This is a genomic window from Amycolatopsis sp. NPDC051061, assembly GCF_040682935.1.
Classification (GTDB): domain Bacteria; phylum Actinomycetota; class Actinomycetes; order Mycobacteriales; family Pseudonocardiaceae; genus Amycolatopsis.
Genome location: NZ_JBFBBZ010000049.1, coordinates 1 through 54,875, shown reverse-complemented (window position 1 = coordinate 54,875; position 54,875 = coordinate 1). Strand labels below are relative to the sequence as shown.

The following is a 54,875-nucleotide window of genomic DNA, read 5'->3' as shown; positions in this document are numbered from 1 at the left end:
CTACTTCGCCGGGCTGATCAGCCCCGGGGAACGCCAGGCGATGCTGCGCGAGCGGCACGGACCGGTGTTCCGCGAGATCGTCCGCCGGATGGGCCGCGACGGCCGGCTCGGCGTCGGCTGGCCGGTGGAGTACGGCGGGCAGGGCTTCGGCGGGATCGAGCAGCACCTGTTCGTCGACGAGGCCGCGCGCGCCGACGTCCAGCTGCCCTCGGTGACGCTGCAGACCGTCGGGCCGACCCTGCAGCAGTACGGCACGGACGAGCAGAAGTCCTTCTTCCTCCCCAAGATCCTGGCCGGCGAAATCCACTTCGCGATCGGCTACACCGAGCCGGAGGCGGGCACCGACCTCGCCGCGCTGCGGACGACGGCGGTGCGCGACGGCGACGAGTACGTCGTCAACGGCCAGAAGATCTTCACCACCGGCGGCCACGACGCGGACTACATCTGGCTCGCCGTCCGGACCGCGCCGGACGCGCCGCGGCACAAGGGCATCTCGATCCTCATCATGGACACGAGCGACCCCGGCTACTCCTGGACGCCGATCATCACCTGCGACGGCGCCCACCACGTCAACGCGACGTACTATTCGGACGTTCGGGTTCCGGTGGACCGCCTGGTGGGCAAGGAGAACGAGGGCTGGCGGCTGATCACGACGCAGCTCAACCACGAGCGCGTCATGCTCGGCCCGGCCGGGCGGATCGGCGGGTTGTACGACCGCGTGCGCGCCTGGGCCGCCGCCCACGGCCTGCTGGACCTCGCCGACGTCCGGGCCGTGCTGGCCGAGGCGATGGCGGTGACGCGGGTGAACGAGCTGCTGAACTGGCAGGTCGCGGTGTCCTCGGCGAGCGCGCCGGTGGCCGTCGGCGACGCCTCGGCGACGAAGGTGTTCAGCTCCGAGGTCATCCAGCGCATCGGCCGGAACCTCGAAGAGCTCGTCGGGCGCCACGGCGACCTGGCCGATCCGGACACCGCCGAGCTGGCGGAATGGCTGGACGTCGCCGCGAAGCGCAACATCGTGCTGACGTTCGGCGGCGGGGTCAGCGAAATCCAACGGGAGCTGATCGCCTCGATCGGCCTGGGCCTGCCGAGGGTGCCGCGATGAACGACCAGGACATCATCGAAGCCGCCGAGAAGGTCGCCGCGCGCGGCGAATGCGCGCCGCGCCTGGCGCGGGACCCGGTGAACCAGGCCATGGTGAACAACTGGGTAGAAGCGATCGGGGACACCAACCCGGTCTACACCGACCCGGAGTTCGCCGCGAAGAGTGTCCACAAGGGACTGGTGGCGCCGCCCGCGATGGCGCAGGTGTGGACGATGGGCGGGCTGAACGTCCCGCGCGGCACCGACGACCCGCTCGGCCTGATGATGGAGCTGCTGGACGAGGCCGGGTTCACGTCCGTCGTGGCGACGAACTCGGAGCAGACCTACCACCGCTACCTGCGGCCCGGCGAACAGGTCGAAGTGCGGACGGCGCTGGAAAGCGTGGTCGGCCCCAAAAAGACCGCGCTGGGGGAAGGCTGGTTCGTCACCACGCGCGTGCGGTGGTACGTCGAAGACGAAGCCGTGGCGGAGATGATGTTCCGCGTCCTCAAGTTCCGCCCGCCCGCGCCGAAGCCGCCACCGGCGCCGGTGCTGCGGCCGGTGATCAGCCGCGACACGGAGTTCTTCTGGGACGGTCTTCGCGAAGGCGAGCTGCGGATCCAGCGCTGGGGCGAGACCCTGCGGCACCCACCCGGGCCGATGCCGCCCGACGGCTCGCTGGACGCGAAGCCGGACTACGTGGTCGCGAGCGGCCGCGGAACCGTGTATTCGTACGTCGTGCACCACCACCCGCCGGTGCCGGGCAAGGAAATGCCGTTCGTCGTGGCGCTCGTGGAGCTGGAAGAGGGGGTCCGGGTGCTGGCCGAACTGCTGGATGCCTCAGCCGAGGAAGTCCACATCGGACTTCCGGTGGTGGCGACCTTCGTCCGCGTCGACGACGACCTGACGCTGCCCGCCTGGAAGGTGGCGCGATGACCGTCGCCGAAGGAACCGAGCTGCCGCCGCTGACGATCGAGGCGACGCCGACGTTCGTCATCAGCACCGCACTGGCCACCCGCGACTTCCAGGACGTCCACCACGACCGGGATTCGGCGGCGGCGCGCGGCTCGAAGGACATCTTCCTCAACATCCTCACCGACACCGGCCTGGTGCAGCGGTTCGTGTCGGCGTGGGCCGGGCCGGAGGCGCTGATCCGGTCGGTCAAGATCCGGCTCGGGGTGCCCTGCTACGCCTACGACACGCTGACGTTCACCGGTCGCGTGGTTTCCCGGGAGGGCAACGACGTCGTCGTGGCGGTGTCCGGGGTGGACTCGCTCGGCGAGCACGTCGCCGGGACCGTGGAGGTGACGCTGCCGTGACGCTCTCGGGTCAGGCGGCCATCGCCGGGATCGGCGCGACGGAGTTCTCGAAGGACTCCGGGCGCAGCGAACTGCGGCTGGCCGCCGAATGCATTTCCCACGCCTTGGCCGATGCCGGGCTGGCCGCGTCCGATGTGGACGGACTGGTGTCGTTCACCATGGACGGCAACGCGGAAATCGCGGTGGCGCGGGAGCTGGGAATCCCCGAACTGAAGTTCTTCAGCCGCATCCACTACGGCGGCGGCGCGGCGGCGGCGACCGTGCAGCAGGCCGCGATGGCGGTGGCGACCGGCGTCGCGGACGTCGTCGTCGCGTACCGGGCGTTCAACGAGCGTTCCGGCATGCGGTTCGGCCAGGTGTCCCCGGCCGCGGCCGGACAGGTCAACTCGTCCGGCGTCGACAACGCGTTCCACTACCCGATGGGCATCGCGACGCCGGCCGCGACGGTGGCCATGGTCGCGCAGCGGTACCTCCACGACTACGGCGCGACGAGCGAGGACTTCGGCCGGGTGGCGGTGGTCGACCGCAAGCACGCGGCGACCAACCCGAACGCGTGGTTCCACGAGCGGCCGATCACCCTCGAGGAGCATCAGTCGTCACGCTGGGTGGCCGAGCCGCTGCACCTGCTCGACTGCTGTCAGGAGAGCGACGGCGGGGTGGCCCTGGTCGTGACGAGCGTCGAACGGGCCCGCGATCTGGCGCAGGCGCCGGCGGTGATCGCGGCGGCGGCGCAGGGGAGCGGGCCGGACCAGTACGTGATGACGAGCTACTACCGCGACGACCTGGCCGCGCTGCCCGAGATGGGCGTCGTGGGGCGGCAGCTGTGGGGCCAGTCCGGGCTCGGACCGTCCGATGTGGACGTCGCCGTGCTGTACGACCACTTCACGCCGTACGTGTTGATGCAGCTGGAGGAGCTGGGTTTCTGCGGTCGCGGCGAGGCGAAGGACTTCATCGCCGACGGCGCGCTGGAGCTCGACGGCGCGCTGCCGTTGAACCCGCACGGCGGCCAGCTCGGCGAGGCGTACATCCACGGGATGAACGGCATCGCGGAGGGTGTCCGGCAGCTCCGCGGCACGGCGGTCAACCAGGTCGCCGGCGCGGCCCGGGTGCTGGTCACGGCGGGGACGGGAGTGCCGACGAGCGGCCTCATCCTGACGGGTGACTGAGGCGTCACCTCATTGACGGCTGGTGCCCGGCCGTCGTGGATGTCACGGTGGAGACACCACCCACGACGGAGAGTGAGGCCGACTGGCGATGGTCGTCGACTGGACGCTCACCGCGGTGTTCGCGGCGCTGGCGCTGCCGTGCGTGCTGCGGCTCGTCCGCCTCGACTACGGGCGGCTGGGGTTGTCGGTGCGCCACGGCGACCTGGCGGAGCTGCTGCTGGTGGTCGCGATGGTGGCGATGCTGTCCCCGGTCGGCGGCCCGATCCCGGCGGCGGGCTGGCAGGCGGTGCTGGCGTTGACGGCGGGCTGGTTCGCGGTGGCGTGGTGGCGGGGCCGAGCGGGCTGCGCGCACCACGCGCTCTCGGCGGCGGCGATGCTCTACATGGTGACGGCGATGCCCCACGACGGCATGGCGCACGGGCCGTGGCTGACGATGTCCACGATGGACTCACGACTGGCGTTGCCGCTGGTCGCGGTGGCGGCGGCGGGGTATTTCGTGGCGGACGCGGCGTGGTCGGGGGTGCGCGCGGTCCGCAGGTCGGTGCTGGCGCCGTCCGGATCGGCCGGTTCCGCGGTGGAGGCGGCCGGGGGCGGGGCCGGGCAGGCTTCGCGCGCGGTCTGCCGGGCGGTGATGGGAGCCGGCATGGGCTACATGCTGCTGGCGTCGGCCCTGTGAGGTGAGCCGAGGCGGACTTCTCAGTCCTGGATCCGGCGAACCTCGCCCAAGGGGCTTTCGCCGGCGGCCGGGAGCGAAGCCGCCGGGTGGCTCGCCGTCCACTGGGTCGCCGCCGCGATGTCGTTCTTCAGCGCCGTGATCAGGTCCTCCGCCGAGGCGTACGCCTGCTGCTCCCGCAGGTGGGTCCCCAGCCACACCACCAGCGTCTCGTCGTACAGATCCCCCGTGAAGTCCAGCAGGTGGGCCTCCAGCAGCCGGTACCCGTCCGCTCCGTAGTACGTCGGGCGGCGGCCGACCGAGATGGCCGCCGCGATGTGGGAGCCGTCGAAACGGCGGACCCAGCCCGCCCACACCCCGTCGCCCACGGACCCGGCCTGGTCGCGCAGTGCGATGTTCGCCGTGGGAAAGCCCAGCTCACGGCCTCGTTCGTCGCCGTGCTCGACCGTGCCCCGCACCACGAAGTATTCCGGCATCCGTCCTCCCGAAGTCACCCCTCCACGGTAGCGGTCGAGGGCCGGGACGTTCTCACGAAGTGGACACCAGTACCGTGTCCGCCAGCACCGGCGCGTCGTCGCGCTCCACCGCCGTCGTCGTCACCAAGAGCCGCTCCTCCGAGCGCCACACCCGGATCCGCAGCGTCTCGCCCGGGAACACCACCCCGGCGAACTTCGTCGCGAACGACGCCACCCGCGCCGGATCGCCGTCGAGGAACTCGTTGACCAGCACGCGCGCGACGATCCCGTACGTGCACAGCCCGTGCAGAATCGGCTGGGGGAATCCGGCCGACGCGGCGAACGCCGGGTCCGCGTGCAGCGGGTTCCGGTCCCCGCACAGCCGGTACAGCAGCGCCTGCTGGGGCAACGTCGGCGTCTCGAAGACGAAGTCCGGCGCGCGCGTCGGCCACTCGATCCGGTCGGACGGACCCCGCGAACCCCCGAAACCGCCTTCACCGCGGGCGAAGATGCTCGACCGGGCCGTCCACAGCGGATCGCCGGCCGACGAGGTCACCGCGACCTCCTGGACCACCACCGCGGCCTTGCCCTTGTCGAACACGTCCGCGATCCGCGAGCGAGCCACCGCCTTCCCCGACGGGGGGATCGGCCGGTGCAGGGTGACCTCCTGCTTGCCGTGCAGCACCTTCGCCAGGTCGATCTCCACACCCGGGAACGACACCGCCGGCGGGTCGAACACCCGCAGGTTCGCCGCGACCGTCGCGAACGTCGGCAGCACCACCAGGTCCTGCTCGTAGGTGTAGCGCAGCTCGTCCGGGCCGGCACCCAGGGCCAGGTGGTAGAGCAGCACGTCCGACGACGTCCAGGCGAAGTTCACCTCGCCGATCTCGGCACCGATGGCGACCGCGGGATCGATGGGCACCCGAAACTCCTATTCGTAGCTGACCGAGACGTCGTCGGTGACCGGCAGCGACTGGCAGGCCAGCACGATGCCGTCCGCCATGTCCTCGGCGTCCAGGACCTCGTTGTGCAGCATCTTCACCTCACCCGACACGATCCGGCACGCGCACGCACTGCATTGTCCCTCGCGGCACGAGTACGGCGCGTCCATCCCCGCGTCCAGCAGGTGGTCGAGGAGTTTTCGCTGCCGCGGCCAGGCCATTTCCCGTGTCTCGCCGTCCAGCGTCACCGTCAGCGAAGCGGGCGCTTCGTCCGATTCCGCGACCGGCTCCTCGACCACGGACTCGAACGGGTTCCCCGTCAGCGACGTGAACTTTTCGACGTGCACCCGGTCCCGCGGCACCCCGAGCTGCCCGAGCGCCTCCCGCACGGCGGCCATGAACGGCGCCGGGCCACACAGGAAAGCCTCGTAAGCGGTGTAAACGGAAGCCAGCCCGCGCAGCTGCGAGACGTCCGGGAGGCCCTGCACGCTCTCCAGCCAGTGCACGACGACCAGGCGGTCTCCGTAGCGCTTCGCCAGCGAAGCCAGCTCACCCGCGAAGATCACCGAATTCTCGTCGCGGTTCGCGTAGACCAGCACGACGCGCCCGGAACCCTGCTCCAGCGCCGTCTTGAGGATCGCCATCACCGGCGTGATGCCGCTGCCGCCGGCGAACAGCAGGAAGTCCTCGTCCACCGACGCCGGGCAGAACACCCCGGCCGGCGCCAGGACGTCGACCCGCATCCCCGGCTTCAAGGACGAGCAGACCCAGCTCGACCCATACCCGCCGTCGGTCCGCTTGACCGTCACCTGCACGCGGTTCTCGTGCGGCGCGCTCGACAGCGAGTAGCACCGGGCCACCGAACCGGTCCGTTCGCTGGGGATCCGCAGCGTCAGGAACTGCCCGGCGGAATAGCGGAACGCCGAGGCGTGCTCGGGCGGGATCTCGAACACCACCGACCGCGCGTCCGGCGTCTCGACGACGACGTCGGCGACCGTCAGCGTGTAGACCCGCTCACCCATCGGCCACCGCCAGCTCGCCGTCGCGCACGGCGTCGCCGATGCTGTCCGCCAGCTTCGGGCACGTGTCGAGCAACGCCGAAGGGCCGTCCGCGTCGGCGAACACCGGGCAGCTTTCCGCCGGCGAAGACGTCCACTGGATGCTCGTGTGCTGGATGCTGTTCTTCTTCACCAGCACGCACGTCCCGCAGCTGCGGCACTCGTGCGGCCGCAGCCCGCCGGTCAGGAACTCGACGGTCTCGGCGGTGGTCACACTTCCGCCTCGGTCTTCTGCCGGGCCAGGTTCTCCGCCACCTCGGCCGCCCACGCCTCGTTGGCCTTCGAAGTGTCCACTTCGAACTCGAATCGCCGGGTCATGTCCTCGGTGACGTCGGCGGCGTCGACGTAGAACTGCTGGTACCACCGGCGGAGCTGGTAGACCGGACCGTCCTCTTCGCACAGCAGCGGGTTGTCGATCTGCGTCTTGTGCTTCCAGATCTCGACGTCCTGCAGGAATCCCGCGCCGATGCCCTTGGCGAGCTTCGCCGCGATCTTGTCCGCGTGCTCGTCGGTCAGCCCGTGCTGCTTCTTGACCTTCATGCCGTACTGCAGCACGAACGACGTCGGCGTCACGGGGTAGTGGCAGTTGATCAGCACGCTCTCGATGTCGTAGCCCTGGAACGAGTTCACCAGCTTGTTGATCATGTAGGACGGCCCGAAGTACGACGCCTCCGACCGCAGCAGGTTGTCCTCGCCGCCGTAGTTCGACGCCATGCCCATGTCCGGGCGGCCCTTGGTGTTGAGGTACTGCGTGGCGATGTGGCCCTCGAACACGTTCTTGAAGTACGTCGGGTAGGCGTAGTGGATGTAGAAGAAGTGCGCCATGTCGACGACGTTGTCGATGATCTCGCGGCAGTTGGAGCCGTCGATGAAGATCGAGTCCCACGTCCAGTTGCTCCACTCGGAGCTGTCGGCGGCTTCGATGTGCGGGATGGCCAGCTCGTCCGGCGGCGGGTTGCCCTCCGGGTCGTGCCACACCATGAGCTGCCCGTTCCGCTCCTGCGCCGTCCACGCCCGCGTCCGCGCGCGCAGCGGAACCCGCTTGGCGTAGGGGATCGAGACGCACTTGCCCTTGCCGTTCCAGCGCCAGTCGTGGAACGGGCACGCGACCTCGTCGCCCTTGATCGTGCCCTGGGTGAGGTCGCCGCCCATGTGCCGGCAGTAGCCGTCGAGCACGTTCAGGTCGCCGTTCGAGCCGGCGAACACGACGAGCTTCGTGCCGAACGCCGTGATGGCGTGCGGTTTCCCGTCGCGGAAGTTCTTCGCCAGGCCGAGGCAGTGCCAGCCGCGCGCGAAGCGGGTCGGCGGCTCACCGGCGTAGATGGTGCGTACGGACTCCTGCGTCATCGCTCGCCTCCCGTGGTCCCTTGATCATCGCGGGCCACCCGCGTGGCCGCAAGGTAGCCGAACACCATGGCCGGGCCGATGGTCGCGCCCGGTCCGGCGTAGGTCCGGCCCATCACGGCCGCGCTGACGTTGCCCGCGGCATACAGGCCCGGCACGACCGAGCCGTCCTCACGCAGGACTTGCGCGTGTTCGTCGGTGCGCAGCCCGCCCTTGGTCCCCAGGTCGCCGGGCACGATCTTCACCGCGTAGTACGGCGCTTTGTCCAGGGGGCCGAGGCTGGGGTTGGGCTTGTTGCGCGGATCGCCGTAGTAGTGGTCGTACTTGCTGACCCCGCGCTGGAAGTCCTCGTCGACGCCGTTGCGCGCGAAGCCGTTGAAGCGCTCGACGGTCGCGGAGAGGCCTTCCGGCGGGACGTCCATCTTCGCGGCCAAGCCTTCCAGTGAGCTCGACTTCACCGCGATCCCGGCCTTGAACCAGCGGCCGGGCAGCGGCCGGCGCGGCCCGACGCCGGTGAACATGTACCGGTCCTTGTAGCGCTGGTCGAATACGAGCCAGGTCGGAATGTGCTCACCCGGCCCGTCCCCGGCGCCGTACATCGCGTGGACGGCCTCGACGTAGGGCGCCGACTCGTTGACGAACCGCTCGCCGCGTCCGTCGACCATGATGCAGCGTGGCCGCGAGCGCTCGGCGAGCGCGAACCACGGGCCGCCGGTGAGCGGCAGCGTCGGGCCCCACCAGGCGTCGTCCATCAGGTCGAGCGCGGTGCCGAGCCGGAGGCCGGCGGTGATGCCGTCGCCGGTGTTGGCGGCCGCGCCGACGGTCCACTCGATGCCGATCGGGGCGCGCTGGTACTTCTCGCGCATCTCGAGGTTCTGCTCGAACCCGCCGCTGGCGAGGATCACGCCCCGCCGGGCCTCGACGACTCCGTCCGAGGTGACGACGCCGGTGACGCGGTCGTCCTCGATGTGCAGATCGACGAGCGGGGTGTTCAGCCGGACGTCGACGCCCGCCCTGGTCAGGCCCACCCGCAGGCCGGCCGCAAGCGCTTGCCCCATGCTCAGCAGCCGCTGCCCGCGGACCTTCCCGGCCAGCCACTGGACGCCCAGCGACAGCATCCGGACGACCCCGCGCGGATGCCGCGCGAGGAGGCTCAGCCAGCGGTAGTCGGCCTGGGTGATGGGCACGCCGAGCGGGGGAGCGCTGTACGGCGGTTCGAGGTGGGCCAGGTCGTCGCCGAGCAGCTTGCCGTCGAAGGCCATCGGCTCGACCGAGCGGCCGCCGGGCCGCCCGCCGGGCGCTTCGGGGTGGTAGTCGCTGTAGTCGCGGACCCAGCGGAACCTCAGTGGCGTGTGGTCGCAGACGAACTTCAGCACCTCGGGCCCGTGCGCGAGGAACGTGTCGCGCCGGACGGCCGGGACGACGTCACCGACGATCGAGGCGAGGTATTCGCGGGCCCGCTCGGGCGGTTCGTCGATGCCGGCGGCGCGCAGCGCGTGGTTGCCCGGCAGCCAGACCCCGCCGCCGGAGCGGGCGGTCGAGCCGCCGAAGCAGGCCGCCTTCTCGAGGACGACGACGCTCAGGCCATTGCGGGCCGCGGCCAGCGCGGCGGTCATCCCGGCGGCGCCGCTGCCGACGACGACAACGTCGAACTGCTCCGTCATGCCACCTCACCTGCTGTATCAATGGTTGTCGATCAGACCGGCAGCCACGGCGGAAACCCCTCACCACGAGCGGTCCGCCGCGGCCCGTATCCGCCTGCTTCTGGTCAGATCGATAACGTGTTCCATGAAATGAGTATCCAGTTGGGAGCCGCTTCGGCCACCATAGACGAGAACGTGTTCCAGTTCTAGGGTGGTGGCCATGGACGAACTCGTCGCGGACGTCATCATCGTGGGGTTCGGAGCGGCCGGCGCCTGCGCCGCCCTCGAAGCGGCCGACGCGGGCGCCGACGTCATTCTCGTCGAGCGGTTCGCCGGCGGCGGCGCCAGTGCGGTCAGCGGAGGCGTGGTCTACGCGGGCGGCGGCACCGCCCAGCAACTCGACGCGGGCGTCGACGATTCGGTCGACGCGATGCATGCCTACCTGCGGCTCGAAGCCGGGGACGTCGTCTCCGAGGCGACCTTGCGGCGCTTCTGCGAAGGCAGCCGCGAGATGATCACCTGGCTGGAGGGCAACGGCGTGCCGTTCGAGGGCAGCCTGTGTCCCTACAAGACGTCGTACCCGAGCGACGCCCACTACCTGTACTACTCCGGCAGCGAAGCCGCGGGCGGTTTCCGCGACGCCGCGAAGCCCGCGCCACGCGGTCACCGCGTCAAGGGGCCCGGCACCTCGGGGAAGATGCTGATGACGCGCCTCGAAGAAGCGGTGCGCAAGCGCGAGATCCGGGTGCTGCCCCAGACGAACGCGCGGACGCTGATCCAGGAGGACGGCCGCGTCACCGGGCTCGTCGCGGACACGCTGCGGGACGCGCCCGCGGGGGTGCGCGCCCGGCATCAGCGGCTCTCGCGGTACTCCGCGAAACCCGGCATCTACATGCCTTCGCTGCGCAAGTTGCTGCACCGCCGCGTCGAACGCCTGGAGCGTGCGCACGGCCGTGAGCTGCGGATCACCGCCCGGCGCGGGGTGGTGCTCGCCGCGGGCGGGTTCATCGCCAACCGGGAGATGGTCCGCGCACACGCGCCCGCTTACCGCGGTGGGCTCCCGCTCGGCACGTCCGCCGACGACGGCTCGGGCATCCGGCTCGGCGTCGAGGCCGGGGCGGCCACCGGGGAACTCGGCCGGATCTCGGCGTGGCGGTTCGTCACGCCGCCCAGTGCGTTCCTCGGCGGGATCATCGTCGACGCCGGCGGACGGCGGGTCATCGACGAGGCCCGGTACGGTGCCGCAGTCGGCGAGAAGCTCATCGAGGGCCACGAGGGCAAGGGCTGGCTGCTCGTCGACGCGCCGATCGTGGCGGAGGCGCGGCGGGACACCAAGGCCCAAAGCCAGTGGTTCCAGGGGCTCCAGCTGCGGTACCTCCTCCGGCGTGGCCGCGTCACCGGCGCGACGGTCGAAGAGGTGGCGCGCAAGGCCGGGGTCGATCCCCAGGGCCTGCGCGCGAGCGTCGAGGCCTACCACGGCGCCGAGGACCCGATGGGCAAACCCACCGAATTCGCGCGGCGGCTGGACAACCCGCCGTTCTCCCTCATCGACATCTCGGTGCGGCCCAACCTGGGCTACCCCACGCCGATGCTGACGCTGGGCGGCCTGGTCGTGGACGAGGACACCGGCGCGGTGCGGAGCGCGGCGGGCGAGCCGATCCCCGGCCTGTACGCCGCCGGGCGCACCGCGGTGGGAATCTGTTCCAGGTCCTACGTGAGCGGCTTGTCCCTGGCCGACTGCGTGTTTTCCGGGCGCAGGGCGGGGATCAACAGTGCTCTGGCGCAGGGTGTTCTCGACAAAAACGAGAACGTGTTCTAGTCTTGCGGGAGTGAACGCGAGAGAGGACTGCGCATGAGTGAGCCTGCGAGCGAATCATCGAACACTGCGCGCGCCGCTCAGGCCGGGCCGAGCGTCAGCGAGGGCCGCGCATGAGCGAGCAGGTGATCGCCGGGGTCCGGGACCTCCTGCCGGTCCTGCGGGAACGGGCCCAGGACACCGAGGACGCGCGACGCGTCCCCGAGGAGTCCGTCAAGGCCCTGCAGGAGACCGGGTTCTTCAAGATGCTGCAGCCGAAGTCGCACGGCGGCCTCGAAGCCGATCCGGTGAGCTTCTACACCGCGGTCAAGCTGATCGCGAGCGCGTGCGGGTCCACCGGCTGGGTCGCCTCCATCCTCGGCGTCCACCCGTGGCACGTGGCGCTGTTCGACGCGCAGGCGCAGCAGGAGGTCTGGGGCGAGGACCAGGACGTGCGGATCTCCTCGTCCTACGCCCCGATGGGCAAGGCGGAGGTCGTCGAAGGCGGCTACCGGCTGACCGGCCGGTGGAGCTTCTCCTCCGGCAGCGACCACTGCACGTGGGTGCTGCTCGGCGGGCCGGCGTTCAAGGACGGCAAGCCGGTCGACTTCTGCACCTATCTGCTGCCGATCGCGGACTACTCCATCGTGGACGTCTGGGACACGATCGGCCTGCGCGGCACCGGTTCGAACGACATCGTCGTCGAGGACGTCTTCATCCCGCAGCACCGGGCGCTGAGCTTCATCGCGACGTCGAAGTGCAAGGTGCCGGGCCAGGCCGTCAACCCGGGGCCGCTGTACCGGCTGCCCTACGGTTCGGTGCACCCGAGCACGATCACCGCGCCGATCATCGGGATGGCCCAGGGCGCCTACGACGCGCACGTCGAGCACCAGGGCAAGCGCGTGCGGGCCGCGTACGCCGGCGAACAGTCCAAAGAGGACCCGTTCGCCAAGGTGCGGATCGCCGAGGCGGCCAGCGAGATCGACGCCGCCTGGCTGCAGCTGACCCGCAACATCGACGATCTGTACGAGCTGGCCAAGCGCGAGGAACGGCTGCCCGTGGACCTGCGGCTGCGCGTCCGGCGCGACCAGGTGCGCGGCACCGAACGCGCGATCGCCGCGATCGACCGGCTCTTCGAGAACTCCGGCGGCCGGGCGATCCAGCGCGGCACGCCGATCCAGCGCTTCTGGCGCGACGCGCACGCCGGCCGGGTCCACGCGGCCAACGACGCCGAGCGCGCGTACGTCATGTTCGGTACCGGCGCCTTCGGGCTGCCCGTCGAGAACGCGATGTACTGATGGCCGTTCCCGAAGGAAAGTACGTCCAGGCCGGCGAGCTCAAGCTGCACTACCACGAAGCCGGCGCGGAACACGCCGAGACGGTGATCCTGCTGCACGGCGGCGGGCCCGGCGCGTCGGCGTGGAGCAACTTCGGGCGCAACCTGCCGGAGTTCGCCAAGCACTACCGGACGATCGCCGTCGACCAGCCCGGTTTCGGCCGCTCCGACAAGCCGACCGAGCACCCGCAGTACTTCCGCTACAGCGCGGACGCCGTCGTCGGCCTGATGGACGCCCTGGGGATCGAGCGCGCCCACTTCGTCGGCAACTCGCTCGGCGGCGGCGCGGCGGTCCGGCTGGCACTGAACCACGGCAAGCGCGCGGGCCGGCTCGTGCTGATGGGGCCGGGCGGGCTGAGCGTCAACGTCTTCGCGCCCGACCCGACCGAAGGTGTCAAGAACCTCGGCCGCTTCGCCGCGAAACCGAGCCGGGAACGCATGGAAGCGTTCCTGCGCATCATGGTCCACGACCAGGCGCTGATCACCGACGAGCTGATCGACGACCGGTTCGCCGCGGCGAACACCCCCGAGTCCCTATCCGCCGTGCGGGCGATGGGCAGATCGTTCGCGCAGCCCGACACCTACGAAGAAGGCATGCTCTGGCGCGAGGCTCACCGCCTCCGCCAGCGCGTGCTCCTGATCTGGGGCCGTGAGGACCGCGTCAATCCGTTGGACGGCGCCCTGCTCGCACTGAAAACCATCCCGCGCGCGCAGCTGCACGTGTTCGGCGGCTGCGGGCACTGGGCCCAGCTGGAGAAGTTCGACGAATTCAACCGGCTGGCCCTCGACTTCCTCGGGAGTTCCTGATGGGCATCCGGTCACTGGGCTACCTCCGCGTCGAAGCCACCGACATGGCCGCGTGGCGCGAGTACGGGCTCAAGGTGCTCGGCATGGTCGAGGGCAAGGGGGAAAACCCCGACGCGCTCTACCTGCGCATGGACGACTTCCCGGCCCGGCTGGTGATCTCGCCGGGGCCGGCCGACCGGCTGGCGACCACCGGCTGGGAGGCCGCCAACGCCGGCGAGCTGGCCGAGATCCGGTCGCGGTTGGACAGTGCTTCGGTGCCCTACAAGGAGGGCACGCCCGAGGAGCTGGCCGACCGGCGCGTCGACGAGCTGATCAGCTTCGACGACCCGTCCGGCAACACCCAGGAGGTGTTCCACGGCGTCGCGCTGCAGCACCGCCGCGTCGTCAGCCCGTACGGCCACACGTTCGTCACCGGCGAGCAGGGCCTCGGTCACGTCGTCTTGTCCACAAAGGACGACGAGGCGTCCCTGCGGTTCTATCGCGACGTCCTCGGCTTCCGGCTGCGCGACTCGATGCGCCTGCCGCCGCAGATGCTCGGCCGGCCCGCCGACGGCCCGCCCGCGTGGCTGCGGTTCTTCGGCTGCAACCCGCGCCACCACAGCCTGGCGTTCCTGCCGATGCCGACGCCGAGCGGCATCGTGCACCTCATGGTCGAGGTGGAGAACACCGACGACGTCGGACTGTGCCTCGATCGCGCGATCCGGCGGAAGGTGCCGATGTCGGCCACGCTCGGCCGGCACGTCAACGACCTGATGCTGTCGTTCTACATGAAGACCCCCGGCGGCTTCGACGTCGAGTTCGGCTGCGAGGGCCGGCAGGTCGACGACGAGAACTGGATCGCCCGCGAGAGCACCGCGGTCTCCCTGTGGGGGCACGACTTCTCGGTCGGCGCGCGACCGCCGGGCGCATGACGTCGGTGGCGGTCGACCAGACCGAGTTCCGCAGTGTGCTCGGGCACTTCTGCACGGGCGTCACCGTGGTCACCGGCCGCGATGGCGACACCCTCGCCGGGTTCGCCTGCCAGTCGTTCGCCGCGCTGTCGCTCGACCCGCCGCTGGTGCTGTTCTGCCCGGCTCGCACGTCGCGGACGTGGCCGGTGCTCGCCGCGGCCGGCCGGTTCGCGGTCAACGTACTGGCCGAGCACCAGCAGGAGGTCAGCGCGGTGTTCGGCGCCCGCGGCGAGGACAAGTTCGCCCGCGTCGGCTGGACGCCGTCGCCGTCCGGGGCGCCGCTGCTCGACGGCGCCCTCACCTGGATCGACTGCACGCTGGAGGCGGTGCACGAGGCGGGCGACCACTACGTCGTGATCGGCCGGGTCACCGCGCTGGGCGCGCCGTCGGACGCCCGGCCGCTGCTGTTCCACCGGGGCCGGTACGCGGTCACCGAGCCGGCCCGGGACGCGCTGGCCGCGCTGATGCCGTGGCCGCGTCCGGACGACTGGCTCTGAGTAACGGCCGCCGGGCCGCGGGCGACTCGCGGGCACGGTGGGGGCGCGCGGGCCTGGCTCCGCTGCTCGCCGGGCTCACCCGGCCGGACCTGCGGATCCACCTGGCCGGGCACGGCTTCGGCGGCCGGGTGGTGACGGCGGCGGCGAACGCGCGCGCGGCCGGCTCGCCGGCCACGCTGACCCTGCTGCAGGCGATCGTCCCGCGGTCCTGCTTCTCGGCGGAACCGCCCGGTGAATTCCGCGCCGTCCTTCGTGGCCGGCCGCTCCGACGTCCGCGGACCGGAAATCGCGCACGCGCTGTGGTCGGCGATCGCGGCCAGTTAGCGCGACCGGGTGGTTGTGCACGGGTTCACAGGTGGGCCGCATCCCATTTACGAGAGAAAGTCGAGCCCCTGCGCGCACACTGTTACCGAGATGACGTCTTTCCGGGAGGGAGTGAGTCGCGCATGCGTGGGCCCAGCGGACGGATCGCCCGGTTCCGGCGCCGGTTGCACCCCGGACACAACCCGCTGACCAGGTTCGGCGACCGCGTCGAGGCGGCCCTGCTGGTGCTGGTCTTCGCCGGCGCGCTCCTGGCGCTGCCGTTCGCGGCGGCGTTCGGCTCCGACACGTACGCGTCGCAGACCGCCCGGGCCGAGCAGGAACGCACCACCCGCCACCCGGCGACGGCGGTGTCGCTCGTCGCGGCCCCCAGCCAGACCTACAGCACCGACGGCGCGGGAGCTCCGGCCGACCAGACGACGGTCCAGGCCGCGTGGTTCGACGCGCGCGGCGCCCGCCACACCGGCGACGTCCTCGCCGACGCGGGCAGCCCGGCGGGCACGCGCGTGTCGGTGTGGCTGGACCAGCGCGGCGAGCTGACGAACGAGCCGCTTTCGCCGTCCACCTCGGCCGCCGACGGGGTCTTCGCGGCGATCCTGCTGTGGGTCGCGATCACCGGCGCGCTGGCGGCGGTGTACGGCGCCGGTCGCCTCGCGGTGAGCCGCCTCCACTCGGCGGCGTGGGACCGCGCGTGGGCCGAAGCCCGCCACGACAGCCGGTTCTGAGTCACTTCCAGCGGAAGTGCACGAACACCCGGCCGAAGTTGTCCTTGTCCTTCTCGATCCGGTGGTAGAGCGCCTTGACGTCCTTGCGCTCGAGGAACCGCAGGACGTGCTTCTTCAGCTGACCCGACCCCTTGCCCGGGATGATCTCGACGAGCGGCGCCTTCTTGGCGATGGCCTCGTCGATGATCGCCTTGAGCGCCCGGTCGATCTCGCCACCGCGGTTGTAGATGTCGTGGAGGTCCAGCTTCAGCTTCACAGCGCCTGCCACCAGCCGTCCACCGGCGGGGGCTCGCTCACGTCGACGCGCTCGCCCGGGCGGGGGATCGCCAGGGTCAGGTCCGCCGCCTTCGCCTCGCGCCACACCCGGTCCGCCGGCTCGCCCCACGGGTGCATCGCCAGCTGGAACGTCGCCCAGTGCACCGGGATCAGCAGGTTCGCTCGCACGTCGATCCCCGCCGCGACGCCTTCCTCCGGCGTCATGTGGATGTCGGACCACTGCGCGGCGTACGCGCCGATCTGGATCAGGGCCGCGTCGAACGGGCCGTGCGCCTCGCCGATCGCGGCGAAACCGTCGAAATAGCCCGTGTCACCGCTGTAGAACACCCGGTGCGCGGGACCCAGCAAGGCCCACGACGTCCAGAGCGTGTCGTCGTTCGTGATGCCGCGGCCCGAAAAGTGCTGGGCCGGGGTCGCGACGAAGCGGATGCCCGCCACCGTCGCCTCTTCGTGCCAGTCCAGCTCGATGATCCGCGAAGCCGGGACCCGCCAGCGCTCCAGGTGCGCGCCCACCCCGAGCGGCACGAGGAAGGGCGCGTCGCCGGACGCCACCAGCGAACGGACCGTCGCCAGGTCCAGGTGGTCGTAGTGGTCGTGCGAGATCACCACCGCGTCCACCCGGCCGAGGTCCGACAGCGCCACCGGCGGCTCGTGCAGCCGCCGCGGGCCCGCGAACGCCGCGGGCGACACCCGGTCGCTCCAGACCGGGTCCAGCAGCACGCGGGCGCCGTCCAGCTCGACCAGCGCCGACGCGTGGCCGTACCACGTCACGTGCAGGCCGTCGGCCGAGAGCACCGGGGCCGACGCCACCAGCGGCACCGCCCCGGGAGGCTTGCGCAGCTCGCGGTGCTCGCCGAAGAACATCTCGCGGAAGATGGTCCGCATCGACGACGCGGTCATCGGCAGCCGCGTGGCGGCGTTGCGGAACACCTTGCCGTCGAACTGCGGCGAGGCGCGGACCCGCTTGGCCCGCGCCCCGGTGGCCTTCCCGCCGAACGCCGCCGGCAGGTCCCGCAGCGCCGCGATCGTCTTCCTCATCCCCCGAGTCTACGAACGGTTCCTGAGAGGTGCCCCAGCTTCATGCAGGTGGGTGAGGGCCTGCCGGTAGGACTCGACGAGGCTCGTCTGCAGGTAGGGGATGTCCAGCTCGGCGCAGTAGTCCTGGACGATCGGCTGCGCCAGCCGCAGGTGCCGCGACGGCATGCTGGGGAACAGGTGGTGCTCGATCTGGTAGTTGAGCCCGCCGAGGGCGACGTCGGTCACGAGCCCGCCGCGGACGTTGCGCGAGGTCAGCACCTGCTTGCGGAGGAAGTCGAGCGCGGGCTGCCCGGTCAGCGTCGGCATGCCCTTGTGGTTGGGCGCGAAGATCGATCCCATGTAGACGCCCCACAGTGCCTGGTGGATCACGAAGAACAGCAGCGCCATGCCGGGGGAGAGGACGATGAGCAGCGCGCCGAGGTAGACGACGACGTGCGTGGCGAGCAGTGCGGCTTCCACCCAGCGGCGGCGCAGGCCCGGCTTGCTCACCGCCCGGATCCCCGAAACGTGCAGGTTGAGGCCTTCGAGCGTCAGCATCGGGAAGAACAGGAAGGCCTGGTACCGCCCGATGAACCGCGCGACCCCGCCCGCGTTCCGGGCCTGGTTTTTCGACCACACGAAGATGTCCGGGTCGACGTCGGGGTCGAGCTCCTCGTGGTTCGGGTTGGCGTGGTGGCGGGTGTGCTTGTCCATCCACCAGCCGTAGCTCATCCCGATGCCGAGGTTGCCGACGAGCATCCCGGCGATCTCGGTGGGCCGCCGCCGCCGGAAGACCTGCTTGTGCGCGAGGTCGTGCGAGAGCAGCGCGATCTGCGCGAACATGACGGCCTGGAACGCGGCGACGGCCAGCTGCCACCAAGAGTTCCCGAGCAGCGCGAAGGCGACCCACCCGGCGGCGAACAGCACGCCCACGACGGCGAACCGGGCGGTGTAGTAGCCGGGGCGGCGCGTCATCAGGCCGGCGGCGGAGATGCGTTGGCTCAGCCGGGCGAAGTCGCTGCCGGTGTGCACGAGGTTGTCTGTGGTCACCGGCCACAGTCTTCCGGGTAGGGGTTCGTCGCGGAACCCGGAGTACCCCCGGCACATTCCGGGGGCCTGCCCCACCGCCGATTCTGGTATACGCGCCCCATTCGGTCAGCCGACGTACTCCGCGAGGTGCTCACCGGTCACTGTGGACCGTGAAACGACCAGGTCAGCGGGGGTGCCCTCGAAGACGACCTGCCCGCCGTCGTGGCCCGCGCCGGGGCCGAGATCGATGATCCAGTCCGCGTGGGCCATCACCGCCTGGTGGTGCTCGATGACGATCACCGACTTGCCCGAGTCCACAAGTCGGTCCAAAAGGCCCAGCAGCTGCTCGACGTCGGCCAGGTGCAGCCCCGCCGTCGGCTCGTCGAGGACGTAGATCCCGCCCTTCTCCGCCATGTGCGTCGCCAGCTTGATCCGCTGCCGCTCGCCGCCGGACAGCGTCGTGAGCGGCTGGCCCAGCGTCAGGTAGCCGAGGCCGACGTCGGACAAGTGTGTGAGAATCTTGTGAGCTGCCGGGAGCTTCGCCTCGCCTTCGGCGAAGAATTCCTCCGCCTCGGCCACCGACATCGTCAGCACCTCGCTGATGTCGTGGCCGCCGAACCGGTAGTCCAGCACCTCCGCCATGAACCGCTTGCCCTCGCACACCTCGCACGGCGTCGCGGTGCCGGCCATGATCCCCAGGTCTGTGTAGACGACGCCCGCGCCGTTGCAGTTCGGGCACGCGCCTTCGGAGTTCGCGCTGAACAACGCCGGCTTGACGCCGTTGGCCTTGGCGAACGCCTTGCGGATCGGCTCCAGCAGCCCGGTGTAGGTCGCCGGGTTGCTCCGGCGCGAGCCGCGGATCCCCGTCTGGTCGACCGTCACCACGCCCTCGCCGCCGGACACCGAGCCGTGGATCAGCGAGCTCTTGCCCGAGCCCGCCACCCCGGTCACGACGGTCAGGACGCCGAGCGGGACGTCGACGTCGACGTCCTGGAGATTGTGCGTCGAAGCGCCCCGCACCTCCAGGAAGCCCGACGGCGAGCGCACCGACGACTTCAGCGACGCGCGGTCGTCCAGGTGCCGCCCGGTCAACGTCTTGCTCTTGCGCAGAGCGTCCACAGTGCCCTCGAACACGACCTCGCCGCCGTCGGAGCCGGCGCGCGGCCCGAGGTCGACGACGTGGTCGGCGATCGCGATCGCCTCCGGCTTGTGCTCGACGACCAGCACCGTGTTGCCCTTGTCCCGCAGCTGCAGCAGGAGGTCGTTCATGCGCCGGATGTCGTGCGGGTGCAGCCCGATCGTCGGCTCGTCGAAGACGTAGGTGACGTCGGTGAGCGACGACCCGAGGTGGCGGATCATCTTGGTGCGCTGGGCTTCGCCGCCTGAGAGCGTGCCCGACGGCCGGTCGAGCGAGAGGTAGCCGAGCCCGATTTCGACGAACGAGTCGAGGGTGCGCCGCAGCGCGTCCAGCAGCGGCGCGACCGACGGCTCGGCCAGCTTCCCCGCCCAGGCGGCGAGGTCGCTGATCTGCATCGCGCACGCGTCGGCGATGCTGATCCCGTCGATCTTCGACGACCGGGCCTCGCCGGACAGCCGCGTGCCGTCGCAGTCCGGGCACGTCGTGAACGTGACGGCCCGCTCGACGAACGCGCGGATGTGCGGCTGCATCGAGTCGACGTCCTTGGACAGCATCGACTTCTGGATGGCCGGGACCAGCCCCGAGAAGGTCAGGTTGATGCCCTCGACCTTGATCTTGGTCGGTTCCTTGTACACCAGGTCGTTGAACTGCTTCTTGGTGAACTTCTTGATCGGCTTGTCCGGGTCGAAAAGGCCGGAGCCGCGGAAGATGCGGCCGAACCAGCCCTCCATGCTGTAGCCCGGGATCGTGATGGCGCCCTCGTTGAGCGACTTGTCCTCGTCGAACAGCGCGGTCAGGTCGATGTCGTTGACCTTGCCGCGGCCCTCGCAGCGCGGGCACATGCCACCGGTGATGCTGAAGCTGCGGCGCTCCTTGATCTGCCGGCCGGCCTTCTCGATGGTCACCGCACCCGCGCCGCTGATCGAGGCGACGTTGAACGAGAACGCCTGCGGCGAGCCGATGTGCGGCTGCCCGAGCCGGCTGAACAGGATGCGCAGCATCGCGTTGGCGTCCGTGGCGGTGCCGACCGTGGAGTGCGCGTTGGCGCCCATCCGCTCCTGGTCGACGATGATCGCCGTGGTGATCCCGTCCAGGACGTCGACGTCGGGCCGGGCCAGCGTCGGCATGAACCCCTGCACGAAGGTGCTGTAGGTCTCGTTGATCAGCCGCTGCGACTCGGCGGCGATCGTGCTGAACACCAGCGAGCTCTTGCCGGAGCCGGAGACGCCGGTGAACACCGTCAGGCGCCGCTTCGGCAGCTCGACATGGACGTCCTTGAGGTTGTTCACACGCGCGCCGTGGACGCGGATCAGGTCGTGGGTGTCGGCGACGTGCGGCGCGGACTTCCTCGTGGGCTTGGTCATCGTGTCTCCAGCACTCGGCGGATGGTGAGCGTACGGCCGTCCCGCACCGCCTGGGCGGCCCGCTGGTAGGCGTGCGGGGACTGCCCGTAGGCGTCCCGGAACCGGCGGAGGAACTGCCCGGCCGTCATGCCGGCGCTGTGCGCGAGCACCTCGACGTCGAGGGTCCGGTCGCGGTCGATGCGGTCGCGGACGCGGCGCAGCAGCGCCAGCTCGCGCAGGTGCTCCCGCGCCGCGATCTGGAGGCTCAGGCACATGGGACTTCCCCTTTCGTCGACCGGTCCCCGGAACGCGCCGGGCGCCGGCGGGGTGGCGGCCGCGACCTCGGTCAGCGCAGCTCCTGGATGCGCAGGAGGTTGCCGGCGGGGTCGCGGAAGGAGCAGTCGCGCACGCCGTAGGGCTGCTCGACCGGCTCCTGGACGACCTCGGCGTTCCCCGCTTCGAGCTTCGCGAAGAGGGCGTCGAGGTCCGTGCTGGCGAGGTTGACGGAGGCGTAGGTGCCCTTGGCCATCATCTCGGCGATCATGCGGCGTTCGTCGTCGGTCAGGCCCGGCGTCGCGGCCACCGGCGACAGCACGATCGCCGTGTCGGGCTGGTTCGGCGGGCCGACGGTGATCCAGTTCAGCTCGCCGTACTTGACGTTCATCCGGACCTCGAAGCCGAGCAGGTCGCGGTAGAAGGCGAGCGAGGCCTCCGCGTCGGTGTGCGGGAGGAAGCTCGAGTGAATCGTGACGTCCATGGCCGTCACACTATGTGTGCGCCTGCGGTCGCGCTTCTCGATTCCTGATCGGTCTGGTGACCTGTTTGGCCACGCACGGCGGCATGCCGATGGTCGCTTCGGCCTGCTGCTCGCGGTAGACGCTCGGCGGCATGCCGACCAGCTCGGCGAACCGGGTGCTGAAGGTGCCCAGCGACGAGAAGCCGACGGTGAAGCAGACCTCGGTGACGCTCAGCTCGCCCTTGCGCAGCAGTGCCATGGCCCGCTCGATCCGCCGCGTCATCAAGTACGAATACGGTGACTCTCCGTAAGCCTTGCGGAACTGCCGGCTGAGGTGCCCGGCGGACATGTTGACGCCGCGCGCGAGCGCCTCGACGTCGAGCGGCTGGGCGTACTCCCGGTCGATCCGGTCCCGGACCCGGCGCAGCAACGCGAGGTCGCGCAGGTACTGAGCCGTGGCGGCGGTGCTGGTCACGCTGGAATCGTGCCACACCGGACGGCGCGCGGAGCGCCCCAATGTGGCCTTGGTTGCGTTGAACGCACCGAAGGGCCCCTTGGGTGCGTTGAGCGCACCGAAGGCCACCTTGGGGCGCTCGGTCAGCGGAGGGACTCGCGGAGCGTGTCGCGCAGCCAGCGCTGGGCCGGGTCCGCGTCCAGGCGGGCGTGCCAGAACAGCCGCACGTCGATCTCCGGCAGCTCCACCGGGATCGGGAACCAGCGCAGGCCGAGCGCCGGGCCGTGCTGTTCGGCCAGCCGCTGCGGCACCAGGCCGACGTGACCGCTCGAGGCCACCAGCAGCGTCGCCACCGCCGAGGTCGGGACCACCGCGGCGATGTGCCGCCGCAAGCCGAGCGCGGCCAGGGCATCGTCGAGCGGGCCCCGCGCGCGGCCGCGCCGGGACGCCGCCACGTGCGGGTGGCGGCACAGCTGGGCCGGCGTCGGCTTCCGGCCGCGGCCCAGCGGGCTGTCGGCGCGGACGATGCCGACCAGCCGTTCGCGGTACAGCACCGCGGTCCGGATGTCCGGCGCCGGCGCCTCGCCGGCGCCGATGTCGAGGTCGACCGAGCCGTCGCGCAGCGCCTCCGGGCTTTCGCTGCCCTCCGCGACGAAGCGCAGCGTGACGCCCGGGGCGGCCGCGGCCGTGGCTTCGACCGCCGCCGCCGCGAGGGTCGCCGCCACGCCGTCGTTGATCCGGATCGTGAACGTCCGCTCGAGGCCGGCGACCGAGAAGTCGGCGGTGACCAGCGACGCCGCTTCCTCCAGCAGCGACCGCACCCGGGGTGCCGTGCGGAGCGCGAACGGCGTCGGCGCCATCCCGCGCCCGGCGCGCACCAGGATCGGGTCGCCCATCGCCCGCCGCAGCCGGCCCAGCGCGCGGCTCGTCGCCGGGATGGAGAGGTGGAGGCGCTCGGCCGCCGCCGTCACGCTCCCGTCCCGCAGCAGCGCGTCGAACACGCGCAGGAGGTTCAGATCGAGCTGATCGGGCATGGTTGCATCGTACGCAAAGCCTTCTTGACGAAGTTGCGTGGCGCGAAGCAATGACCGGTTCTTACCGTCGGGCCCATGCACCTCGCCGTCCCGATGCTCGCCGCGAGCGACGTGCACCCGTCCGCGTCCGTGCTGGTCTGGATCGTCGGCACCGCCGTCCTGGTCGCGCGGACCGCGCCGGTGTCGTCGCGCCACGACCGCGGGCTCGACCCGCTGGGTACGGTGCTGCTCGTCGGCGCGTCGGTCGCCCTGCTCGTCGGAATCGTCCAGGGCTCCCGGGTGGCCTCGAAGACGAGGTGAAGGCCGTCCCGAGGGCTCCCGTTTCCCTCGAGACGGCCTTCGCCGGTGCAACCCCGAAACCCGACTTTCGACCGTGCCGGCCTTTCCGGCGGCATACCCTTCCGCCGGAAAGGCCGGCACGGACGTACGCGCCCCGGCGGCGAAACCGCCGCGGCGCTCGACCCCGGGCCCCCGCCCGGTGCGCCGGAAGAAGGCCATCCCGGGGGCGTCGGGTTCCCTCGGGATGGCCCTCTCCTGGCCCGCCGGACGCTCGATCCACGCTGTCTTCCGGGGGCTCCGCGTGGCGGAGCACCGGTTGTCACAGCACCGGACGCGAGGCGGGCAGAGGGACGCTTGTTGTTCGGGGGTTCCGGGTGGCGGAGCCCCCGACCCGAGGCGGAGCCTCGGTTGTCACAGTTGGGGGCCGGTCACCACACCGCCCAGCCGCGGAGGGGGTGTGGTGACCGGCGAGGGACGATGGCCGCCGCGCGCAGCCACGTCCCGGCTTTCTACCTCCCCATCGGGATGGCCATCGTCGGCGGCGCCGCCCCGCCGGGCTGCGCCGCGAACGCCGTCGTCGGCGGGGCCGCCAAGGCGGGGAAGGCCGTCGTGGGGATGTTGTTGGCGAACTCGCTCTCGAACTCGCGCTCGAAGGCCTGCTGGTCGAACCCGCTGTCGACTTCCGTCGGCACGTCGGCCGCCAGCGCGGCGAGCGACGGTTCGACGACCGGGACCTCGGGGACCTCCGCGACGGGCGCGGGCTCCGGCTCGGGCACGTAGTCGGGGGCGGGCAGCCGGCGGTCGAGCTCGGCCATCCAGTCGAGCATCGCCCGTGGCTTGTCCCACGCGGAGATGCCGACGAGCCGGCCGTCGCGGATGAAGCCGGTGATGCCGTCCGCCAGCGTCACGGTGTCCTCGGCCAGGCTGGGCATCCCGCACATCTGCAGCCGGGTGTCGTACAGCGTCGACCAGGCCCGGGGGAGCGGGGTGAACGGCTTGGCGCTGGACTGGCCCAACAGCAGGTTGTCCGCCGCGTGCCGCGCCGACTCGACGGCGTTGATCCAGTGCTCGACCCGCCGCGGGGTCTCGTCGAACCGCAGGTTCGGCCAGCGCGCGATGTCGCCGGCGATGACGACGTCGGAGGCGCCCTCGGCGAACAGCTTCGAGTCGCAGAGCACGCCGTCGCTGATGTCGAGGCCGGAGCCGCGCATCCAGTCGACCGACGGGACGCTGCCGATGGCGAGCACGACGACGCTGGCGACCAGCAGCTGGTTGTTCGTCAGGTGCAGCCCGACGGTGTCCTTCGTGCTGATCCAGTGCCGCACTTCGCTTTTCATCGCGAGCTTCGCGCGGTGCTCGTGGTGCGCCTCGACGATGCCGCTCGAGACGCGGTCGCCGAAGCGGTGCAGCGGCGCTTTCGCGTGCCCGACCAGGGTGACGTCCCGGCCGATGTGCCGCATGCTCGCGGCGAACTCGTTGCCGATCAGGCCGGCGCCGATCACGACGGCCGGCTTCTTGCTGGCGTTGAGGCAGCGCCGCACGGCCATCGAGTCCTCGACCGTGCGCAGGATCCGCACGCGCGGGTCGTGCCGCGGCGACCCGGGCAGGTGCCGCGGGTAGACGCCGGTCGCGGCGATCAGGCCGTCGTACCAAAGGGATTCGCCACCGGGCAGGTGCACGACCCGCTCGGTGGTGTCGAGGTGCGTGACCCGCGCGCCGAGGCGCCAGTGCACGTCCAGGTCCGGCAGGTAGTGCGAAAGGCCCACGTCGCTGGGCCGTTCGGTCCCCATCACGAGGGCCTTGGAGACCATCGGGCGGTGGTAGGGACGGCGGGCTTCGTCGCCGATCAGGACGATCTCGCCGTCGAAGTTCTGCTCCCGCAGCCGTTCCGCGGCGCGCAACCCCGCGACACCCGCGCCGACGATGACGATCCGGTCGCCGTCAGCCATCGAGCTCTCCTCTCATCACGACCGCCTGCATCGGGCAGCAGCGGGCCGCCATCTTCGCCTGTTCCATGGTGGTCTCGTCCAGCAGCCGCGTGTGGAAGCGCAGGCGGCCGTCCTGGCCGAGGTCGAACACGTCCGGCGCCTCCATGGCGCAGATGCCGTAGAGCTCGCACCGGTCGTTGTCGACGCTGATCCGGGGCCCGCCACCGGGCAAACGGAAAGGCATGTCAGGCCACCTGCTCTTCCACGAGTCCGATGCGTTCGAGGGTCCGCGCGGGCATGAACCGCAGCAGCGACGTCGTGACCGCCGGGACGAGCAGCGTGATGCCACCCAGCCAGACGACCGCGAGGTGGCCGTTGGCGATCGAGCCGAACCACGCGTGCAGCGCGGTCAGCGCGACCGCCGGGTACGCGCAGCGGTGCAGCCACAGCCAGCGGCGGTAGGAGGTGAACCGCTGCAGGCCGGCGGTGAGCGCGATGGCCAGCATGACCTCGAAGCCGACGATGCCGATGCTGTGCCGGGTCTCCTGGCCCGACAGGAAGGGGAGGAACAGGTACTGCAGGCTGTACGGCTGGACCGTGAGGTAGAAGAAGCCCAGCGCGTGGATGCCGCCGAAGATGATCGTGCCGGTGGCGAGCACCATGTGGGAGCTGCGCAGCGCCTTGCGGCCGGTGACCGAGCGCACCCAGCCCGTGGCGGTGAGCACACCCCAGGTGAGCGTCAGCATCATCGCCGCGTAGGACGCCCGGGCGGCGAAGGCCGCGAGGCCGCGGGCCGCCGGATCGGTCTTCGGCTGGAACTGCTGCGTGAGGAAGATCGTCGCGTCGTGCCAGGTCTCAACCATGGCTACCCCCGGTTCTGACGGTGGCCGGCCGGCGCGAGGCCCGGGCGCGGCCGCGGTTGCCCTTGATCTGGCGCAGCACGTAGAAGAGGCCGCCACCGACCAGGAGGAACAGCGCCGCCACCACGGCGAGCTGGGACGTGTCGAGGCCGAGCGGCTGCCCGACGGGCGCGGCCGTGGTGGAGACGGCCGGCGCGGGGAGCGCGGTGTAGTCGACCATGCCGCTGCTCTCGAGCATCGTCATGTGCCGCAGGACGGCCTGGTTGCCGACGGTCGCGAACGCCCGCACGTCGTCGTTGCGGGTGCCGGCGCGCAGCTGCGCGAGGATGGCGAAGACCTGGCCGTGCGCCGCGCGCAACCGGTTGGCGAAGACGCTGTCGAACGACGGCCCGGGGGGCGCGTTCATCTCTTCGAGGAGCCAGCCGCGCTGCTCGTCCGACGGCTGGTCGGGCACCGGCGAGTTGAGCTTCGCCGACAACGCGCGGGTCCCGACGTCGAGCCGGCCGTGGTCCATCATGATCGCGAAGCCGATCGCCTGGACCTTCGGGCTGCCCTTCTGCATCGCCATCATGCCCGAGGGCATCTCCCACAGCCCGGCCTGGCGGACCTTGGTCAGCAGGATGGCGTCTTCGGGCGAGACGGCGTTCGTCTGGGCGATCGACGCCGGGGACACCGACGCGAGCAGGGTCAGCACCGCGACCAGCACGAACAGGATCCGGACCAGCGGGCGGGAACGCTCGAGCGGGGACGGCGGAGTGAACTCGAGCCCGGCGTACTCAGATGCCGAAAGCATTGATCCTCCACTCGTCCTGGGTGAGCGTGATCTTCTTGCCGTCGGGCGTGATCGGGTACCAGGCCTGCTCGGCGCCCTGACCGGACGTGTCGGCCGGTTCGCTGTCCCCGGTGAAGTGGTACAGCGGCCAGCCGGCGAGGGTGACCTGCTGGGTGCCGTCGTCACGGGTGATCTGCCCGATCAGCGACCGGTCGACGTCGATCGGCGCGGGACCGCCGACCTTGACCGGGATCCACTTGGCCGCGCAGGCGTCGTTGCAGTTCGACCGCGACGGGTCGGTCGAGTCGCGGTCGTAGCGGTAGATCGTGTAGCCGGTCCCGTCGACGAGCATCAAGCCGAGGTCGAAGGTCTTCGCGCCCCTGAGCTGGCTCTTCATCGGGTCGTTCGGGTTGGCCGTGATGGGCTGCGGCATCGCGAGGGTCATCGGGGCCTGCATACCGGGCATCTGCTGCATACCGGCGCCGTAACCACCGGCCGAGGTGGTCGCCGCGCCGGCGGTACAGGCGGTGAGCAGGGCGAGTGCGGTGAGGCACACGGTGGCGGGGACCACCGTACGGGGAATGCGTATCACTGCTCCTCCGGGGGCATGACTACGCGCAGTAGCCTGGGGTGAGGCGGAAAATGCGCGCGAAAGATCCACAGTGGACATTCGGTCCGGAGTGGATGCGGAGCGTTGCGGGGGACAACGCCTTGTCGGGGGCCTTCGGTAGGGGATACGGACACGGTCGGGAAACGGTTCAAAAAAGTTTTGGTCCTCGCGTTGCGGCATTTGGTACTAGACGTACGCCGTCCGGCCCACCAGGATGTCCCGCGTGGGACGGCACACTCGAGCGCTGAGACCCGTCGAAGATCCGGAAGTCGTCGTTGGTGAGCCCAACGACGCCCATGACGATCTGGCGAAGGCGCTCTACCAGGAGTTCGGCGGGTCCCTGATGGCGTTCGCGCTGCGGCTGACCGGCCACGACCGGCAGTGGGCCGAAGACGTCGTGCAGGAGACCCTGATCAAGGCGTGGCGGAACGCGGACAAGCTCGACCGCCAGCCGGAGATGCTGCGCGCGTGGTTGTTCACGGTCGCCCGGCGAACCGTCATCGACGGCTGGCGCAGCCGGAGCGTGCGCCCCCAGGAGCTCGAGGAGATCGAGTCCGACGCGATCGCGGTGTCCGACGAGTCGGACCGCACCCTTGCCGCGATGATCGTCTACGAGGCGCTGCAAGGGCTTTCGCCCGAGCAGCGGGAGGCCATCCAGCAGACCTACCTGCGCGATCGCACGGTGAACGAGGTCGCGGCGACCCTCGGCGTGCCCCCGGGCACCATCAAGTCCCGCATCCACCACGCCGTCCGCGCGCTGCGCCGGGCCCTGCGCGAGCGGGGGTGAGCTGAGGGTGGCCGGGTCCGCACACACCGACGTCGCCGCGTACGTGCTCGGCGTCCTCAGCGAGGCCGAGAGCACCCAGTTCGAAGCCCACCTGATGAACTGCCCGCACTGCCAGCTCGACCTCATCGAGCTCTACCAGCTGCCGGACGTCCTCGACCTCGTCAAGCGCAGCTGGCCGGAGCCCCCGATGCCCGCGCCCGGCCCGCGCACCCTCGCGCCCGGGCCCCGCGTGCTGCGCGGCCTGATGGAAGAGGCCTCGGTGAAGCGCCGCCGTCGCAAGCGCCTCGGCATCATCGCCGGCGCCGCGGCCGCCGCGCTCGTCGTGGCCGGGCCGCTGGTGACCCTCGCGGTCCGGCCGGCCGACGCCGTCCCGCCCGCGTCGCTCTCCGCCCCGAGCACCAAGCAGCCACCGCCGGCGACGAGCGTCCCGGCGACGAGTGTCCCGGCGCCGTCCACCGCCACGCCGAGCCGGCCCGGCAGCGGCCAGACCTACGGCCGGGGCAGCGGCAGCGGCGGGTCCGCCGTCAGCGCCGTCGTCACGGTGTCCCCGGTGGAGTGGGGCACCCGGGTGGACCTCGAGCTGCGCGGCATCGTCGGACCGTTGAAGTGCCAGCTGTTCGCGATCTCGACGACCGGCGACGCCCGCGTCGTGTCCGGCTGGGCGGTGCCGCCCAAGGGCTTCGGCATCCCGGGCTCCCCGGACCCGTTGCGGCTGCAGGGTTCCATCTCGCTGGCGATGGACCAGATCTCCCGCTTCGAGGTCCGCGGCGACGACGGCACGGTCCTCGTCGTCGTGCAGCGCTGACTCTTTCTTCCCCGCTCCGAACCGTCATGAACGACTCGTTCACCGCGTCCGGCGCGGTGAAAGGGTCGTTCATGACGTTTGGTGGCCGGTTCCGGCGAAGTCGCACCGGCACTCCAGGCGGTCGTAGCCCGGGTATTCCGCGCGCTGTCGTCGTGAACCGCGGTCGTCGATGAGCCGTGGTTCAAGACATGACCGAGTCCGCGTTTTCCGGCCTGCACCGCGATGACCTGGGTAAATGGCGTCCGGTTGCGCTTCACTTGATAACGAACAGATAACGGGCTGGTCGCTTTTGAACCTCGGGGCGCTGACGTCCGTATCCCCCAATGCATCCCCCGATGCATCCGACAGCCGGAACCAAGAGCTCCCCGCAGGTTCCGTGCGATCTCGACCTCAACCAACGGTAGTTCTTGCCCGGGCCGCCGCGCTATTCGGCGTGCCCGGAAAAACGAACGAGGTGAACTAGTCTATGGCCCGGAATTCTCGGTCCCCCGTGACGGGCAAGCATCGCGTCGCCCGCCGTACCAAGATCGCCATGGGCGCGATCGGCCTGGCGATCGCCGTCGGCGCACTCGCCGTCGCGGTCAGCACGGGCCGCACCGGTGAGGCCAGCGCGGACCCCGCGGACCCGTCGTTCTTCATCGACATCAACAAGGTTCCCGCCGGCAACAACGTCAACGCGGCCTTGCAGAAGAAGGGTGCGCAAGGATCCTTCACCGTCGACTGTGGAACGAACGCGGACGGCGCGCACCACAACCCGGACAACTTCATCGCGCAGCCGGGGATCAAGAACGGCGCTCAGCACCTGCACGACTACGTCGGCAACGTGACCACCGACGCGGACTCGAGCCTGAAGAGCCTCCTCGCCGGCGACACCACCTGCAAAAACGGTGACCAGTCGGCGTACTTCTGGCCCGTGATCCGCATCGACCGCGAAGACGACGCGGCCAACGAGAACGAAAACCAGCAGGCCCAGCAGAATCAGCAGGGCAAGACCGGCGACGTCCAGCAGGACCAGAGCGCCAAGGACGCGCAGGACGCCGACGCCGCCGGCCAGGGCCAGGACGCCCAGGACCCGAACGCGCAGGACCAGCAGGACCCGAACGCGCAGGACCCGAACGCGCAGGACCCGAACGCGCAGGACCCGAACGCCCAGGACCAACAGGACCCGAACGCCCAGGACCAGAACGGGCAGCAGAAGCGCCGGAACACCGGTGGCGGCGCGACCCGCAGTGGTGACCAGAGCGCCCAGCAGCAGGGCGATCAGGGCCAGCAGGACCAGCAGCAGGCCCAGGACCGCCGTCGCGGCGGCCAGAACGGTGGCCAGAACAACGGCGGCCAGAACAACGGCGGCCAGAACGGCAACCAGAACCAGAGCAGCTCGGCGGCCGCACCGCCGGCCGAGGAGCTCGGCGGCCCCGAGGGCGCGAACGAAGAGGTCGGCGACAACGACGGCGAGATCGTCGAGCCGGAGTCCGCGACGCTGAAGTTCATCGGCGGCGGCGCCCGCAACGTCGTCGCGATGCCGGTCGGTCTCCGCGTCCTCTACGGCGACGCCAAGCAGAGCACCAACGGCCCGGCCAACGCCCGGCCCAGCTGGACCTGCACCGGGTTCGAGGACCGGCTGACCGACCTCTACCCGATCTGCCCGGCCGGCAGCAAGGTCGAGCGCATCCACGCTTTCCCGAACTGCTGGGACGGCAAGAACACCGACAGCGCGAACCACCGCACGCACATCGTGTTCGCAAACCAGCAGGGCAAGTGCCCCCAGGGCTTCAAGAACGTGCCCCAGCTGCAGGTGACGCTGGTCTACGACGTCCCGCAGGACGTCCAGCAGAAGGGCCAGTACAAAGTGGACGCCTTCGCCCAGGAGAAGCACAACCCGCGGTCCGACCACGACGACTTCGCGAACGTGATGAGCAAGAAGATCATGGGTCGCCTGGTCACCTGCATCAACTCCGGCAAGGCCTGCGCGGAATAACCCCTTCCGTCCAGTCACTCCACGCCAGGAGGGAGAACGTCCGATGAACCGTGCTCGCTCGAGTGCCGCTGTCTCGTCCGCCATCGCCGGTCTCGCGCTGGTCGCGGCCTGCGGGACCAACCCGTACGCCACGTCCGGTGCCGTCCAGCCGGTGTCGCTCGGCGCACAGCAGCAGCTCTCGGCGAGCACGGTTCAGGCGAGCTCCGGGGGCGGCCCGGCCCAGCTGGTCACGTCCACAGTGGAGGGTCTCGGCGCGGTGCTCGCCGACGCCGAAGGCCACACGCTCTACCGCTACGCCAAGGATTCCGCGAAACCGCCGAAGGTCGCCTGCGTGGCCGCCTGCGCGGAAATGTGGCCACCGCTGCTCTCCGGCTCCCCGGCACTGGCCGCCGGGGTGGACGCGCGGCTCGTCGGCCTGGTCACCCGGCCCGACGGCCGCAAGCAGGTGACCGTCGGCGGCCGGCCCGTCTACACCTACGCCAAGGACACCGGCTCCGGCATCGCGCTCGGCCAGAACGTCAGCGCGGACTGGGCGGCGATCACGCCGGCCGGGGAGAAGGCGGCCGCGGCGAGCAAGCCCGCCGCGGCGAAGACCCTCGGCACCACCGACATCGGCGGTCTCGGCCCGGTCATGACGGACCAGGCCGGCCGCACGCTCTACCTCTTCACCCAGGACGGCAAGGACTCCGGAAAGTCCACTTGCGACGGTTCCTGCGCCCGGACGTGGCCGCCCGTGCTCGTCGACGGCCGGATCACGGTCGCCGAAGACATCGACACCGGCCTGGTCGGGCAGCTCACCCGGGCCGACGGGCGCAAGCAGGTGACCGTCGGCGGCTGGCCCGTCTACACCTACGCCAAGGACGGCGCGCCCGGCGAAGCGACCGGCCACGGCGCGGGGAACACCTGGTACGCCATGGAACCCGGCGGCTGCAAGGTCGACCCTTCGCGCCGGCCGGACAACTCCATCGCGACGGCCTCTTCCGGCGGGTACTGACCCGCCCCACGAACCCCGGCCCGGCGGACACTTCCCTCCACCTCACCCCCCAGTCCGCCGGGCCGGTAGCACCACCCGAAGTACCGCGGGATCCCCGTCCCGCGCCCCGAGCCCCGGCCCGGGTGGACGCTTCCCTCCACCTCACCCCCCTAGTCCCCCCGGGCCGGGATTCCTCACCCCACACCGATCCGGCGTCGCCGGGTCAGCGAAGGAGGAAACAGGCGGGCGCCTCCCCGCCCCGCGAGTTCCGGCCGGTGGACGTTCTTCCCTCCACCTCACCCCCCGAGTCCACCGAGCCGGAACTCCTCCACCGAGTCGACCCCCCAATCACGCGAGATGCCCGCTCAATCACGCGAGATGCCCGCTCAATCACGCGAGATCCGCCTCCGATCACGCGAATCCCGTCCCCGTTCACGCAAGCCGACTCTCCAGGTACGCGAGCCGACTCTCCAGGTACGCGAGCCGACCCTCCAGGCACACGAGTTCCGCCTTCACTCACGCGAGATCCGCTTCCGATCACGCGAGTCACGACGCCGATCACGCGAGATCCGCCCCGGACTTCGCCGGCCCGGCGCCCGTCCCTCGGTCTCCAGGCCGGACTTCCCCCGAAAACCCCGGTCCGGTGGATGCTTCCCTCCACCTCACCCCCCTCATCCCCCGGACCGGCTCACGCCGCGGTCCCCGTGCTCCGGCACGGGGACCGTGGCCCAGAAGTCCAGCGGCACGCGGCCGATCCCGCGCCCGGCCGCGTCGAGCAGCCGGCCCATCAGCTTGACGTTGCGCAGCGTCACCGCCCGGCCGGTGATCTCCAGCCACGGCAGCTTCGCCGCGAGGACCGCTTCCAGCGCCACCGTCTCGTGCTGTGAAGGCAGCCACACCACCAGCATCAGGTTCGCCGCCCCGGTCAGGGCCGCGCACATGCGCACCTCCGGCAGCATCGCCAGCGACCGCGCGGTCGTCTCCAGCTTGTCCGGCGGCACCCGCAGCCACAGCGTCACGGTGACCGGCGCCGGCGACACCGACCGCGCGATCTCGCACCGGACGCGGATCGCGCCCCGGCCGAGCAGGACGTCCAGCCGGCGCCGCACCGTCGTCGCGCCGACGCCGAGCTCGATCGCCAGCGCCGCCGCCGACGCACGGGCGTCCACGCCGAGGGCCAGGATCAGCGCCCGGTCCGCGTCGTCGAACCGCAGGGGCGCGCGGTTCTTCGCCGGCTTCGGCGAGAGGGCCTCGCGCTGCCCCGGCGAGATCGCCCGCACCCGCCACCGGCTGCCCTCGGTGAACATCCGCGGCGACAGCACCGTGCGCACCCGCGTCACCCCGGGCACCGCCGACACCCGGTCCAGCACGTGCGCGCCGAGCTCGCGCACCGTCGGCGCGACGACGTGGGCGAGCAGGTCGCACGGCCCGGCGACGTACTCGACCGTGACCACGTGCGGGTCCGCGGCCAGCGCGGACGCCACGGACAGCGCCGTCCCCGGCGAACAGTCGATCTCGACGAACGCCAGCGCCAGTTGCGCGGTCAGCTCCCCGCCGATGTACGCGGTGAGCCACGCGTCCCCGCGCTCGACCAGCGTGTCCCAGTGCCGGGCGGCGGTCACCGCGCCCAGGCCGAGCGCGCGGCCGAGCGTCGACCACGACGCCCGCGGCGCCGCCTGCAGCGCGTCGACCAGTTTGAGGTCCTGCTCGGTCAACATGGCGGATTCTTCGCTCATCGACCCTCACAACGGTGGTTTCGGGGAATTCCTGCGGCCATTGTGCTCGACACTTGCATGATCTGCGGATGACCCTGCGCTCGGACGCCGCCGCCCTGCTCGACGACCTGGTCGCCCTCCGCCGCGACCTGCACCGCATCCCCGAGATCGGCCTGCACCTGCCGCGCACCCAGGAGCGGGTCCTCGCGGCCCTCGACGGCCTGCCCCTCGAAGTGAGCCTCGGCAAGAACCTCTCGTCGATCACCGGAGTCCTGCGCGGTGGTAAGCCCGGCGGAACTGCGTCTGATGCGGTCTCAGCGGGAGGGCGTACTTCGACCGTCCTGCTCCGCGGCGACATGGACGCGCTCCCGGTCACCGAAGCCAGCGGCGAGGACTTCAGCTCGACCCTCGACGGCGCCATGCACGCCTGCGGCCACGACCTGCACACCGCGGGCCTGGTCGGCGCCGCTCGCCTGCTCTCCGCCCGCAAAGACGAACTCCCCGGCGACGTCGTCTTCATGTTCCAGCCCGGCGAAGAAGGCTGGGACGGCGCCGGCGTCATGATCGACGAAGGCGTGCTGACGGCCTCCGGCAAGCACGTCGACGCCGCCTACGGCCTGCACGTCTCGGCCGCCAGCTACGCGAAGGGCCAGTTCACCGCGCGGCCCGGCACGCTGATGGCGGCCTCGGGCGCGCTCGAGGTCCGGGTGCGCGGCGAGGGCGGTCACGGCTCGTCGCCGCACGACGCCCGCGACCCGATCCCGGCCGCCTGCGAGATGGTGACCGCCCTGCAGACGATGGTGACGCGCACCTTCGACGTCTTCGACCCGGTGGTGGTCACCGTCGGCTCGTTCCACGCCGGCACCCGGCGCAACATCATCCCGGACGACGCGGTGTTCGAGGCGACGCTGCGGTCGTTCTCGCCGGAGGTCGCGGCGCGGGTGGGGGAGCGCGCGGTGCGGGTGTGCGAGGGCATCGCCCAGGCGCACGGTCTCGACATCGACGTCACCTACGAGCCGGAGTACCCGGCGACGGTCAACGACGCCACCGCGTACGACTTCGTCGCCGACACGATCCGTGACGTGTTCGGCGAAGAGCGGTTCACCGAGATGGCCGATCCGATCACCGGCTCGGAGGACTTCTCCCGCGTGCTCGAGCGCGTGCCCGGCGCGTACCTGTTCCTCGGCGCGTGCCCGACGGACCCGGAAACCGCGGCGGACAACCATTCGCCGCGGGCCCGCTTCGACGACAGCGTGCTCGGCGACGGTGCCGCGCTGCTGGCCGAGCTCGCCGTCCGCCGCCTCGGGCTCCTGGCCGGGTGACGCCGTGCGCCCCTACCACTGGCCGCCGCTGCTGCCCGTGCTCGCGCTGGTCCTGATGCCGTTCCTGCCGTTCGTCAACACGACCGGGCTGTGGCTCGGGCTGCCGCGGATGATCGTCTGGGGCGCGTTCTGGTGCCTCATGTTCACCCCGGCGCTGCTGCTGTCCGAACGCCTGATGCGCGGACGGGAGGAGGAGCCGTGATCCTCACCTTCACCCTCGTCGGCATCGTCCTGATCGGGGTCCTCGGCTTCGTGGGCCGGCGCAAGCCGGTCGCCGACCTCGCCGAATGGACCGTCGGCGGCCGCCGCTTCGGCGCGCTCACCATGTGGTTCCTGCAGGCGGGCGAGGTGTTCACCACCTTCACCTTCCTCGGCATGGCCGGCCTCGCCTTCTCCGGCGGCGTCGCGGCGATGTACGCGCTGCCGTACGTGCCGATCGCCTACGTCGTGCTGTTCTTCCTCGCGAAACGCCTCTGGACGATGGGCAAGGACCGCGGCTACCTCACCCAGGGCGACTTCCTCGAGGACCGTTACTCCAGCCGGGCGCTCGGGACGCTGTCGGCGGTGCTCGGCGTCGTGTTCGTGCTGCCGTACCTGCAGCTGCAGATCACCGGGCTCGGCCTGATCGTCCGGCTGGTCACCGGCGACAACGCGTCCGGCACGCTCAGCATGGTGACCGGCAGCGTGCTGATCGTCGCGTTCGTGCTGTGGGCCGGGCTGCGCGGCGTCGCGGCGACGTCCTACTTCAAGGACGGGATCATGCTGGTCGCGCTGGTGGTGCTGATCATCGCCGTGCCGACGCACTTCGCGGGCGGGATCCCCGCGGTGTTCCACAAGATCGAGCAGCTGCACCCGGAGAAGCTGATCGTCCACAGTGGAGCGAACGACCACGTCTGGTTCGTGACGAGCATGCTGGTCAGCGCGATCGGCGTCGGGCTGATGACGCTGCCGCACTCGTGGCCGGCGCTGATGTCCGCGCGCGACCCGAAGGTGCTGCGGCGCAACTACGCCTGGATGCCGGTGTACGAGATGTGCCTGCTGCTGCCGATGGTCATCGGGTTCGCGGCCATCCTCGTGGTCCCCAAGGGGAGTGACCCGAACGGCGTATTGCTGTCGCTGTCGAAGGACGCATTGCCCGGCTGGGTGACGGGCGTCGTCGTGGTCGCCGCGACGGCCACCGCGATGGTCCCGGCGGCCGGGATCCTGATCGGCATCTCGTCGCTGGTGGCGCGCAACATAGTCCGTGTCCGCAGCGGCCGCAAGCAGTTCTGGATCAACCACGGTACGGTTGTGCTCGCGAGTACCCTTGCCCTCGTGCTCGGCATCTTCCGGCCGGATCTGCTGGCCAACCTGCTGTTGCTCACCTACTCGGGGTCGGTCCAGCTGGCCCCGGCCAACCTGCTGGGCTTCCTGAAGCGGATGCCCGTCGGCAAGGGCCCGGTGCTCGCCGGGCTGGTCGCCGGCGAGCTCGTCGTCATCTGGCTGACCTTTGTGGACACTCATTTCGCCGGAACCGTCAACGTGGGGCTGATCGGGCTCGGCGTCAACGTCGTCGTGCTGGCTCTGGCGGCGCTGGTGGTCCGGCGACAGACTTCTCCCGTGGAGGCGGCGTGACGCGCACGGTATTCACCGGTGGCTCGGTCTTCGACGGCACCGGCGCCGAGCCGGCGGAGGCGGACGTCGTCGTCGAGCACGGCCGGATCGTCGACGTCGGCACGGACCTGGACGGCGACGAGGGCGTCGACTGCTCCGGCGCGGTGCTGCTGCCCGGCCTCTTCGACTGCCACGTGCACGTCACGGTGTCGGAGATCGGGCTGCTGTCGCGGGTGCAGAAGCCGTTCTCCTACCAGTTCTACGAAGCCGCGCGGAACCTCTGGGCGACGCTCGGCCTGGGCATCACGACGGTGCGCGACGCGTCGGGCGCGGACCTCGGCATCAAGCAGGCGGTGGACGACGGGCTGATCCCGGGGCCGCGGCTGCAGATCTCGATCGGGCTGATCAGCCAGACCGGGGGGCACGGCGACAGCTGGAACCCGTCGAGCATCTGTGTCCCGCTGCTGGTGCCGCACCCGGGCCGCCCGGACGCGACGGCCGACGGCCCGGACGAGATGCGCCGCGTCGCCCGGACGCTGCTGCGCGCGGGCGCGGACGTGCTGAAGGTGTGCACGACCGGCGGTGTGCTGTCCCCGCGCGACGACCCGCGGCACTCGCAGTACACGCCGGAGGAGCTGGAGGTCCTGGTCGCCGAGGCCTCGGCGCAGGGGCGCCCGGTGATGGCGCACGCCCAGGGCGCGGCGGGCATCAAGAACGCGGTGCGGGCGGGCGTGCGCTCGATCGAGCACGGCATCTACCTCGACGACGAGGCGATCGAGCTGATGCTGGGCCACGGAACGTGGCTGGTCCCGACGCTGATCGCCCCGGTCAACGTGGTCCGCGCGGCCGACGCCGGGGTGGACCTGCCGGCGGCGGTGGTGGCGAAGGCCCGCGAGGTGGTGGAGGCCCACCGCGACTCGGTCCGGCGCGCGTACGCGGCGGGGGTCCGGATCGCGATGGGGACGGACAGCGGGGTCGGGCCGCACGGCACGAACCTGGAGGAGCTGGCCCTGATGGCGGCGTGCGGGATGACCCAGGCGGACGTCCTGGAGGCGACGACGTCGTCTGCCGCGCGGCTGATGGGGCTCGACGGGGAGCTGGGTCGGATCGAGCCGGGGCTGCGGGCGGATCTCGTGGTGGTGGCGGGGGATCCGTACGACTTCCCGGCTTTGGCTTCGAACATCCGGGAGGTCTGGAAGGACGGGGTCCGGGTCGTCTGACGCCGTGTCGTCCGCCTGGGTACGCGTGTCGTCCGACGGGTACGGCCGGTTGTGCACAGGCCTCGCCAGTTGTGGGCAACTTCGGCGCCCGGGATTGCGAGGGAAGGGCCGGGGCCTGGCCGGGCTCAGAGCTCCGGGCTCAGCAGATCCTTCAACGCCGCCGCGAACTTCGCCGGGTTCCGCTGCGGCGCAAGATGCGCCCCCGGCATCTCGGCGAAAGCCAAGCCCAGCTCGAGCGCCAGGATCTTCGCGGGCTGGTAGTGATACCGCCCCCGGCTGCCTTCGCCCGCCACCGGGATGATCTCCGTGCTCGCCTTGCGCAGCGCGCGCAGGTCCGGCAGGTAGTCGAAGAACTCCGTCAGCTCGCGGTCGAACAGCCGGATCCAGTCGGCCTCGTGCGGGAGGCGCAGGTTCGGCAGGTCGGGCAGGGCCGCGCCCGCGATCGCGTCGGCGAAGCGCGTCACCGCCGTCAACAGCTCACCCGAACGGGCCAGCCGGACCTGTTCCGCGGCCGCTTCGAGCCAGCCGCCCGCGTCCGGCATCAGGTGCACCGCCGGGGGTTCGTGCGCGACCAGCGTCGTCACCCGGCCGGGAAACCGGGCCACGAGGTCGAGGCCGATCAGCGCGCCCGCGCTCGTGCCGAACACCAGCGCCGGGCCGTCGGTCGCGTGGCGCAGCACCGCCAGCGCGTCGTCGGCCTGGCGGGACACCGGGACCGGGCCCGTGGTGGTGTCCGTGCTGCCGAAGTGGCCGCGCCGGTCGTACGTGATGACGGTGTAGTCCGCGTACAGCTGCTTCGCCAGCGCGCGGTAGGAGTCACCCGCCCCGGTGCCGCCCGGGATGAGCAGCAGCGCCGGGCCCTCGCCGCCGCGGCGGACGAGGAGCTCGCCGTCCTCCACCGGGCAACGGCTCTCCGAGATCATGCCCTGAAGTCAAGCACAGACAATGAAGTGGACGGCGCGGTGGTCGACGGCGACCGCGTGTACGTCTCGGGCACGACCGGCTTCGACTACGCGACCATGACCATCTCCGACGACGTCGTCGAGCAGGCGGTGCAGTGCCTGCGCACCATCGAAGCGGCGCTGGCGGAGGCGGGCTGCACGTTCGCGGACGTGGTCCGCGTGCGCTACCTGCTGCCCGAGCGCGAAGACTTCGAGCCGTGCTGGCCGGTGCTGCGCAAGGCTTTCGCGGACGCGCACCTCCCGGGCTAGAGGCGCTCGATGATCGTCCCCGTGGAGAGAGCACCTCCGGCGCACATCGTCACCAGCGCCGTCGACGCGTCCCGGCGCTCCAGCTCGTGCAACGCCGTCGTCAGCAGCCGGGCCCCGGTGCTCCCCACCGGATGGCCCAACGCGATCGCGCCACCGTTGACGTTCACACGCGACTCATCGGGCTCCAAAACCCGCTGCCACGACAAGGCCACCGACGCGAAAGCCTCGTTCACCTCGAACAGGTCCGGGTCGGCGATCGTCATCCCGGCGCGAGCGAGCACCCGCTCGGTCGCGCGGATCGGGCCGTCCAGGTGGTAGTACGGCTCGGCGCCGACCAGCGCCTGCGCCACGATCCTGGCCCGCGGCCGCAAGCCCAGCGAAGCCGCCCGCGCGGAGTCCATCAGGAGCAGCGCCGCCGCGCCGTCGGAGATCTGGGACGACGTGCCCGCCGTGTGGACGCCGTCCTCGACCACCGGCTTCAACCGCGCCAAGCCTTCGGCTGTCGTCTCGCGGAGGCCCTGGTCGCGGCCGACCAGACGCGTCTCCCCGGTCACGGAACCGTCGTCGGACAGGACCGGGGCCTTCACCGGCACCACTTCGCGGTCGAAGTGCCCGGCCGCCCACGCGGCCGCCGCCTTCTGCTGGGACGCGGCGCCGAACGCGTCGACGTCGGCGCGCGTCAGGCCGCGGCGGACCGCGATGCGCTCCGCCGCGCCGTACTGGTCGGGCAGGTCGATCGACCACGACGCCGGCCGCGGCGAGCCGGAGCCCCGGTTCGCGCCCAGCGGCACCCGGCTCATCGCCTCGACCCCGCACGCGACGCCCACCTCGATGGCGTCCGCCGCGATCAGGCCCGCGACCAGGTGGGTCGCCTGCTGCGCCGAGCCGCACTGGGCGTCGATCGTCGTCGCGCCCGCCGTCTCCGGGAGGCCCACGTGCAGCCACGCCGTGCGCGTCACGTTGCCGGACTGCTCGCCGGCCTGCGTGACGCAGCCGCCGATCAGCTGCTCGACGAGGTCCGGATCGATCCCCGCGCGGTCGAGGAGGGCCAGCTGCGCGGCGCCCAGCAGCTCGGCCGCGTGCAGGCCGGCCAGCAGCCCGCCCCGCTTGCCGATCGGGGTCCGCACGGCTTCGACGATGACCGGCACACCCATGTCGTCCCTTTCGTCGGGCAACGCTGTCCGATGCTTCACACTGGCTCACACTGACTCAAAACTAGAACAAGTTATCGTTCTGTGCAAGCGACCCCAGGTTCGACGCGATCTTGATCTTTGTCGAGTGAGCGGTCGCTCACCTGGCCTCATCGGTCAAGTTAACGGGTTTCACTGAACGGTCTTCCGTTAGTTAACACCGTATGCTCTAATCGCAGTTAGAACGTGTTTCAAAGGCGAACCGTGGGAGGCAACGTGGCCGCTCCGCTCATCCCCGCCGGTTTCGACTTCACGGACCCGGACCTCTACGCCGAACGGCTGCCCCTGGCCGAATTCGCCGAACTCAGGCGGACGGCGCCCGTGTGGTGGAACCCCCAGAAGACCAACACCGCAGGCTTCGGCGACGACGGCTACTGGGTCGTCTCGCGCCACGAAGACGTGAAGGAGGTCTCGCGCGACAGCACGCTCTACTCGTCCAGCGAGAAGACGGCGATCATCCGTTTCGACGAGAGCATGACCGAGGACCGCCTCAACGCGAACCGCCTGGTCCTGCTCAACATGGACGCCCCGCAGCACACGAAGCTGCGGAAGATCGTCTCGAAGGGCTTCACCCCGCGTTCCATCGCGAAGCTCGAGGACACTCTGCGCGACCGCGCGGAGCGGATCGTCCACGAAGCACGCAAGAAGGGGACCGGCGACTTCGTCACCGACGTCGCGTGCGAGCTTCCCCTGCAGGCCATCGCCGAGCTGATCGGCATCCCGCAGGAGGACCGGCTCAAGATCTTCGACTGGTCGAACCAGATGGTCGCCTACGACGATCCCGAGTACGAGGTCGAGCCCCTGGAGGCGTCCGCACAGCTCATCGGCTACGCCTGGAACATGGCCGAGGACCGCCGCAAGTGCCCGATGGACGACATCGTCACGAAGCTGATCCAGGCCGACGTCGACGGCGAAGCGCTCGGCTCCGACGAGTTCGGCTTCTTCGTCATCCTGCTCGCCGTCGCCGGCAACGAGACCACGCGCAACGCCATCACCCACGGCATGAAGGCGTTCCTCGACCACCCGGACCAGTGGGAGCTCTTCAAGGAGCAGCGGCCGAAGACCGCGCCGGACGAGATCGTCCGCTGGGCCACCCCGGTGGTCGCGTTCCAGCGGACCGCCACCCGCGACACCGAGCTGGGCGGCGCGCACATCCGCAAGGGCGACCGCGTCGGCATGTTCTACAGCTCCGCCAACTTCGACCACGAGGTCTTCGCCGACCCGGAGAAGTTCGACATCCTCCGCGAAGACAATCCACACGTCGGTTTCGGCGGAACCGGTTCGCACTACTGCATCGGCGCGAACTTGGCCCGGCTGGAGATCGACCTGATCTTCAACGCCATCGCCGACGTGATGCCGGGCATCACCGAGGCCGCGGCGCCGGTCCGGCTGCGGTCGAGCTGGCTCAACGGGATCAAGCACTACCCGGTGCGCTACGCCTGAGGAACTCCGAGACGCGGTCCCAGGTGAGCTCGGCGGCTCGCTCGTCGTGGTCGGGGCCGTCCGCGTCGGTGTAGAAGTGGCCGATGCCGGGGTAGCGGAACACCTCGGCATCGGCGCCCGACCGGGTCGCGGCGGTGAGCCACGCCGCGACCTGCGCCGGGGGCGCGATCGGGTCGGGGTCGGCGACGTGCACCTGGACCGGCAGGCCGGCGCGGCTCCCGGCGGGCAGTGCCCCCAAGGCGTGCAGCAGCAGGACGCCGGCGGTGCCGGGCCGGTGCGGCAGCACGGTCTCGACCACGCCCGCCCCCATCGACACACCCACGAGCACGGTCTCCGCGGGGAGGTCGTGCACGGCGTCACGGGCTCGCCGGGTGATGGTCTCCCAGCCGACGGCGTCCTTCAGCGCGAAACCCTCGTCGAGGGTCGGCGCCGTCCGGCCGCCGTAGAGGTCCGGTGTCACCACGCGGTGCCCGGCCTCCCGCAACCGCCCGGCGAAGCCGAGTTCGACGGGCCGCAGCCCCAGGACGGAGTGGAAGAGCGCGATGTCGGTCACCGGACCATGACATCATGAGGCGATGGGCCCGCGTGCGACCGTCGACGTCGAGTTCTCCGTCCGCGTCACCGAACCCGGTCGCGCGGCGATCTCGGTCGCCGCGGCGCACGCGGACACCGAAGAGCTCACCGTTTCCTGGCACGGCGAGAGCGAGCTCGCCGAGTTCGAGCACGGCACGCGCGCCGAGGTCTTCGAGCTGCCCACCGGCGAGCACCGCGTCACCTACCACGCCGAACGCGCGCTGATCGACTCCGAACCCGAGCCGCTCACGCTTGCCGAGGCCGCGGTGTTCACCCGGCCCAGCCGGTACTGCCCGTCCGACCGGATCGCCGGGCTGGTCCCGCCGGAGCTCTACTCCCTGAAGAGCGAAAAGAAGAAAGTCGACACCATCGTCCGGCACGTCCACGAGCGACTGTCCTATGTGGTCGGTTCCAGCCGGGGGACCGACGACGCGATCGACACGCTCCTGGCCGGCGAAGGCGTCTGCCGCGACTTCGCGCACGTCTGCATCGCGCTGTGCCGGTCCCTCGACATCCCCGCGCGCTACGTCGGCGTCTACGCGCCCGGGCTGTCGCCGATGGACTTCCACGCCGTCTTCGAGGCCGCCGTCGACGGGCACTGGTACGTCTTCGACGCCACCCACCTGGCGCCGCGGCAGACCATGCTCCGGATCTCGACCGGCCGCGACGCCGCGGACACGGCGTTCCTCGCCACCCTCGGCTGCGAGCTCGACTTCCTGGGCAGCACGGTGTTCGCGACGACGGACACCGCGCTTCCCCAGGACGACCGGACCGAGCTCGTCGTCCTGGACTGACGCCGATCGGATGGTCCGACCGCGTGTTGTATGCGCGAAGAGGCCGTCCGCTGGGTAGACAGTGTCCGTGAAGAGTTCCCCGAAGGCCCCGAGCCTCTGGGCCCGGGCCCGCGCCCGGTACCGCTGGCTGGACCACATCGCCCGCGCGACCAACCGCTACATCGAGTGCGGCGGCTACCACTACGTCGCTTCGATCACCTACTTCAGCCTGCTGTCGCTGGTGCCGCTGCTGATGCTCGCCTCGTCGGTCGCCGGGTTCGTGCTGGCCAGCCAGCCGCACCTGCTCGACACGATGGTCCACGCGATCGTGTCCACGCTGCCCGGCGGGCTCGGCGACAAAGCCACCGACCTGCTCACCGGCTTCGTCGAGCAGCGGACCAGCGTCGGGCTGTTCGGCCTGGCCATCGGCCTCTACTCGGGCTGGAACTGGATGAACGCGCTGCGGGACTCGCTCACCGCGCTATGGGGGCAGAACCGGTCGGACCAGTCGCTGCCGCGGCTGATCGCCGTCGACCTGCTCGCGCTGCTCGGCCTGACCGTGGCGCTGCTGGTGTCGTTCACGATCACGATCTCCGGCACCGCGCTCGGCAGCTACCTGCTGCGGCTGGCCGGGCTGGACGACACCAGCTGGGGGCACCAGCTCGTGTCGGCGTCGTCCGTCCCGTTGGCGCTCGCCGCCGACTGGCTGGTGTTCCTGTGGGTGCTCACGCGGCTGCCGCGGCAGAAGGTGGGCGTGCGCAGCGCGATGCGGGGCGCGATCGCCCTGGCCATCGGCTTCGAGGCGCTCAAGCTGGCCGGCGGCATCTACCTCCGGTTGATCGGCGACTCGCCGACCGGCATCGCGTTCGGCTCGGTCATCGGCCTGATCTTCTTCATCTCGCTGGTGGCGCGACTGCTCGTGTACGTCACGGCGTGGACGGCGACGGGCTCCGACGCGCCGCCGAAGCCGATCCAGCCGCCGGCGCCGGTCGTGTTCGAGCCGGTGATCGTGGTGGACCCGCCGGTCGCGGTGCCGGCCACCGTCGGCGTCGTGACCGGGGTGGTCGGGACGCTGCTCGCGCTCAAGTGGCGACGTTCGCGAGACTGAAGAGCCGGTCGAGCTGGTGGTCGATGAGCACGATGGCCGCCTCGGGTGCGCGCTGGCCCAGGATGATGCTGGTCTGCAGGCCGTCGACGCTCGACAGGAGCAGCTCGGCCTCCGGCAGCAGTTCGAGGTCCGGGGCCACCTCGCCGCGGTCGCGGCCCCACGCCAGCAGGTCCGCGGTCAGCCGTTCCAGCTCGGGCGGCGCCGCGCTGAACGCCGACGCCAGCCCGGGGTCCGAAAGGGACCGGACGAAGTAGGCGAGGTGCACGAGGTAGCGCGTGCGGCGCTCGTCGTCGACCGGCAGCATCCCGACGAGCATGGCCCGCAGCACCTCGCGCGGGGTCGCGTCCTCCGCCGGGCCGATGCCCGCGCGGATGGTCTCCCCGGCGTCCGCGTTGAGGATTTCGAGCGCGCCGAGCAGCAGGTCGTCGCGCGTGCCGAAGTAGTACTGGACCAGCCGCAGCGAGACGCCGGCCTCGGCCGCGACCTTCCGCAGGGACACGTCTTCGAGCCCGCGCGCGCTCGCGATCCGCCAGACGGCTTCGGCGATCTGGCGGCGGCGTTGCTCGTGGTCGGCGAGTCTCGGCATGGTGGGTCGAGCGTATCAACGCGGCTTGGCGGCGCCGACGACCCACATCGAGAAGTACTGCGACCCGCCGCCGTAGGCGTGCCCGACGGCGATGCGCGCGCCGTCGACCTGGTAGTCCCCGGCCCGGCCCATCACCTGCTTCGCCGCTTCGGAGAAGCGAAGCATGCCGGACGCGCCGATCGGGTTGGACGAGAGCACCCCGCCGGACGGGTTCACCGGCAGCCGCCCGCCGATCGCCGTCTCACCGGCCTCGGTGACCTTCCAGCCTTCGCCTTCGGGCGCGAACCCGAGGTTCTCCAGCCACATCGGCTCGAACCAGGAGAACGGCACGTAGATCTCGGCGACGTCCACTTCGGACATCGGATCCTCGATGCCCGCCTCGGCCCACAGCGCGGCGGCGGCGTCCCGGCCGGCTTGGGGGTTGACCTGGTCGCGGCCGGCGAACGTCGTCGGCTCGGTGCGCATCGCCGTCGCGTGGATCCAGGCGGCACCGCCCTCGACGGCGTCCCCGGCGGCCTCGTCGCCGAGCACCATCGCGCACGCGCCGTCGGACGACGGGCACGTCTCGTCGTAGCGGATCGGGTCCCACAGCATCTGCGACGCCTGCACCGACTCGACGGTGATGTCGGCCTGCCGCAGGTGCGCGTAGGGGTTCAGGGCGCCGTTGCGGCGGTCCTTCGCCGCGACGATCGCGCCGATGTGCTCGGGCGCGCCCGAGCGGCGGATGTAGGACCGGACGTGCGGGGCGAAGTAGCCGCCCGCGCCGGCGCCGACCGGCATCTGGAACGGCGGCAGGATCGACAGGCCCCACATCGCGTTCGACTCGGACTGCTTCTCGTAGGCCACGGTCAGGACCCGGCGGTGCACGCCGGACTGGATCAGCGAGGCCGCGACCAGCGCCGTCGAGCCGCCGACCGAACCGGCGGTGTGCACGCGCAGCAACGGTTTCCCGGTCGCGCCCAGCGAGTCGGCGAGGAAGAGCTCGGGCATCATCACGCCCTCGAACAGGTCCGGCGCCTTGCCGAGCACGACGGCGTCGATGTCCGCCCACCCGACCTGGGCGTCGGCCATCGCGCGGTCGATCGCTTCGCGCAGCAGGCCAGGCATCGAGACGTCCTGCCGCTTGGCGCGGTGGTGCGTCTGGCCGGTGCCGAGCACGGCGGTGAGCTGCTTGGTCATCGGGCCTCCAGCACGGTCACCAGGTTCTGTTGCAGGGCCGGGCCGCTCGTCGCGTGGGCCACGGCCTTGCGGGATTCGCCGCTGTGGATCCGGGTCGCCGCCTCGCCGATGCGGGCTAGGCCGGCGGAGAACATCGGATTCGCGGCGAGTGCGCCCCCCGAGGGGTTGATCTTCGTGGTGTCGTCGAGCTTCAGGGCCGTCCGCAGGATCAGCTCCTGGTGCGTGAACGGCGCGTGCAGCTCGGCGAGGTCGGCGCCGTCGAGGTCCAGCGCCTGCGCCGCGATCTCGGTGGACGGGCTGCGGGTGAGGTCGCGGGCGCCGAGGACGGGGGAGTCGACGCGGTGCTCGATGCCCTGGATCACCGCAGGGTGCTCCACGATGTCCTTCGCGCGTTCCACAGTGGACAGGACTATCACGGCGGCGCCGTCGGTGATCGGTGCGATGTCGTGCTTGCGCAACGGATCCGCGAGGTAGGGCGTGTCGAGTAGTTCGCTGACGTCCTGGTCCGTGCCCCGGGCGGCGACCTCGGCGAGGTCCTTTTCGGACCAGAGCCCGGCCTCCAGGCCCAGCCGCGCCTGGATCCCGGCGATCGAGACCGAGTCCGGCCACAGGGGAGTGACGACGTACGGGTCGAGCTGCAGGGCGAGCACCCGGCGCAGCTGCCCGGCGCTGGACTTGCCGAAGCCGTAGACGAGCGCCGTCTCGACCTCGCCCATCTTGATCTTCAGCCAGGCCTCGTAGAGCGCCCAGGCGGCGTCCATCTCGACGTGCGACTCGTGGATCGGCGGGAATGCGCCGATCGCGTCGACGGCGGCGATGAACGAGAAGGCGCGCCCGGCCAGGTAGTCCGACGAGCCGGAGCACCAGAAGCCGATGTCCTGTTTGGACAGACCGGTCTTGGCGAAGACCTCGGCGAAGATCGGGACGAGCATCTCCACGCCGTTGGTGGTGCCCGCGGTTTCCCGGACGTTGGGGGCCTTCGCGAAGCCCGCGATCGCGACGTCTGGCATCAGGACCTCACAGGTGGTGGGCAAAGGTTTCGTAGGCCGCGTCCGGCTCGCCGGTCGGCTCGAAGTGGTCGATGTTCTCCAGCGACGTCCACCACTGGTCGCGCGGTTTCCACGCGGCGCGCACGCGCATGCCCATCTTGACGTCTTCGGCGTCGCAGCCGAGGACGAGGTGGAGGAAGGCGATGTCGGCGCCGTCGAGCAGGATGTACGCGGCGACGTACGGCGGCTTGAGCCGCTGGCCGAGGAACGGGACGTTGACGATGCAGAACGTCGTGACGATGCCGGTGTCGGGCAGCTCGACCTCGTCGGTCGTGGGGACGCCGTCGGTCGGGCAGGCGCCGCGCGGCGGGATGTAGACCTTCTCGCACGCGGGGCAGCGCTGGCCGATCAGCTTTCCCTCGGCGAGCCCGCGCAGGTAGCGGCTCTCCTCGGGGGACGCGGAGTGCTGGTACTTGAGGTGCACGGGCGTGATGATCACGCTGACCGGGGCGCCTTCCGCGCGGTCGGCGACCGGGGGAGCGGGCTCGGTCGGCGTGGTGTCCTCGGCGTCGACCGGCAGGAAGTAGGCGATGTCGCGGATGTGCCCGACGGTGTCCTCGGCCCACTTGACCCGGACCCTTTGTCCACTGTGGATCTTTCCCGGTTCGCCCGCGTCGACGGCGTGGAGCATCGCGGTGTCGGCGCCGTCGAGCTTGACGAGCGCCCAGGCGAAGGGCCGGGACAGCGGCTGCCCGTCGAGCGGCTCGGCGCACCAGGACCAGGAGACGACGGTGCCCTCTTCGGCCACCGGGACGAACTCGCTGAGCTGATCGGCGGTGACGGGGTCGTACTCGACCGGCGGGACGTGCACGCGGCCGTCGCTGCCCCGGATGCCTTCGATGCGGCGCTCCCGCAGCGCGTTCACGAACCGGCCGAGGACGGGCCCGGTGGAGCGCGTGTAGTCGAAGCCGACGTTGAGCGGTGCCGCCAGTGGTGTCTCGGTCACGTCCATGAGTGAAACACGTTCTCGTTCTGGCGGCAAGATCCCGGCATCGCGCGCTCCTTGTTGGTCTGCAACGTGTTCTACAAGGGCTGGGTCAGCGGCCGCGGAACTCCGGCTTCCGCTTCTCCGAGAAGGCCTTCGGCCCTTCCTTCGCGTCCTCCGACGCGAAGACCTCGATCCCGTACTGCGAGTCCAGCTTGAAGGCCTCTTCCTCGTGGAGCCCTTCGGTGTCCCGGATCGTCCGGAGGATCGCCCGGACCGCGACCGGGCCGTTCGCGTTCACCAGCGAAGCCAGCTCCAGGGCCTTCGTGAGCGCGGTTCCGTCCGGCACCACGTGCCCGATCAAGCCGATGGCCAGCGCTTCGTCCGCGCTGAGGTGGCGGCCGGTGAGCAGGATGTCCGCCGCCACCGTGTACGGGATCTGGCGCGGCAGCCGTACCGCCGATCCGCCCATCGGGAACAGCCCCCACCGGGCTTCGGAGACCCCGAAGCGGGCCCCGGCGCCCGCGACCCGGATGTCCGTCCCCTGGAGGATCTCCGTCCCGCCCGCGATCGCCGGCCCCTCGACCGCCGCGATCAGCGGCTTCTTCAGGCGGCGGCCCTTCAGCAGGCCCGGGATGTGCGCCGGGTCGAACTTGCCCGCGTCGAAGGCCTTGCTCGGCGAGTTCCGGGACATCGACTTCAGGTCCGCGCCCGCGCAGAACGCGCCGCCCGCGCCGGTCAGGACGCAGCTGCGGATCGAGTCGTCGGAATCGACGCGGTCCCAGGCGTCGACCATGATCGACATCATCTCGCCGGTGATCGCGTTGCGCGCCTCGGGCCGGTTCATCGTGACGATGAGCGTCGCCCCGTCCTGCGAAACCAGCGCGTGCGGTTCACCCACGGAAACCTCCTGAAGGAGCAGTGCCATTGCCCGGAACGATAACATGTTCTACTTTGAGGACGTGGCACTCAACATCGCGGATCTTCTGGAGCACGCCGTCGACGCCGTGCCGGAGCGCGTCGCGGTCGTGTGCGGTGAACGGCGAGTCACCTTCGCCGAACTGGAGGCGCGGGCCAACCGGCTCGCGCACCACCTCGCCGCGCACGGCGTGGGACGCGGGTCCCACATCGGGGTCTATTCCCGCAACTCGATCGAGGCCCTCGAGGCGATGATCGCCGCGTACAAGCTGCGCGCGATCGCCGTCAACGTCAACTACCGCTACGTGCACGGCGAGCTGGCCTACCTCTTCGGCGACGCCGACCTCGTCGCCCTCGTGCACGAGAGAAGCTACTCGGACAAGGTGGCCGCCGTCCTGCCCGAGACGCCGAAACTGAAACACGTTGTCGTGATCGACGACGGCAGCGACGGCGACTACTCGAGCTACGGCGGCGTCGACTACGAAGCGGCACTCGCGGAACAGAGCCCCGAGCGCGACTTCGAAGAGCGCAGCAACGACGACCTCTACATCCTCTACACCGGCGGCACCACGGGCTACCCGAAGGGCGTGCTCTGGCGCCACGAGGACATCTGGCGTGCCCTCGGCGGCGGGATCAACTTCGTGACCGGCGAGTACGTCCCGGACGAGTGGACGCTCGCCGAGCAGGGCAAGGCCGGGAGCCTGACCCGGCTGCCCGCCGCGCCGCTGATCCACGGCGCCGCGCAGTGGGCCGCGTTCGGCGCGCTGTTCACCGGCAGCCCGGTGGTGTTCGTGCCGCGCTTCGACGCCCACGAGATCTGGAAGGCCGTCCAGGAGCACAAGGTCCAGGTCCTCACGATCGTCGGCGACGCGATGGCGCGGCCGCTGATCGAGGCGTTCCGCGAAGGCGATTACGACGCTTCGTCGATCGTCGCCGTGTCGAGCCACGCCGCGCTGTTCTCGCAGTCGGTGAAGCAGGAGTTCGTCGAGCTCGTGCCGCACGCCGTGATCACCGACGCGATCGGCTCGTCGGAGAGCGGCTTCACCGGGATCGGCATGGTGGCCAAGGGCTCCGACCACAGCGCCGGCCCGCGGGTGAACTTCGGCAAGGACGCCATCCTGCTCGACGACGACGGCCACCTCGTCGAGCAGAAGCCCGGCGCGGTCGGGCTGATCGGCCGCCGCGGGCACGTCCCGCTCGGCTACTACGGCGATCCCGAGAAGAGCAAGACGATCTTCGTCGACATCGACGGCGTCCGGTACGTCGTGCCGGGCGACTACGCCCGCTACGAGGAGGACGGCACGGTCACCCTGCTCGGCCGCGGCTCCCAGTGCGTCAACACCGGCGGCGAGAAGGTCTACCCGGAAGAGGTCGAGGGCGCGCTCAAGTCGCACCCGGACGTCTTCGACGCGCTCGTCATCGGGATCCCGGACGAGCGGACCGGCCAGCGCGTCGCCGCCGTCGTCCAGCTCCGCGAGGGCGCCGAAGCCGACCTCGCGGGGATCGAGCGGCACGTCCGGGGCGAGATCGCCGGCTACAAGGTGCCGCGGACCGTCTGGCTGGCCGACGAGATCGGCCGCTCGCCCAGCGGCAAGCCGGACTACCCGTGGGCCGAGCGCTACGCCGCCGGCCACGAACCGGCCACGGCCCAGCCCGTCTGAGAGGACTGAGGAGGTTTTCGGAGTGCGGACATCCCTGTGCGACCGGCTCGGCATCGACCTGCCGATCATCGGGTTCACGCCCTCGGAACACGTCGCCGCGGCGCTCAGCCGCGCCGGCGGGCTCGGCGTGCTCGGCTGCGTCCGGTTCAACGACGCCGCCGAGCTCGACCGGGTGCTCACCTGGATGGACGAGAACACCGGCGGCAAGCCCTACGGCGTCGACATCGTGATGCCGGCGAAGATCCCCGCCGAGGGCACCCAGGTGGATCTGGCGAAGCACATCCCGGAGGGCCACCGCGCGTTCGTCGACCGGGTGCTGCGGGAGCTTTCGGTGCCGCCGCTGCCGGACGACACCGACGAACGCGCGGGCGTGCTCGGCTGGCTGCACTCGGTCGCGCGGTCCCACGTCGAGGTCGCGCTCAACCACCCGATCAAGCTGATCGCCAACGCCCTCGGCTCGCCGCCGGCGGACGTCATCGGCCAGTGCCACGACCGGGGCGTCCCGGTGGCGGCGCTCGCCGGCAAGGCCGAGCACGCGGTCCGACACGTCGAGAACGGCGTCGACTTCGTGGTCGCGCAGGGTTACGAAGCCGGCGGGCACACCGGCGAGATCGCATCCATGGTGCTGGTGCCGGAGATCGTCGACGCCGTCGACGTCCCGGTGCTGGCCGCGGGCGGGATCGGTTCCGGGCGGCAGATGGCCGCGGCGCTCGCGCTCGGCGCGTCCGGCGTCTGGATGGGCTCGATGTGGCTCGCCACCGAGGAGTACTTGCAGACCATGGGCGAATCCGTGGCGATGCAGCAGGCGCTGGTCGCGGCGAAGTCGTCCGACACGGTCCGGACGCGGATCTACACGGGCAAGCCCGCGCGGCTGCTGAAGACCCGCTGGACCGAGGCGTGGGCCGCGGCGGACGCGCCCGAGCCGTTGCCGATGCCGCTGCAGAACCTGCTGGTTTCCCACGCCCACAACCGGATCCACGCGGCGAACGACCCGAGCGTGGTGTCGATGCCGGTCGGGCAGATCGTCGGCCGGATGAACGCGGTCCGCCCGGTCGCCGACGTCGTCGCGGACCTGGTGGCCGGCTACGAAGAAGCACTGTCCCGTTTGGACAAGACCCGCTGAAAAGCCGTGAAGGCCACCTCCAGGAACTCAAAGTTCCTGAAGGTGGCCTTCACGGACTTGTGACTACAGACCGGAGGCGGCCGCGGCGATCTTCGACGCGAACGTGCTCACCTCGGTGTAGACGCCGGGGGCGTGCGGCCGGGCGCAGCCGTCACCCCAGGAGACGATGCCGACCTGGATCCACGCGTTGGCGTTGTCCCGGCGGAACATCGGGCCGCCCGAGTCGCCCTGGCAGGTGTCGACCCCGCCGGCGGTCAGGTTGCCGGCGCAGATCTCGGCGCTCGGGATGAGGTCGGGGTAGCTGCCGCCCTGGGCCTGGCAGGTGCTGTCGGCCACGAACGGGACGGTCGCCTTGAGCAGGTACCGCTGCTGGGCGCCGCCTTCGCGGGCCGCTCCCCAGCCGGCCACGGTGAACGTGCCGGTGTTGTAGGTCGACGTCGTCGCGATCGGCAGCGTCGAGAGGCCGGTGACCGGGCTCGCGAGCTTGATCAGCGCCCAGTCGCCGCCGGTCGAGGTGCCGTAGGTGGGGGACTGGTAGACGTAGGTCGACTTGATCTTCTTGGCGCTCGTGCTGTTGAGGTCGACGACGCCGACGGTCGCCGTGATCGAGGTGTTCGACCCCGTCCGGCTGACGCAGTGGGCGGCGGTCAGGACGATCTGGTTCGTGTAGAGCGCGCCGCCGCAGCCCATCGACAGCCGGACCATGAACGGGAACTCGCCCTGGGCGGCCCGGGTCCCGCCGACGACGTCGGTGGCCGGCGGCTGGGCCGCGATCGCCGGGGTGGCGAACGACGCGGCCGCGGCGACCGCGGCCACGGCGGTGGTGACGTTTCTGAGCAGGGTGAACCAGCGCTTGGGAGCCAAGGGGATCAGTCCTTCCAGTGTCCACTGTGGAAGCCGAGCTCGAGAGCGGCCCCATGACTACACCAGGTGCTCACATACCCGGACAACCGACTTTCTTCGGATGTTTCGGGCGGTTGGGTGATTTCTCACCGGCGGACCGACGAAGGCCGTAGGCCGATGCGCCCAGTACCAGCGTCGCGGGGCCCGACGGGGGCGCGTACCGCCCCGGAATTCACCGAGCCTTTCCCGGCCGTAAAAACATCGGTTCCGCAGGATTGCGGAGGAATCGCGGCCCGCTCCCGCGAAAACGGCGGCGGGCGCATCCGGGTGATCCTCCGTGGTGCGCACCACAGCGAACCACGGCGCACCGGGAAGCGAATAGGGTCGATTCCGTGCCTGCCCCTTCGCGCCATTACCGCCTGTCCGCCGACGGTCCCGTGCTCGACGGGATTCCCGAGCACGGCCGCGTCCCGCGTTACTACGCGGTCAAGGTCGAACTGCTGGCGGTGATCGCGGAACTCGGCGAAGGGTCGGTGCTGCCCACGGAACGGGAACTGTGCGAGCGTTTCGAGGTGTCGCGGGCGACCGTGCGGCAGGCCGTCGGCGAGCTGGTGCTCGAAGGCAGGCTCAGCCGGCGGCAGGGGAGCGGCACGTTCGTCGCCGGCCCGAAGCTGGTGCAGCCGCTGGCCCTGGTGAGCTACACCGACGGGCTGCGGCGCCAAGGCATCCGGCCGGGCCGCACCGTGATCACGCTGGAGCGGCGCCTGGCCGGCAGCGCGCTGGCCGCCGACCTGCAGGTCACCTCGGCCGCCGAGGTGATCCACATCGAGCGGGTGCTGCTGGCCGACGAGGAGCGCGTCGGCCTGGAGTCGACATATCTCCTCGCCGAGCGGTTCCCGGCACTGCTGGAGGTGTTCGACCCCGGGCAGTCGCTGTACGCGTGCCTGCGCGATCAGCTCGGCGTGGTGTTCGACGGCGCCGAGGAGCGCGTCGAGACGGTGCTGGCGACCCCGCGCGAAGCCCTGCTCATCGGCACCAACCCGGCCCTGCCGATGCTGCTCGTGCACCGCATCTCGTGGGGCCCGGACGGCGCGCCGTTCGAGCGGGTGCGCTCGCTGTACCGCGGCGACCGGCTCAGCTTCATGACCCGCCTCGGCCGCTCCTGAGGCGTCACGTTCTCCGGGACGCCCTCGTTCCTCCCGCACAACCGAACGGGAGGACGTCATGAACATCGCTTTGTGGGTGGGTCAGGTGCTGCTGGCCGCGATCTTCGCCCTGTCGGGCGCGCTGAAGTCGACGATGTCGCGGCAGCGGATGCTGGAAACCGGCCAGACGGGGGCGGCGGCGTGCCCGCTGCCGGTGGTGCGGTTCACCGCGATCTGCGAGCTGTTCGCCGTGGTGGGGCTGATCCTGCCGGTACTGCTGGGCGTCGCGCCGGTGCTGACCGGCTGGGCGGCGGCGGGCCTGGCGGTGGTGATGGTGGGCGCGATGGCGATGCACGGCCGCCTGGCGGTCGTGCGGCACAAGCCGGCGGAATGGCGGAACGTCGGGATCAACGGCCTGATCCTCGCGGTCTGCGTGTTCGTCGCCGTCGGCCGGTTTTGACGGGTCGGGGATGCAACCGGACGGGCTCCTGCTCCGTCTGGCAGGTATGCGCACGACGGTGAAACTGCTGGGAACGGGCCTGCTGCTGCTCGCGACGACGGCCTGCGGGGCCGGTACGAGCGGCGCGGGGGCTCCGGTCGCAAGCAGTACTGCGCCCTCTTCATCACCTTCATCACCCGTGTCCGGTTCGCCCTCGGTCGCGCCCCCGCCTTCGCAGACGGTCGGGCGCCCGACGCAGGGCATCGCCCCGGGCGACGACGTGATCGCCGAGACGCAGGTCGACGCGAGTGGCGTGCCCGAGGGATACCCGCGCAGCCTGTTCCGCGCCACGGACGGCCGAACCTTGACCTTGCAGGCCGAGGAGGGCGGTTGCCGCCGCATTTCGGCCCGCGTCGGCGACCAGACGGCGCAGTCGGTGGTGGTGCTGGTGACCGTGACGGCGCCGCAGAAGGGCCAGATGTGCCCGGACTACATCAGGGAGATCCGCATCCCGCTGGCGCTGGCGGCGCCGCTCGGGAGCCGGACGGTGGTGCTCCGCCAGGGCTGACGGCGGTATCGAGGACGCTGGGAGGGCCGCCCCGGGATGCCCGGGGTCGCCCTCCCAGACCACGTCCGGACGGTCGGGGGCGCGGGCCACCCAGTCCGGGGGCGAAAGCACCACCCGGGCGAGTTAGGCGCCGCGGAGAATGAAGTTGGTGGCCCTCCTACC

Annotated in this window: 58 protein-coding genes (1 of these 58 running past the window's edge); 29 read left to right on the top strand and 29 right to left on the bottom strand. The window is 70.9% G+C overall.

What is annotated here, in order from left to right; translation table 11 throughout:
• The 5 genes from AB0N03_RS42125 to AB0N03_RS42105 form a co-directional block, all read left to right on the top strand.
• A protein-coding gene (locus AB0N03_RS42125) for an acyl-CoA dehydrogenase family protein (protein ID WP_364384856.1) crosses the window boundary here: on the top strand, positions 1-1,102 show its 3' portion. It extends 53 nt beyond the left edge of the window; 1,102 of the gene's 1,155 nt are visible here — the last part of the coding sequence; its start codon lies off the left edge, out of view; the stop codon is at positions 1,100-1,102.
• Complete coding sequence (locus AB0N03_RS42120) at positions 1,099-2,016, top strand: OB-fold domain-containing protein (RefSeq protein WP_364384853.1); 918 nt, start codon at positions 1,099-1,101, stop codon at positions 2,014-2,016. Before AB0N03_RS42125 ends, AB0N03_RS42120 begins: the two co-directional genes overlap by 4 nt.
• The gene (locus AB0N03_RS42115) at positions 2,013-2,399 is read left to right on the top strand and encodes a MaoC family dehydratase (protein ID WP_364384850.1); all 387 of its coding nucleotides are present in this window, start codon (positions 2,013-2,015) and stop codon (positions 2,397-2,399) included. Before AB0N03_RS42120 ends, AB0N03_RS42115 begins: the two co-directional genes overlap by 4 nt.
• A complete protein-coding gene (locus AB0N03_RS42110) occupies positions 2,396-3,565 on the top strand; it encodes a lipid-transfer protein (RefSeq protein ID WP_364384847.1) in 1,170 nt (389 codons plus the stop codon). Before AB0N03_RS42115 ends, AB0N03_RS42110 begins: the two co-directional genes overlap by 4 nt.
• Before the next feature lie 88 nt (positions 3,566-3,653).
• Positions 3,654-4,241 carry a DUF5134 domain-containing protein gene (locus AB0N03_RS42105; protein ID WP_364384844.1) on the top strand — a complete coding sequence of 196 codons (588 nt, stop codon included), beginning with the start codon at positions 3,654-3,656 and terminating at the stop codon, positions 4,239-4,241.
• Positions 4,242-4,261: 20 nt separating this feature from the next.
• On the opposite strand, the gene AB0N03_RS42100 is transcribed toward AB0N03_RS42105, so the two are convergent.
• The 6 genes from AB0N03_RS42100 to kstD are packed head-to-tail and all read right to left on the bottom strand — an operon-like array spanning position 4,262 to position 9,700.
• The gene (locus tag AB0N03_RS42100; protein WP_364384841.1) at positions 4,262-4,714 is read right to left on the bottom strand and encodes a riboflavin kinase; all 453 of its coding nucleotides are present in this window, start codon (positions 4,712-4,714) and stop codon (positions 4,262-4,264) included.
• A 52-nt stretch (positions 4,715-4,766) separates the two neighbouring features.
• Complete coding sequence (locus AB0N03_RS42095; protein WP_364384838.1) at positions 4,767-5,615, bottom strand: MaoC/PaaZ C-terminal domain-containing protein; 849 nt, start codon at positions 5,613-5,615, stop codon at positions 4,767-4,769.
• Between the two features lie 9 nt (positions 5,616-5,624).
• Complete coding sequence (locus AB0N03_RS42090) at positions 5,625-6,656, bottom strand: ferredoxin--NADP reductase (protein ID WP_364384830.1); 1,032 nt, start codon at positions 6,654-6,656, stop codon at positions 5,625-5,627.
• Positions 6,649-6,906 (bottom strand): hypothetical protein, encoded by a 258-nt coding sequence (locus AB0N03_RS42085; protein WP_364384828.1) that lies wholly within the window; start codon positions 6,904-6,906, stop codon positions 6,649-6,651. Before AB0N03_RS42085 ends, AB0N03_RS42090 begins: the two co-directional genes overlap by 8 nt.
• Positions 6,903-8,039, bottom strand: coding sequence for a Rieske 2Fe-2S domain-containing protein (locus AB0N03_RS42080; protein ID WP_364384825.1), 1,137 nt, complete (start codon positions 8,037-8,039; stop codon positions 6,903-6,905). The genes AB0N03_RS42085 and AB0N03_RS42080 overlap by 4 nt, the downstream gene beginning before the upstream one ends.
• Positions 8,036-9,700: a 3-oxosteroid 1-dehydrogenase gene (gene kstD / locus AB0N03_RS42075; RefSeq protein WP_364384822.1), complete on the bottom strand. Its 1,665-nt coding sequence runs from the start codon at positions 9,698-9,700 to the stop codon at positions 8,036-8,038. The genes AB0N03_RS42080 and kstD overlap by 4 nt, the downstream gene beginning before the upstream one ends.
• Before the next feature lie 199 nt (positions 9,701-9,899).
• On the opposite strand from kstD, the gene AB0N03_RS42070 reads away from it, so the two are divergent.
• The 6 genes from AB0N03_RS42070 (at position 9,900) to AB0N03_RS42045 (ending at position 16,110) form a co-directional block, all read left to right on the top strand.
• On the top strand, positions 9,900-11,498 hold the full coding sequence (locus AB0N03_RS42070) for an FAD-binding protein (protein ID WP_364384820.1): 1,599 nt from the start codon (positions 9,900-9,902) through the stop codon (positions 11,496-11,498).
• A gap of 110 nt (positions 11,499-11,608) precedes the next feature.
• Positions 11,609-12,772, top strand: coding sequence for a 3-hydroxy-9,10-secoandrosta-1,3,5(10)-triene-9,17-dione monooxygenase oxygenase subunit (hsaA, locus tag AB0N03_RS42065; protein WP_364384817.1), 1,164 nt, complete (start codon positions 11,609-11,611; stop codon positions 12,770-12,772).
• On the top strand, positions 12,772-13,617 hold the full coding sequence (gene hsaD / locus AB0N03_RS42060; RefSeq protein WP_364384815.1) for a 4,5:9,10-diseco-3-hydroxy-5,9,17-trioxoandrosta-1(10),2-diene-4-oate hydrolase: 846 nt from the start codon (positions 12,772-12,774) through the stop codon (positions 13,615-13,617). Before hsaA ends, hsaD begins: the two co-directional genes overlap by 1 nt.
• Complete coding sequence (gene hsaC, locus AB0N03_RS42055; RefSeq protein ID WP_364384812.1) at positions 13,617-14,528, top strand: iron-dependent extradiol dioxygenase HsaC; 912 nt, start codon at positions 13,617-13,619, stop codon at positions 14,526-14,528. The genes hsaD and hsaC overlap by 1 nt, the downstream gene beginning before the upstream one ends.
• A complete protein-coding gene (hsaB, locus tag AB0N03_RS42050) occupies positions 14,525-15,064 on the top strand; it encodes a 3-hydroxy-9,10-secoandrosta-1,3,5(10)-triene-9,17-dione monooxygenase reductase subunit (protein WP_364384809.1) in 540 nt (179 codons plus the stop codon). The genes hsaC and hsaB overlap by 4 nt, the downstream gene beginning before the upstream one ends.
• Positions 15,065-15,510: 446 nt before the next feature.
• Entirely contained in the window at positions 15,511-16,110 is a 600-nt protein-coding gene (locus tag AB0N03_RS42045; RefSeq protein ID WP_364384806.1) for a hypothetical protein, read from the top strand.
• A 1-nt stretch (position 16,111) separates the two neighbouring features.
• Here the strand turns inward: AB0N03_RS42045 and AB0N03_RS42040 are convergent, their stop codons facing one another.
• The 8 genes from AB0N03_RS42040 to AB0N03_RS42005 all read right to left on the bottom strand — a co-directional run bounded on the left by AB0N03_RS42040 (position 16,112) and on the right by AB0N03_RS42005 (position 23,137).
• Positions 16,112-16,378, bottom strand: coding sequence for a Smr/MutS family protein (locus AB0N03_RS42040; RefSeq protein ID WP_364384803.1), 267 nt, complete (start codon positions 16,376-16,378; stop codon positions 16,112-16,114).
• The gene (locus AB0N03_RS42035; RefSeq protein WP_364384801.1) at positions 16,363-17,424 is read right to left on the bottom strand and encodes an MBL fold metallo-hydrolase; all 1,062 of its coding nucleotides are present in this window, start codon (positions 17,422-17,424) and stop codon (positions 16,363-16,365) included. The genes AB0N03_RS42040 and AB0N03_RS42035 overlap by 16 nt, the downstream gene beginning before the upstream one ends.
• 9 nt (positions 17,425-17,433) lie before the next feature.
• On the bottom strand, positions 17,434-18,453 hold the full coding sequence (locus AB0N03_RS42030; protein WP_364384798.1) for an acyl-CoA desaturase: 1,020 nt from the start codon (positions 18,451-18,453) through the stop codon (positions 17,434-17,436).
• 105 nt (positions 18,454-18,558) lie between these two features.
• Positions 18,559-20,934 (bottom strand): excinuclease ABC subunit UvrA, encoded by a 2,376-nt coding sequence (locus AB0N03_RS42025; protein WP_364384796.1) that lies wholly within the window; start codon positions 20,932-20,934, stop codon positions 18,559-18,561.
• The gene (locus AB0N03_RS42020; RefSeq protein ID WP_364384793.1) at positions 20,931-21,188 is read right to left on the bottom strand and encodes an AraC family transcriptional regulator; all 258 of its coding nucleotides are present in this window, start codon (positions 21,186-21,188) and stop codon (positions 20,931-20,933) included. Before AB0N03_RS42020 ends, AB0N03_RS42025 begins: the two co-directional genes overlap by 4 nt.
• A 71-nt stretch (positions 21,189-21,259) precedes the next feature.
• Positions 21,260-21,670 carry a VOC family protein gene (locus AB0N03_RS42015; RefSeq protein ID WP_364384790.1) on the bottom strand — a complete coding sequence of 137 codons (411 nt, stop codon included), beginning with the start codon at positions 21,668-21,670 and terminating at the stop codon, positions 21,260-21,262.
• A gap of 10 nt (positions 21,671-21,680) precedes the next feature.
• Positions 21,681-22,124 (bottom strand): helix-turn-helix transcriptional regulator, encoded by a 444-nt coding sequence (locus tag AB0N03_RS42010; protein WP_364384787.1) that lies wholly within the window; start codon positions 22,122-22,124, stop codon positions 21,681-21,683.
• A gap of 122 nt (positions 22,125-22,246) precedes the next feature.
• Complete coding sequence (locus AB0N03_RS42005; protein WP_364384784.1) at positions 22,247-23,137, bottom strand: LysR family transcriptional regulator; 891 nt, start codon at positions 23,135-23,137, stop codon at positions 22,247-22,249.
• A 75-nt stretch (positions 23,138-23,212) separates the two neighbouring features.
• Between AB0N03_RS42005 and AB0N03_RS42000 the strand changes: the two genes are divergently transcribed.
• Complete coding sequence (locus tag AB0N03_RS42000) at positions 23,213-23,437, top strand: hypothetical protein (protein ID WP_364384894.1); 225 nt, start codon at positions 23,213-23,215, stop codon at positions 23,435-23,437.
• 488 nt (positions 23,438-23,925) lie between these two features.
• Here AB0N03_RS42000 and AB0N03_RS41995 read toward each other — a convergent pair whose 3' ends face one another.
• Genes AB0N03_RS41995 through AB0N03_RS41975 form a run of 5 tightly spaced genes read right to left on the bottom strand, consistent with a single transcriptional unit; the run spans position 23,926 to position 27,547 of the window.
• Entirely contained in the window at positions 23,926-25,365 is a 1,440-nt protein-coding gene (locus AB0N03_RS41995; RefSeq protein WP_364384781.1) for an FAD/NAD(P)-binding oxidoreductase, read from the bottom strand.
• On the bottom strand, positions 25,358-25,588 hold the full coding sequence (locus AB0N03_RS41990; RefSeq protein ID WP_257922546.1) for a ferredoxin: 231 nt from the start codon (positions 25,586-25,588) through the stop codon (positions 25,358-25,360). The genes AB0N03_RS41995 and AB0N03_RS41990 overlap by 8 nt, the downstream gene beginning before the upstream one ends.
• A gap of 1 nt (position 25,589) precedes the next feature.
• Positions 25,590-26,207 (bottom strand): ferric reductase-like transmembrane domain-containing protein, encoded by a 618-nt coding sequence (locus tag AB0N03_RS41985; protein ID WP_360679319.1) that lies wholly within the window; start codon positions 26,205-26,207, stop codon positions 25,590-25,592.
• Positions 26,200-26,997, bottom strand: a complete 798-nt coding sequence (locus AB0N03_RS41980; RefSeq protein WP_364384778.1) for a DUF4142 domain-containing protein — start codon at positions 26,995-26,997, stop codon at positions 26,200-26,202. Before AB0N03_RS41980 ends, AB0N03_RS41985 begins: the two co-directional genes overlap by 8 nt.
• A complete protein-coding gene (locus AB0N03_RS41975) occupies positions 26,981-27,547 on the bottom strand; it encodes a hypothetical protein (RefSeq protein WP_364384775.1) in 567 nt (188 codons plus the stop codon). The genes AB0N03_RS41980 and AB0N03_RS41975 overlap by 17 nt, the downstream gene beginning before the upstream one ends.
• Positions 27,548-27,809: 262 nt before the next feature.
• On the opposite strand from AB0N03_RS41975, the gene AB0N03_RS41970 reads away from it, so the two are divergent.
• From AB0N03_RS41970 to AB0N03_RS41955, 4 genes are all read left to right on the top strand, one after another.
• Positions 27,810-28,373 (top strand): sigma-70 family RNA polymerase sigma factor, encoded by a 564-nt coding sequence (locus AB0N03_RS41970; RefSeq protein WP_364384772.1) that lies wholly within the window; start codon positions 27,810-27,812, stop codon positions 28,371-28,373.
• A gap of 7 nt (positions 28,374-28,380) precedes the next feature.
• A complete protein-coding gene (locus AB0N03_RS41965; protein ID WP_364384769.1) occupies positions 28,381-29,178 on the top strand; it encodes a zf-HC2 domain-containing protein in 798 nt (265 codons plus the stop codon).
• 466 nt (positions 29,179-29,644) lie between these two features.
• On the top strand, positions 29,645-31,156 hold the full coding sequence (locus tag AB0N03_RS41960) for a DUF1996 domain-containing protein (RefSeq protein ID WP_364384766.1): 1,512 nt from the start codon (positions 29,645-29,647) through the stop codon (positions 31,154-31,156).
• A gap of 43 nt (positions 31,157-31,199) precedes the next feature.
• Positions 31,200-32,150 carry an SCO0930 family lipoprotein gene (locus AB0N03_RS41955; protein ID WP_364384763.1) on the top strand — a complete coding sequence of 317 codons (951 nt, stop codon included), beginning with the start codon at positions 31,200-31,202 and terminating at the stop codon, positions 32,148-32,150.
• A 650-nt stretch (positions 32,151-32,800) separates the two neighbouring features.
• Here AB0N03_RS41955 and AB0N03_RS41950 read toward each other — a convergent pair.
• Positions 32,801-33,865, bottom strand: coding sequence for an Lrp/AsnC ligand binding domain-containing protein (locus AB0N03_RS41950; RefSeq protein WP_364384760.1), 1,065 nt, complete (start codon positions 33,863-33,865; stop codon positions 32,801-32,803).
• Positions 33,866-33,933: 68 nt separating this feature from the next.
• Here AB0N03_RS41950 and AB0N03_RS41945 point away from each other — a divergent pair, with 68 nt between their 5' ends.
• From AB0N03_RS41945 to AB0N03_RS41930, 4 genes are read left to right on the top strand one after another with little or no spacing between them, the layout of a single operon-like run.
• A complete protein-coding gene (locus tag AB0N03_RS41945; protein ID WP_364384757.1) occupies positions 33,934-35,166 on the top strand; it encodes a M20 family metallopeptidase in 1,233 nt (410 codons plus the stop codon).
• Between the two features lie 4 nt (positions 35,167-35,170).
• The gene (locus AB0N03_RS41940; protein ID WP_364384754.1) at positions 35,171-35,368 is read left to right on the top strand and encodes a hypothetical protein; all 198 of its coding nucleotides are present in this window, start codon (positions 35,171-35,173) and stop codon (positions 35,366-35,368) included.
• The gene (locus tag AB0N03_RS41935) at positions 35,365-36,780 is read left to right on the top strand and encodes a sodium:solute symporter family protein (protein ID WP_364384751.1); all 1,416 of its coding nucleotides are present in this window, start codon (positions 35,365-35,367) and stop codon (positions 36,778-36,780) included. The genes AB0N03_RS41940 and AB0N03_RS41935 overlap by 4 nt, the downstream gene beginning before the upstream one ends.
• A complete protein-coding gene (locus AB0N03_RS41930) occupies positions 36,777-37,979 on the top strand; it encodes an amidohydrolase family protein (RefSeq protein WP_364384748.1) in 1,203 nt (400 codons plus the stop codon). Before AB0N03_RS41935 ends, AB0N03_RS41930 begins: the two co-directional genes overlap by 4 nt.
• A gap of 125 nt (positions 37,980-38,104) precedes the next feature.
• Here AB0N03_RS41930 and AB0N03_RS41925 read toward each other — a convergent pair whose 3' ends face one another.
• The gene (locus AB0N03_RS41925) at positions 38,105-38,902 is read right to left on the bottom strand and encodes an alpha/beta hydrolase (RefSeq protein WP_364384745.1); all 798 of its coding nucleotides are present in this window, start codon (positions 38,900-38,902) and stop codon (positions 38,105-38,107) included.
• A 27-nt stretch (positions 38,903-38,929) separates the two neighbouring features.
• On the opposite strand from AB0N03_RS41925, the gene AB0N03_RS41920 reads away from it, so the two are divergent.
• Positions 38,930-39,190 carry a Rid family hydrolase gene (locus AB0N03_RS41920; protein ID WP_364384742.1) on the top strand — a complete coding sequence of 87 codons (261 nt, stop codon included), beginning with the start codon at positions 38,930-38,932 and terminating at the stop codon, positions 39,188-39,190.
• Here AB0N03_RS41920 and AB0N03_RS41915 read toward each other — a convergent pair.
• Positions 39,187-40,344: a steroid 3-ketoacyl-CoA thiolase gene (locus AB0N03_RS41915; protein WP_364384740.1), complete on the bottom strand. Its 1,158-nt coding sequence runs from the start codon at positions 40,342-40,344 to the stop codon at positions 39,187-39,189. The genes AB0N03_RS41920 and AB0N03_RS41915 overlap by 4 nt on opposite strands.
• A gap of 252 nt (positions 40,345-40,596) precedes the next feature.
• Here AB0N03_RS41915 and AB0N03_RS41910 point away from each other — a divergent pair, with 252 nt between their 5' ends.
• Complete coding sequence (locus tag AB0N03_RS41910; RefSeq protein ID WP_364384737.1) at positions 40,597-41,823, top strand: cytochrome P450; 1,227 nt, start codon at positions 40,597-40,599, stop codon at positions 41,821-41,823.
• Here AB0N03_RS41910 and AB0N03_RS41905 read toward each other — a convergent pair.
• Positions 41,795-42,376, bottom strand: a complete 582-nt coding sequence (locus AB0N03_RS41905; protein ID WP_364384734.1) for a dienelactone hydrolase family protein — start codon at positions 42,374-42,376, stop codon at positions 41,795-41,797. The two genes, AB0N03_RS41910 and AB0N03_RS41905, sit on opposite strands and share 29 nt — an antisense overlap.
• Positions 42,377-42,398: 22 nt before the next feature.
• Between AB0N03_RS41905 and AB0N03_RS41900 the strand changes: the two genes are divergently transcribed.
• Positions 42,399-43,190: a transglutaminase family protein gene (locus tag AB0N03_RS41900; RefSeq protein ID WP_364384731.1), complete on the top strand. Its 792-nt coding sequence runs from the start codon at positions 42,399-42,401 to the stop codon at positions 43,188-43,190.
• A gap of 67 nt (positions 43,191-43,257) precedes the next feature.
• On the top strand, positions 43,258-44,277 hold the full coding sequence (locus AB0N03_RS41895) for a YhjD/YihY/BrkB family envelope integrity protein (RefSeq protein WP_364384729.1): 1,020 nt from the start codon (positions 43,258-43,260) through the stop codon (positions 44,275-44,277).
• Here the strand turns inward: AB0N03_RS41895 and AB0N03_RS41890 are convergent.
• The 5 genes from AB0N03_RS41890 to AB0N03_RS41870 all read right to left on the bottom strand — a co-directional run bounded on the left by AB0N03_RS41890 (position 44,252) and on the right by AB0N03_RS41870 (position 48,917).
• Positions 44,252-44,863 carry a TetR/AcrR family transcriptional regulator gene (locus AB0N03_RS41890; RefSeq protein ID WP_364384726.1) on the bottom strand — a complete coding sequence of 204 codons (612 nt, stop codon included), beginning with the start codon at positions 44,861-44,863 and terminating at the stop codon, positions 44,252-44,254. The two genes, AB0N03_RS41895 and AB0N03_RS41890, sit on opposite strands and share 26 nt — an antisense overlap.
• A 15-nt stretch (positions 44,864-44,878) precedes the next feature.
• Complete coding sequence (locus tag AB0N03_RS41885) at positions 44,879-46,042, bottom strand: thiolase domain-containing protein (RefSeq protein ID WP_364384724.1); 1,164 nt, start codon at positions 46,040-46,042, stop codon at positions 44,879-44,881.
• Positions 46,039-47,052, bottom strand: a complete 1,014-nt coding sequence (locus AB0N03_RS41880) for a thiolase domain-containing protein (protein ID WP_364384721.1) — start codon at positions 47,050-47,052, stop codon at positions 46,039-46,041. Before AB0N03_RS41880 ends, AB0N03_RS41885 begins: the two co-directional genes overlap by 4 nt.
• A 7-nt stretch (positions 47,053-47,059) precedes the next feature.
• Positions 47,060-48,043 carry an OB-fold domain-containing protein gene (locus AB0N03_RS41875; protein WP_364384718.1) on the bottom strand — a complete coding sequence of 328 codons (984 nt, stop codon included), beginning with the start codon at positions 48,041-48,043 and terminating at the stop codon, positions 47,060-47,062.
• Between the two features lie 85 nt (positions 48,044-48,128).
• The gene (locus tag AB0N03_RS41870) at positions 48,129-48,917 is read right to left on the bottom strand and encodes a crotonase/enoyl-CoA hydratase family protein (RefSeq protein WP_364384715.1); all 789 of its coding nucleotides are present in this window, start codon (positions 48,915-48,917) and stop codon (positions 48,129-48,131) included.
• 61 nt (positions 48,918-48,978) lie between these two features.
• Between AB0N03_RS41870 and AB0N03_RS41865 the strand changes: the two genes are divergently transcribed.
• Together AB0N03_RS41865 and AB0N03_RS41860 are read left to right on the top strand one after the other, a co-directional pair.
• On the top strand, positions 48,979-50,595 hold the full coding sequence (locus AB0N03_RS41865) for an acyl-CoA synthetase (RefSeq protein WP_364384713.1): 1,617 nt from the start codon (positions 48,979-48,981) through the stop codon (positions 50,593-50,595).
• A gap of 22 nt (positions 50,596-50,617) precedes the next feature.
• The gene (locus tag AB0N03_RS41860) at positions 50,618-51,718 is read left to right on the top strand and encodes a nitronate monooxygenase family protein (RefSeq protein WP_364384710.1); all 1,101 of its coding nucleotides are present in this window, start codon (positions 50,618-50,620) and stop codon (positions 51,716-51,718) included.
• Between the two features lie 63 nt (positions 51,719-51,781).
• Here the strand turns inward: AB0N03_RS41860 and AB0N03_RS41855 are convergent, their stop codons facing one another.
• Positions 51,782-52,582 carry a serine protease gene (locus AB0N03_RS41855; RefSeq protein ID WP_364384708.1) on the bottom strand — a complete coding sequence of 267 codons (801 nt, stop codon included), beginning with the start codon at positions 52,580-52,582 and terminating at the stop codon, positions 51,782-51,784.
• Between the two features lie 371 nt (positions 52,583-52,953).
• Here AB0N03_RS41855 and AB0N03_RS41850 point away from each other — a divergent pair, with 371 nt between their 5' ends.
• The 3 genes from AB0N03_RS41850 (at position 52,954) to AB0N03_RS41840 (ending at position 54,713) form a co-directional block, all read left to right on the top strand.
• Entirely contained in the window at positions 52,954-53,727 is a 774-nt protein-coding gene (locus AB0N03_RS41850; RefSeq protein WP_364384705.1) for a GntR family transcriptional regulator, read from the top strand.
• A 58-nt stretch (positions 53,728-53,785) separates the two neighbouring features.
• Positions 53,786-54,166 carry a DoxX family protein gene (locus AB0N03_RS41845; RefSeq protein ID WP_364384703.1) on the top strand — a complete coding sequence of 127 codons (381 nt, stop codon included), beginning with the start codon at positions 53,786-53,788 and terminating at the stop codon, positions 54,164-54,166.
• Positions 54,167-54,344: 178 nt separating this feature from the next.
• Positions 54,345-54,713: a hypothetical protein gene (locus AB0N03_RS41840; protein ID WP_364384700.1), complete on the top strand. Its 369-nt coding sequence runs from the start codon at positions 54,345-54,347 to the stop codon at positions 54,711-54,713.
• Positions 54,714-54,875 lie beyond the last annotated feature (162 nt).

What these genes read in the sequence shown, in the direction of transcription:
- AB0N03_RS42080 (WP_364384825.1), bottom strand. Translation starts at nt 8,039, where the DNA reads ATGACGCAGGAGTCCGTACGCACCATCTACGCCGGTGAGCCGCCGACC.
- AB0N03_RS41875 (WP_364384718.1), bottom strand. Translation starts at nt 48,043, where the DNA reads ATGGACGTGACCGAGACACCACTGGCGGCACCGCTCAACGTCGGCTTC.
- hsaD (WP_364384815.1), top strand. Translation starts at nt 12,772, where the DNA reads ATGGCCGTTCCCGAAGGAAAGTACGTCCAGGCCGGCGAGCTCAAGCTG.
- AB0N03_RS42120 (WP_364384853.1), top strand. Translation starts at nt 1,099, where the DNA reads ATGAACGACCAGGACATCATCGAAGCCGCCGAGAAGGTCGCCGCGCGC.
- AB0N03_RS41995 (WP_364384781.1), bottom strand. Translation starts at nt 25,365, where the DNA reads ATGGCTGACGGCGACCGGATCGTCATCGTCGGCGCGGGTGTCGCGGGG.
- AB0N03_RS41955 (WP_364384763.1), top strand. Translation starts at nt 31,200, where the DNA reads ATGAACCGTGCTCGCTCGAGTGCCGCTGTCTCGTCCGCCATCGCCGGT.
- AB0N03_RS41990 (WP_257922546.1), bottom strand. Translation starts at nt 25,588, where the DNA reads ATGCCTTTCCGTTTGCCCGGTGGCGGGCCCCGGATCAGCGTCGACAAC.
- AB0N03_RS41890 (WP_364384726.1), bottom strand. Translation starts at nt 44,863, where the DNA reads ATGCCGAGACTCGCCGACCACGAGCAACGCCGCCGCCAGATCGCCGAA.
- AB0N03_RS41880 (WP_364384721.1), bottom strand. Translation starts at nt 47,052, where the DNA reads ATGCCAGACGTCGCGATCGCGGGCTTCGCGAAGGCCCCCAACGTCCGG.
- AB0N03_RS42035 (WP_364384801.1), bottom strand. Translation starts at nt 17,424, where the DNA reads ATGAGGAAGACGATCGCGGCGCTGCGGGACCTGCCGGCGGCGTTCGGC.
- AB0N03_RS42025 (WP_364384796.1), bottom strand. Translation starts at nt 20,934, where the DNA reads ATGACCAAGCCCACGAGGAAGTCCGCGCCGCACGTCGCCGACACCCAC.
- AB0N03_RS41985 (WP_360679319.1), bottom strand. Translation starts at nt 26,207, where the DNA reads ATGGTTGAGACCTGGCACGACGCGACGATCTTCCTCACGCAGCAGTTC.
- AB0N03_RS41980 (WP_364384778.1), bottom strand. Translation starts at nt 26,997, where the DNA reads ATGCTTTCGGCATCTGAGTACGCCGGGCTCGAGTTCACTCCGCCGTCC.
- AB0N03_RS41960 (WP_364384766.1), top strand. Translation starts at nt 29,645, where the DNA reads ATGGCCCGGAATTCTCGGTCCCCCGTGACGGGCAAGCATCGCGTCGCC.
- AB0N03_RS42005 (WP_364384784.1), bottom strand. Translation starts at nt 23,137, where the DNA reads ATGCCCGATCAGCTCGATCTGAACCTCCTGCGCGTGTTCGACGCGCTG.
- AB0N03_RS42090 (WP_364384830.1), bottom strand. Translation starts at nt 6,656, where the DNA reads ATGGGTGAGCGGGTCTACACGCTGACGGTCGCCGACGTCGTCGTCGAG.
- AB0N03_RS41900 (WP_364384731.1), top strand. Translation starts at nt 42,399, where the DNA reads ATGGGCCCGCGTGCGACCGTCGACGTCGAGTTCTCCGTCCGCGTCACC.
- AB0N03_RS42000 (WP_364384894.1), top strand. Translation starts at nt 23,213, where the DNA reads ATGCACCTCGCCGTCCCGATGCTCGCCGCGAGCGACGTGCACCCGTCC.
- AB0N03_RS42015 (WP_364384790.1), bottom strand. Translation starts at nt 21,670, where the DNA reads ATGGACGTCACGATTCACTCGAGCTTCCTCCCGCACACCGACGCGGAG.
- AB0N03_RS42105 (WP_364384844.1), top strand. Translation starts at nt 3,654, where the DNA reads ATGGTCGTCGACTGGACGCTCACCGCGGTGTTCGCGGCGCTGGCGCTG.
- hsaB (WP_364384809.1), top strand. Translation starts at nt 14,525, where the DNA reads ATGACGTCGGTGGCGGTCGACCAGACCGAGTTCCGCAGTGTGCTCGGG.
- AB0N03_RS42020 (WP_364384793.1), bottom strand. Translation starts at nt 21,188, where the DNA reads ATGTGCCTGAGCCTCCAGATCGCGGCGCGGGAGCACCTGCGCGAGCTG.
- AB0N03_RS42070 (WP_364384820.1), top strand. Translation starts at nt 9,900, where the DNA reads ATGGACGAACTCGTCGCGGACGTCATCATCGTGGGGTTCGGAGCGGCC.
- AB0N03_RS41945 (WP_364384757.1), top strand. Translation starts at nt 33,934, where the DNA reads ATGACCCTGCGCTCGGACGCCGCCGCCCTGCTCGACGACCTGGTCGCC.
- AB0N03_RS41950 (WP_364384760.1), bottom strand. Translation starts at nt 33,865, where the DNA reads ATGAGCGAAGAATCCGCCATGTTGACCGAGCAGGACCTCAAACTGGTC.
- AB0N03_RS42100 (WP_364384841.1), bottom strand. Translation starts at nt 4,714, where the DNA reads ATGCCGGAATACTTCGTGGTGCGGGGCACGGTCGAGCACGGCGACGAA.
- AB0N03_RS41915 (WP_364384740.1), bottom strand. Translation starts at nt 40,344, where the DNA reads ATGGGTGTGCCGGTCATCGTCGAAGCCGTGCGGACCCCGATCGGCAAG.
- hsaC (WP_364384812.1), top strand. Translation starts at nt 13,617, where the DNA reads ATGGGCATCCGGTCACTGGGCTACCTCCGCGTCGAAGCCACCGACATG.
- AB0N03_RS41845 (WP_364384703.1), top strand. Translation starts at nt 53,786, where the DNA reads ATGAACATCGCTTTGTGGGTGGGTCAGGTGCTGCTGGCCGCGATCTTC.
- hsaA (WP_364384817.1), top strand. Translation starts at nt 11,609, where the DNA reads ATGAGCGAGCAGGTGATCGCCGGGGTCCGGGACCTCCTGCCGGTCCTG.
- AB0N03_RS41925 (WP_364384745.1), bottom strand. Translation starts at nt 38,902, where the DNA reads ATGATCTCGGAGAGCCGTTGCCCGGTGGAGGACGGCGAGCTCCTCGTC.
- kstD (WP_364384822.1), bottom strand. Translation starts at nt 9,700, where the DNA reads ATGACGGAGCAGTTCGACGTTGTCGTCGTCGGCAGCGGCGCCGCCGGG.
- AB0N03_RS42045 (WP_364384806.1), top strand. Translation starts at nt 15,511, where the DNA reads ATGCGTGGGCCCAGCGGACGGATCGCCCGGTTCCGGCGCCGGTTGCAC.
- AB0N03_RS41885 (WP_364384724.1), bottom strand. Translation starts at nt 46,042, where the DNA reads ATGACCAAGCAGCTCACCGCCGTGCTCGGCACCGGCCAGACGCACCAC.
- AB0N03_RS42115 (WP_364384850.1), top strand. Translation starts at nt 2,013, where the DNA reads ATGACCGTCGCCGAAGGAACCGAGCTGCCGCCGCTGACGATCGAGGCG.